The 57,671-nt window shown below is 44.8% G+C and carries 54 protein-coding genes and 1 other RNA gene (1 of these 55 only partly in view); 31 read left to right on the plus strand and 24 right to left on the minus strand.

The genetic code is table 11. The features are described from left to right. Together D104_RS33515 and D104_RS33520 are read right to left on the minus strand one after the other, a co-directional pair. Positions 1-610, minus strand: partial view of a DUF2927 domain-containing protein gene (locus D104_RS33515; RefSeq protein WP_024025049.1) — the 5' portion only. Its footprint begins 170 nt before the window's first position; 610 of the gene's 780 nt are visible here — the first part of the coding sequence; its start codon is at positions 608-610; its stop codon lies off the left edge, out of view. Continuing rightward, the gene (locus D104_RS33520) at positions 597-1,133 is read right to left on the minus strand and encodes an NUDIX hydrolase (RefSeq protein WP_024025050.1); all 537 of its coding nucleotides are present in this window, start codon (positions 1,131-1,133) and stop codon (positions 597-599) included. Before D104_RS33520 ends, D104_RS33515 begins: the two co-directional genes overlap by 14 nt. A 155-nt stretch (positions 1,134-1,288) precedes the next feature. Here D104_RS33520 and astE point away from each other — a divergent pair, with 155 nt between their 5' ends. The 8 genes from astE to traF (D104_RS33560) all read left to right on the plus strand — a co-directional run bounded on the left by astE (position 1,289) and on the right by traF (D104_RS33560) (position 9,960). Then, positions 1,289-2,344: a succinylglutamate desuccinylase gene (gene astE / locus D104_RS33525; RefSeq protein WP_024025051.1), complete on the plus strand. Its 1,056-nt coding sequence runs from the start codon at positions 1,289-1,291 to the stop codon at positions 2,342-2,344. Positions 2,345-2,450: 106 nt separating this feature from the next. Further along, positions 2,451-3,422, plus strand: a complete 972-nt coding sequence (znuA, locus tag D104_RS33530; RefSeq protein ID WP_024025052.1) for a zinc ABC transporter substrate-binding protein ZnuA — start codon at positions 2,451-2,453, stop codon at positions 3,420-3,422. 139 nt (positions 3,423-3,561) lie between these two features. Continuing rightward, on the plus strand, positions 3,562-4,536 hold the full coding sequence (locus D104_RS33535) for a KpsF/GutQ family sugar-phosphate isomerase (RefSeq protein ID WP_024025053.1): 975 nt from the start codon (positions 3,562-3,564) through the stop codon (positions 4,534-4,536). Positions 4,537-4,604: 68 nt separating this feature from the next. Next, complete coding sequence (gene kdsA / locus D104_RS33540) at positions 4,605-5,471, plus strand: 3-deoxy-8-phosphooctulonate synthase (RefSeq protein WP_024025054.1); 867 nt, start codon at positions 4,605-4,607, stop codon at positions 5,469-5,471. A gap of 3 nt (positions 5,472-5,474) precedes the next feature. Then, complete coding sequence (locus D104_RS33545) at positions 5,475-6,056, plus strand: KdsC family phosphatase (RefSeq protein ID WP_024025055.1); 582 nt, start codon at positions 5,475-5,477, stop codon at positions 6,054-6,056. Beyond that, complete coding sequence (gene kdsB, locus D104_RS33550) at positions 6,056-6,862, plus strand: 3-deoxy-manno-octulosonate cytidylyltransferase (protein ID WP_024025056.1); 807 nt, start codon at positions 6,056-6,058, stop codon at positions 6,860-6,862. The genes D104_RS33545 and kdsB overlap by 1 nt, the downstream gene beginning before the upstream one ends. A gap of 305 nt (positions 6,863-7,167) precedes the next feature. After that, the gene (gene traF, locus D104_RS33555; RefSeq protein WP_024025057.1) at positions 7,168-8,442 is read left to right on the plus strand and encodes a conjugal transfer protein TraF; all 1,275 of its coding nucleotides are present in this window, start codon (positions 7,168-7,170) and stop codon (positions 8,440-8,442) included. Between the two features lie 114 nt (positions 8,443-8,556). After that, complete coding sequence (traF, locus tag D104_RS33560; protein ID WP_024025058.1) at positions 8,557-9,960, plus strand: conjugal transfer protein TraF; 1,404 nt, start codon at positions 8,557-8,559, stop codon at positions 9,958-9,960. Positions 9,961-9,988: 28 nt separating this feature from the next. On the opposite strand, the gene D104_RS33565 is transcribed toward traF (D104_RS33560), so the two are convergent. The 3 genes from D104_RS33565 to D104_RS33570 form a co-directional block, all read right to left on the minus strand. After that, positions 9,989-10,573 (minus strand): 5-formyltetrahydrofolate cyclo-ligase, encoded by a 585-nt coding sequence (locus D104_RS33565; protein WP_024025059.1) that lies wholly within the window; start codon positions 10,571-10,573, stop codon positions 9,989-9,991. 4 nt (positions 10,574-10,577) lie between these two features. Further along, positions 10,578-10,755, minus strand: a non-coding RNA gene (gene ssrS / locus D104_RS37255) — 6S RNA. 129 nt (positions 10,756-10,884) lie between these two features. Beyond that, positions 10,885-11,184: a cell division protein ZapA gene (locus tag D104_RS33570; protein WP_024025060.1), complete on the minus strand. Its 300-nt coding sequence runs from the start codon at positions 11,182-11,184 to the stop codon at positions 10,885-10,887. A gap of 144 nt (positions 11,185-11,328) precedes the next feature. On the opposite strand from D104_RS33570, the gene prfB reads away from it, so the two are divergent. From prfB to hisC, 3 genes are all read left to right on the plus strand, one after another. Further along, positions 11,329-12,424, plus strand: a protein-coding gene (prfB, locus tag D104_RS0119075; protein WP_152531171.1) for a peptide chain release factor 2 whose coding sequence is annotated in 2 segments (ribosomal slippage) — positions 11,329-11,400 and positions 11,402-12,424 — 1,095 coding nt in all. Because the reading frame shifts where the segments join, the coding sequence is not laid out codon by codon here. Positions 12,425-12,471: 47 nt separating this feature from the next. After that, complete coding sequence (gene lysS, locus D104_RS33575) at positions 12,472-13,971, plus strand: lysine--tRNA ligase (protein ID WP_024025061.1); 1,500 nt, start codon at positions 12,472-12,474, stop codon at positions 13,969-13,971. 108 nt (positions 13,972-14,079) lie between these two features. Further along, positions 14,080-15,138, plus strand: a complete 1,059-nt coding sequence (hisC, locus tag D104_RS33580) for a histidinol-phosphate transaminase (protein WP_024025062.1) — start codon at positions 14,080-14,082, stop codon at positions 15,136-15,138. A gap of 96 nt (positions 15,139-15,234) precedes the next feature. Here hisC and D104_RS33585 read toward each other — a convergent pair whose 3' ends face one another. Continuing rightward, complete coding sequence (locus D104_RS33585) at positions 15,235-16,431, minus strand: putative manganese transporter (RefSeq protein WP_024025063.1); 1,197 nt, start codon at positions 16,429-16,431, stop codon at positions 15,235-15,237. Between the two features lie 159 nt (positions 16,432-16,590). Between D104_RS33585 and D104_RS33590 the strand changes: the two genes are divergently transcribed. Both D104_RS33590 and D104_RS33595 read left to right on the plus strand, forming a co-directional pair. Further along, positions 16,591-16,842 (plus strand): TIGR03643 family protein, encoded by a 252-nt coding sequence (locus D104_RS33590; RefSeq protein ID WP_024025064.1) that lies wholly within the window; start codon positions 16,591-16,593, stop codon positions 16,840-16,842. Between the two features lie 201 nt (positions 16,843-17,043). Further along, on the plus strand, positions 17,044-17,376 hold the full coding sequence (locus D104_RS33595; protein ID WP_031215250.1) for a YnfA family protein: 333 nt from the start codon (positions 17,044-17,046) through the stop codon (positions 17,374-17,376). Between the two features lie 44 nt (positions 17,377-17,420). Here D104_RS33595 and D104_RS33600 read toward each other — a convergent pair whose 3' ends face one another. Next, positions 17,421-17,921, minus strand: coding sequence for a lactoylglutathione lyase family protein (locus D104_RS33600; RefSeq protein WP_024025066.1), 501 nt, complete (start codon positions 17,919-17,921; stop codon positions 17,421-17,423). A 92-nt stretch (positions 17,922-18,013) separates the two neighbouring features. Between D104_RS33600 and D104_RS33605 the strand changes: the two genes are divergently transcribed. Continuing rightward, positions 18,014-18,886, plus strand: coding sequence for a LysR family transcriptional regulator (locus D104_RS33605; RefSeq protein WP_024025067.1), 873 nt, complete (start codon positions 18,014-18,016; stop codon positions 18,884-18,886). Positions 18,887-18,951: 65 nt separating this feature from the next. On the opposite strand, the gene dxs is transcribed toward D104_RS33605, so the two are convergent. Genes dxs through D104_RS33620 form a run of 3 tightly spaced genes read right to left on the minus strand, consistent with a single transcriptional unit; the run spans position 18,952 to position 21,999 of the window. Further along, the gene (gene dxs, locus D104_RS33610; RefSeq protein ID WP_031215252.1) at positions 18,952-20,829 is read right to left on the minus strand and encodes a 1-deoxy-D-xylulose-5-phosphate synthase; all 1,878 of its coding nucleotides are present in this window, start codon (positions 20,827-20,829) and stop codon (positions 18,952-18,954) included. A 49-nt stretch (positions 20,830-20,878) separates the two neighbouring features. Beyond that, complete coding sequence (gene ispA / locus D104_RS33615; RefSeq protein WP_024025069.1) at positions 20,879-21,760, minus strand: (2E,6E)-farnesyl diphosphate synthase; 882 nt, start codon at positions 21,758-21,760, stop codon at positions 20,879-20,881. Beyond that, the gene (locus tag D104_RS33620) at positions 21,757-21,999 is read right to left on the minus strand and encodes an exodeoxyribonuclease VII small subunit (protein WP_024025070.1); all 243 of its coding nucleotides are present in this window, start codon (positions 21,997-21,999) and stop codon (positions 21,757-21,759) included. The genes ispA and D104_RS33620 overlap by 4 nt, the downstream gene beginning before the upstream one ends. Before the next feature lie 174 nt (positions 22,000-22,173). Between D104_RS33620 and pomA the strand changes: the two genes are divergently transcribed. The 3 genes from pomA (at position 22,174) to dapB (ending at position 24,883) form a co-directional block, all read left to right on the plus strand. Next, positions 22,174-22,929 carry a flagellar motor protein PomA gene (gene pomA / locus D104_RS33625; RefSeq protein ID WP_024025071.1) on the plus strand — a complete coding sequence of 252 codons (756 nt, stop codon included), beginning with the start codon at positions 22,174-22,176 and terminating at the stop codon, positions 22,927-22,929. A gap of 26 nt (positions 22,930-22,955) precedes the next feature. Further along, entirely contained in the window at positions 22,956-23,948 is a 993-nt protein-coding gene (locus tag D104_RS33630) for a flagellar motor protein MotB (RefSeq protein WP_024025072.1), read from the plus strand. A gap of 134 nt (positions 23,949-24,082) precedes the next feature. Then, complete coding sequence (gene dapB / locus D104_RS33635) at positions 24,083-24,883, plus strand: 4-hydroxy-tetrahydrodipicolinate reductase (RefSeq protein WP_024025073.1); 801 nt, start codon at positions 24,083-24,085, stop codon at positions 24,881-24,883. 112 nt (positions 24,884-24,995) lie between these two features. Here dapB and D104_RS33640 read toward each other — a convergent pair whose 3' ends face one another. The 7 genes from D104_RS33640 to D104_RS33670 form a co-directional block, all read right to left on the minus strand. Continuing rightward, positions 24,996-26,168: a quaternary amine ABC transporter ATP-binding protein gene (locus D104_RS33640; protein ID WP_024025074.1), complete on the minus strand. Its 1,173-nt coding sequence runs from the start codon at positions 26,166-26,168 to the stop codon at positions 24,996-24,998. Next, positions 26,161-27,060: an ABC transporter permease gene (locus D104_RS33645; protein ID WP_024025075.1), complete on the minus strand. Its 900-nt coding sequence runs from the start codon at positions 27,058-27,060 to the stop codon at positions 26,161-26,163. Before D104_RS33645 ends, D104_RS33640 begins: the two co-directional genes overlap by 8 nt. 78 nt (positions 27,061-27,138) lie before the next feature. Further along, positions 27,139-28,143 (minus strand): ABC transporter substrate-binding protein, encoded by a 1,005-nt coding sequence (locus tag D104_RS33650; protein ID WP_024025076.1) that lies wholly within the window; start codon positions 28,141-28,143, stop codon positions 27,139-27,141. A 270-nt stretch (positions 28,144-28,413) separates the two neighbouring features. Further along, on the minus strand, positions 28,414-28,893 hold the full coding sequence (locus D104_RS33655) for a MarR family winged helix-turn-helix transcriptional regulator (RefSeq protein WP_024025077.1): 480 nt from the start codon (positions 28,891-28,893) through the stop codon (positions 28,414-28,416). Between the two features lie 179 nt (positions 28,894-29,072). Beyond that, positions 29,073-30,485 (minus strand): deoxyribodipyrimidine photo-lyase, encoded by a 1,413-nt coding sequence (gene phrB / locus D104_RS33660; protein WP_024025078.1) that lies wholly within the window; start codon positions 30,483-30,485, stop codon positions 29,073-29,075. A 13-nt stretch (positions 30,486-30,498) separates the two neighbouring features. Next, a complete protein-coding gene (locus D104_RS33665) occupies positions 30,499-31,479 on the minus strand; it encodes a YbgA family protein (protein ID WP_024025079.1) in 981 nt (326 codons plus the stop codon). A 31-nt stretch (positions 31,480-31,510) separates the two neighbouring features. Next, the gene (locus D104_RS33670; protein WP_024025080.1) at positions 31,511-32,521 is read right to left on the minus strand and encodes an NAD(P)/FAD-dependent oxidoreductase; all 1,011 of its coding nucleotides are present in this window, start codon (positions 32,519-32,521) and stop codon (positions 31,511-31,513) included. Between the two features lie 169 nt (positions 32,522-32,690). On the opposite strand from D104_RS33670, the gene D104_RS33675 reads away from it, so the two are divergent. Next, positions 32,691-33,644, plus strand: coding sequence for a MerR family transcriptional regulator (locus D104_RS33675; RefSeq protein ID WP_235075950.1), 954 nt, complete (start codon positions 32,691-32,693; stop codon positions 33,642-33,644). Between the two features lie 87 nt (positions 33,645-33,731). Next, positions 33,732-33,983 carry a DUF2061 domain-containing protein gene (locus tag D104_RS33680; protein ID WP_024025082.1) on the plus strand — a complete coding sequence of 84 codons (252 nt, stop codon included), beginning with the start codon at positions 33,732-33,734 and terminating at the stop codon, positions 33,981-33,983. A 66-nt stretch (positions 33,984-34,049) separates the two neighbouring features. Here D104_RS33680 and D104_RS33685 read toward each other — a convergent pair whose 3' ends face one another. Further along, complete coding sequence (locus tag D104_RS33685; RefSeq protein ID WP_024025083.1) at positions 34,050-35,408, minus strand: sodium-dependent transporter; 1,359 nt, start codon at positions 35,406-35,408, stop codon at positions 34,050-34,052. Between the two features lie 439 nt (positions 35,409-35,847). On the opposite strand from D104_RS33685, the gene ectA reads away from it, so the two are divergent. From ectA to D104_RS33705, 4 genes are all read left to right on the plus strand, one after another. Beyond that, a complete protein-coding gene (ectA, locus tag D104_RS33690) occupies positions 35,848-36,348 on the plus strand; it encodes a diaminobutyrate acetyltransferase (protein WP_024025084.1) in 501 nt (166 codons plus the stop codon). An 84-nt stretch (positions 36,349-36,432) separates the two neighbouring features. Then, positions 36,433-37,746, plus strand: a complete 1,314-nt coding sequence (gene ectB, locus D104_RS33695) for a diaminobutyrate--2-oxoglutarate transaminase (RefSeq protein WP_024025085.1) — start codon at positions 36,433-36,435, stop codon at positions 37,744-37,746. A gap of 70 nt (positions 37,747-37,816) precedes the next feature. Continuing rightward, positions 37,817-38,206 carry an ectoine synthase gene (locus D104_RS33700; RefSeq protein ID WP_024025086.1) on the plus strand — a complete coding sequence of 130 codons (390 nt, stop codon included), beginning with the start codon at positions 37,817-37,819 and terminating at the stop codon, positions 38,204-38,206. A 258-nt stretch (positions 38,207-38,464) separates the two neighbouring features. Further along, on the plus strand, positions 38,465-39,907 hold the full coding sequence (locus tag D104_RS33705) for an aspartate kinase (RefSeq protein WP_024025087.1): 1,443 nt from the start codon (positions 38,465-38,467) through the stop codon (positions 39,905-39,907). 135 nt (positions 39,908-40,042) lie between these two features. Here the strand turns inward: D104_RS33705 and D104_RS33710 are convergent, their stop codons facing one another. Both D104_RS33710 and D104_RS33715 read right to left on the minus strand, forming a co-directional pair. Then, entirely contained in the window at positions 40,043-42,253 is a 2,211-nt protein-coding gene (locus D104_RS33710) for a bifunctional diguanylate cyclase/phosphodiesterase (RefSeq protein WP_024025088.1), read from the minus strand. A 213-nt stretch (positions 42,254-42,466) separates the two neighbouring features. Beyond that, positions 42,467-43,051 carry a HupE/UreJ family protein gene (locus tag D104_RS33715; protein ID WP_024025089.1) on the minus strand — a complete coding sequence of 195 codons (585 nt, stop codon included), beginning with the start codon at positions 43,049-43,051 and terminating at the stop codon, positions 42,467-42,469. 263 nt (positions 43,052-43,314) lie between these two features. Here D104_RS33715 and D104_RS33720 point away from each other — a divergent pair, with 263 nt between their 5' ends. The 3 genes from D104_RS33720 (at position 43,315) to D104_RS33730 (ending at position 45,126) form a co-directional block, all read left to right on the plus strand. Next, on the plus strand, positions 43,315-44,007 hold the full coding sequence (locus tag D104_RS33720) for an aspartate/glutamate racemase family protein (RefSeq protein WP_024025090.1): 693 nt from the start codon (positions 43,315-43,317) through the stop codon (positions 44,005-44,007). 80 nt (positions 44,008-44,087) lie between these two features. After that, positions 44,088-44,306, plus strand: coding sequence for a DksA/TraR family C4-type zinc finger protein (locus tag D104_RS33725; protein WP_456085357.1), 219 nt, complete (start codon positions 44,088-44,090; stop codon positions 44,304-44,306). 235 nt (positions 44,307-44,541) lie between these two features. Further along, positions 44,542-45,126 (plus strand): hypothetical protein, encoded by a 585-nt coding sequence (locus tag D104_RS33730; RefSeq protein ID WP_024025091.1) that lies wholly within the window; start codon positions 44,542-44,544, stop codon positions 45,124-45,126. A 96-nt stretch (positions 45,127-45,222) separates the two neighbouring features. Here D104_RS33730 and D104_RS33735 read toward each other — a convergent pair whose 3' ends face one another. Next, positions 45,223-46,437, minus strand: coding sequence for a phosphoribosyltransferase family protein (locus D104_RS33735; protein ID WP_024025092.1), 1,215 nt, complete (start codon positions 46,435-46,437; stop codon positions 45,223-45,225). A gap of 386 nt (positions 46,438-46,823) precedes the next feature. Next, positions 46,824-48,350, minus strand: coding sequence for a DUF3612 domain-containing protein (locus D104_RS33745; protein ID WP_024025094.1), 1,527 nt, complete (start codon positions 48,348-48,350; stop codon positions 46,824-46,826). Between the two features lie 156 nt (positions 48,351-48,506). Between D104_RS33745 and D104_RS33750 the strand changes: the two genes are divergently transcribed. From D104_RS33750 to D104_RS33765, 4 genes are all read left to right on the plus strand, one after another. Further along, positions 48,507-50,696 (plus strand): malate synthase G, encoded by a 2,190-nt coding sequence (locus D104_RS33750; RefSeq protein WP_024025095.1) that lies wholly within the window; start codon positions 48,507-48,509, stop codon positions 50,694-50,696. A 76-nt stretch (positions 50,697-50,772) separates the two neighbouring features. Then, positions 50,773-52,374, plus strand: coding sequence for an isocitrate lyase (locus D104_RS33755; protein ID WP_024025096.1), 1,602 nt, complete (start codon positions 50,773-50,775; stop codon positions 52,372-52,374). 186 nt (positions 52,375-52,560) lie between these two features. After that, a complete protein-coding gene (locus D104_RS33760) occupies positions 52,561-53,985 on the plus strand; it encodes an esterase-like activity of phytase family protein (RefSeq protein ID WP_024025097.1) in 1,425 nt (474 codons plus the stop codon). A 131-nt stretch (positions 53,986-54,116) separates the two neighbouring features. Next, positions 54,117-54,308, plus strand: coding sequence for a hypothetical protein (locus tag D104_RS33765; protein WP_024025098.1), 192 nt, complete (start codon positions 54,117-54,119; stop codon positions 54,306-54,308). Between the two features lie 91 nt (positions 54,309-54,399). On the opposite strand, the gene D104_RS33770 is transcribed toward D104_RS33765, so the two are convergent. Next, the gene (locus D104_RS33770; RefSeq protein WP_031215259.1) at positions 54,400-55,440 is read right to left on the minus strand and encodes a GGDEF domain-containing protein; all 1,041 of its coding nucleotides are present in this window, start codon (positions 55,438-55,440) and stop codon (positions 54,400-54,402) included. Positions 55,441-55,706: 266 nt separating this feature from the next. Here D104_RS33770 and D104_RS33775 point away from each other — a divergent pair, with 266 nt between their 5' ends. Further along, positions 55,707-56,426 carry a YccT family protein gene (locus D104_RS33775; protein ID WP_024025100.1) on the plus strand — a complete coding sequence of 240 codons (720 nt, stop codon included), beginning with the start codon at positions 55,707-55,709 and terminating at the stop codon, positions 56,424-56,426. A gap of 82 nt (positions 56,427-56,508) precedes the next feature. Here the strand turns inward: D104_RS33775 and D104_RS33780 are convergent, their stop codons facing one another. After that, positions 56,509-57,390: a carboxylate/amino acid/amine transporter gene (locus tag D104_RS33780; RefSeq protein ID WP_031215260.1), complete on the minus strand. Its 882-nt coding sequence runs from the start codon at positions 57,388-57,390 to the stop codon at positions 56,509-56,511. Between the last annotated feature and the right edge of the window lie 281 nt (positions 57,391-57,671).

Raw genomic sequence — 57,671 nt, forward strand, 5'->3', positions numbered from 1 at the left:
AGTCGAGTGGGCTGATATAGGTGTCGACACTGACGTCATTGAATACAGAAGGAAAAACCTCGTTAGAATCGTTAGGAAGCCCTAAAAGCTGGGTGATTTCTTCCACGATACAATCTAAAAAACGGGCTTTGCTTCGAGCATAATCCACGGGGATAATAATGCTGCCCTTCGTGATTTCGTATCGGCTATTGCGGCTAAAATTGCCCAAACAGATAGCTTCATCTAACGCGGCGCGTATTTTTTCCGGATTGCCAATGTACTGTCTGACTTTATTTTCCATGTTGTCATAGGTTGTGAATATGACAAATATATTCGCCTGTTTAGGATCGTTTGTGAAATCGATGGAAAGGCCTGTAATGTAGGCAAGGTGCTGGGCATGTACACTGAGCAGCTCTTTTTGTAAGCTTGCATCGCCACTGTCGCTTTCAAAAAAAAGCTTAATGGGTTGGTTCCAGCGAATCAGCTTTGGGTGTTGGGTTTCTTTGTATTCGCGCTCTAAAGCAATCTTAATAAAGCTGTCTTGAATATACGCGTCAGTTTGCCAGCGCTCTTGGCTGGTCGCATTAGACGCGATGAAAAAGGCGACAAACCAAAGACTAAAGCGGGTCATTCGCTTTCGGCTGAGTGAGCTTGTTGGCGTAATGGTGTAGCGCGTCGAATGAATCGGGTGTAAACGGAAGACCTTGCGTGTTTTTTACAATGCTGTCGATGCTCATTTCATGAACAGAAGCCACTTCTCTGGGCTGTAATACGAGCTCTCCATGGATGGCTGGGTCGTAAAGGCAGGTGTAAATTTTGCCCCAAATTTTAAACCCTTCGCCTTCTGTGAGAAACGCGCCTTGGCTCTCCAAGGGGGCATCAAAGCCTAGCTCTTCCTTTAATTCTCTGTGTGCAGAGTCAATATAGGATTCGCCTTTTTCAACCACGCCGCCTGTTGTAATACCGAAGTAACCAGGACAAAATGCCTTGTTGTCGGTTCTTTTCTGAACCAACAAATGGCCGATTTTGTTGAAGACTAAAATGTACGTCACACGATGGTAATCTCTGCCAAAGTTCATTAGGCGTCGTGGAATGTCGCCAATTATGGTGTTGTGCTTATCAACTAAGATAATGACTTCGTCATTCTCTGGCATAAAATACTCAATGTGAAAGTGAATCTAATAGAAAACGAAAGGGTATCGGCATTTCTGTTGAAAGAAAAGACTTCCGCTCTATAAAGAAAGCGACCTATTTTTTTGTTTTCTACACTTGCTACAAGAATGCAAACCCTCAAGGTAGGAAAGGCGGTATGATACGGCCTTATTTAACGCTTTATTTGGTAGAGACAATGACCATTTTGAACAATGACTTTTTAGCCGCAACACTTGCAAACCAAGATAAAATGGCACCATTCCAATTCGAATTTCCATCGGGAACGGGGTTTGTAGAAGGAACCGGCATTTTAAGGCTTGAACCAAAACAAGACGCGTCTATTAGTCTTGTTTTGTCGGTTGGGGTTCATGGCAATGAAACAGGACCGATTGAGCTGGTGAATCAGTTAGTGATGTCTATCTTAGATGGGCGAATCTCATTGTCGGTTCGGTTATTGGTGCTTATTGGTAATCCGGTTGCCGCGAATAAAGCAACGCGCTTTTGTGAAGTGAATTTAAACCGTTTATTCAGTGGTGCGTGGAAAAACTACGATGGGTTTGAGGCGAAGCGGGCGCAGCGACTTGAGAAAGCGATCAGTGATTTCTATTCACAGGCGAAAGAAGGAGCGACGCAAACACGATTGCATTACGACTTACACACGGCCATTCGTGGTTCGATGCATGAGAAATTTGTCGTTTATCCGTTTGTAGAAAATGCCATTTATAATCAACAGCAGTTGGCATTTTTAGCCGCGAGTGGTATCGATGCTGTTCTGTTGTCACATCAATCGACAACCACTTTTTCTTATTACAGTTATGCCACGCATGGCGCTCATGCGTTTACGGTCGAACTTGGAAAGGTGCAGCCGTTTGGTGAAAATGATTTATCCAATTTTGCAGCGCTAGAAGACAGCCTGAGTTTACTGTTAGAAAATGGTGTGCTGGCGCAAGCGTCGATGTCTGAAATGCGTATTTTTACTGTGTTGGACAGTCTAGTGAAAGACGATGATAGTTATAAACTGGGTATTGAAGCGGATGTGAAAAACTTCACACAATTCGAGCAAGGTTATCGTTTGGCGTATTCTGAAAAAAGTGAATACCTTGTTCAACAAACCGGCGATGCGATTGTGTTTCCGAATACCAACCTTCCTATTGGTCAACGTGCTGGTTTGATGGTTCGCCCAGTTGCTTTGGGGGATTTGAAGTTGAATTAGCAAATTATTCATTGTGTAAATGATAAGAGATTTTAGTCAAAGCGCTTGAATCTCTTTTTTTTATGACGTATTGTTACGTTATAACATTTTAAACGGGTATTGAATAATGAATAAACTCTTTTTTGCGTTGAGCGTGTCCGTCTTATCCCCTTTGGCTTTAGCAAAACCGACCATCGTGACCAGCATTAAGCCTGTTTCTATGGTGGTCGCCGCAATAGCGGGTGATCATGCTGAAATACAACAGATTGTGTCAAGTACAGCATCGCCTCACGATTTTGCCATGCGACCTTCAGACCTGAGAAAAATCAACAATGCAGATACGGTGGTGTGGGTTGGTGAATCGCTAGAGCGTTTTTTAGAAAAGCCGCTTGAAAATGCCGGTAAAGAAGCATCATCGATTGAATGGCTTGCTCTGGATGGCATGAAGCTTCATAACTTTGCAGAAGAGCATCATCACGACGAAGAGGAAAGTGGTGATGCGGATCACGAAGAACACGACGAGCACGAAGATCATGAAAAACACGACGAGCATGAAAGCGAAGGGCACGAAGGTCACCACCACGATGGTGTCGATCCTCATGTTTGGTTATCACCAGACAACGCAAGAGTATTGGCAAAAGCGGTTGCAGCGCGATTAGTGACGTTAGACACAAAAAATGCGGCCTATTATGAAGGTAATTTAATGGCCTTTGAAAAAGGTCTTGATACGAAAGATGCAGAGATTCGTACAGCGCTAAATACAGTAAGCACCGTGCCTTATATTGTTTTTCATGATGGCTATAGTTATTTCGAACAACATTATGGGTTGCGTCATGCTGGCGAAATTACAGTAAGTCCTGAGCGCAAGCCTGGTGCGAAGAAAGTGGCCGAAATTCGCCATGAAATTGAAGAGCACAATGTTCAGTGTGTTTTCAGTGAACCACAGTTTAGCCCTGCTATTGTCAAAACATTGCTAGAAGGTTCGGATGTGAAAACCGCGCCACTGGATCCATTGGGCAGTAAAATTACGATGGGAAGCAACGCGTACTTTTCATTCTTAGACAGTTTGAGCGGTCAATTCCTTCGCTGTCTAGGCTAATGTCTTAGGAAGAATTTGTCTTTATCTCTCCTGTTTACCAAAGAGTAACTCACGAATAGTTGCTCTTTGGTAGGCGACCCGCTGCCTCCTCTGTATAATAATGTAACTTAACGTTTATTGCAGTGAGCAGAGAGGCTTTATGAGCGACCCATCTATTCCGAGTATTCACTCCGATGTTCTTATTGAGAGTGCTCGACGTACGTTATCAACACAAGCTCAAGCTCTTGCCAACCTAGCGAATCAAGTCACGGAAGAATTCGCAAAAGCGGTTCGTATGATTCTTGACAGCAAAGGTCGCACTATTATTTGTGGCATGGGAAAATCTGGTTTAATCGGCAAAAAAATTGCCGCGACCTTAGCGTCCACCGGAACCCCCAGTTTTTTCCTTCACCCTGGCGAAGCGTTTCATGGCGATTTGGGCATGATTCAAGCACAAGATACCCTCATTTTGATTAGCTACTCGGGCGAAACAGAGGAGCTAATGCGTTTACTGCCTTCTCTGAAAAACTTCGGAAACCCGAGCATCGCACTGGTGGGAAATATTGACTCCACCTTAGCCAAGCATTGTGATTGTGTGTTGGATATATCAGTAGACAGAGAAACCTGTCCGAATAACCTTGCTCCAACAACGTCGACTACCATGACCGCCGCAATGGGCGATGCTTTGGCGGTTGCCTTGATGGAATGTCGAAATTTTCAGCCTCAAGACTTTGCTCGCTTTCATCCAGGCGGTAGTTTAGGGCGCAAGCTCTTAACACGCGTGAAAGACTTAATGCACAAAGACGACCTTCCTGTTTGTACGCCTGATACCACTTTGAAAGACGCCATTTCTGTCATGACACACGGCAGAATGGGGGTTGTCTTGATTCAAGACGCGAAAAAACTGCTGGGTATTTTTACCGATGGGGATTTACGTCGCGCGATGCTGAAAGAAAGTGAAGGCATGATACATAAAACGATGGCAGATTTGATGACGTCCAACCCAAAAACGATCAACGAAAATGTGATGATAGTGCAAGCGGAAGAGCAAATGCTGCGCGATAAAATCACCTTGTTGGTGGTCGTTGATGACGTTCACAATGTGTCCGGTATTCTTGAAATTTACGATCGATAACCTATTTTACTTATTTCGCGGCGCTTACTTTATAGCGTGCGCTACTTTAGATTTAACACGGAGTTCACATGACACAGCCCTCTCAAACATCAAAAATCATTAAAATTGGCAGCAAAATTGAAGTTGCCAATCACCTTCCTTTTGTTTTGTTCAGTGGCGTCAACGTCTTGGAGTCTCGTGACTTGGCGATGCGTGTGGCGGAAGAGCATGTAAAAGTGACGGAAGCGCTGGGCATTCCTTATGTCTTCAAAGGCTCTTTTGATAAGGCCAACCGTTCATCTATCCATTCTTTCCGTGGTCCTGGCATGGAAGAAGGCTTGAAAATTCTACAAGAAATCAAAGACACATTTGGTGTGCCTGTGATTACAGATGTTCATGAAGAACACCAGTGTGCGCCCGTCGCAGAAGTCGCCGATGTGATTCAGTTGCCTGCATTCTTGTCTCGCCAAACCGATTTGGTCGTCGCGATGGCGCAAACGGGCGCCGTGATTAACATCAAAAAAGCACAGTTTTTAGCGCCGCATGAAATGAAACATATTTTGAAAAAATGCGAAGAAGCCGGTAACAGTAACTTAATGTTGTGTGAACGCGGCACCATGATGGGTTACAACAACTTGGTTGTGGACATGCTTGGCTTTGGTGAAATGAAGGGCATGGGCTATCCCGTTATGTTTGATGTAACGCATTCTCTGCAACGTCCGGGTGGCCGTTCTGATTCTGCTGACGGCCGTCGAGCACAAGTGACGGAACTGGCTCGTGCTGGTATGTCTCTTGGTTTATCTAGCTTATTTTTAGAAACGCATCCTGATCCAGATAATGCGAAGTGCGACGGTCCTTGCGCATTGCCATTGGGTAAATTAGCGCCATTCTTAAAGCAAATGAAACAGCTTGATGAGCTGGTTAAAACGTTTGAAGTATTGGATACGAGCGTTTAATTGATGGATTCCATTTTTCTTTCGGCGTATCAGTCGATCGTAAATGACCAAGCGTTGATGGCGAAACTCCAAGCCTTAACGCTGGTTGTTTTTGATGTTGATGGCGTATTAACCGATGGTCGCCTACTTTATACAGAAGAAGGTGAAACCATAAAGTGCTTTAATGTGAAAGACGGCGTGGCGATGAAACTGCTACCAAAGTGGGGGATTCAGATTGCCGTGATCACAGCGAAAGATTCCGCGCCATTACGACAGCGAATGAAAGCGTTAAACGTCGAGCATTTTTATCCCGGCTGCCACAATAAAGCGGAAGCATTTGATGAGCTTGTGAGCCGTTTAGGCATCAATCCAAATGAAGCGGCCTATGTTGGTGATGACGTAATTGATCTTCAAGTCATGCCAAAAGTCGGTGTGGCCATGTGCCCATCCGACGCGCATATATTGGTTCAGCGTCATTGTCCTATTAGGCTCAGTAAAGCCGCAGGTGACGGTGTTGCAAGGGAAGTGGCTGACATTGTGTTAGCGACACGTATGCCATTAGAAGATGCGTACGAACTGGCTCAAAAACCGGAGTTTGAAAAATAATGATTGAGAATACAAAAGGCACTTTATTACCTGATTTTCATATTGTGATTCCTGCTCGGTATGCTTCCCAACGTTTTCCGCAAAAATTGATGGCCGATTTAGGTGGTAAGCCTGTATTGCAGTGGGTGTACGAGTTGGCTCTGCATGCGGGGGCGAAATCGGTGACAGTGGCGACCGACCACGATGTCATTGAAAAAGCTGCATTAGGTTTTGGCGCGACAGTCGTTATGACCAGAGACGATCATGAAAACGGCACTGAACGTCTGGCAGAAGTGGCAGAAAAAATGGGCTGGAAGGGCGATGAAATTATCGTCAATGTTCAAGGTGATGAGCCATTTTTACCCGTGGCCTTAATTCACGCTAGTGTGGAGGCGCTTAGCCAAGACCGAGAAGCTGAAATGGCGACGGTCGCCTGTGCCATTGATCAGGTGCAGGATTTTTTTAATCCCAATGTGGTGAAAGTGGTTTGTGATGAAAAGCAGCGTGCGTTGTATTTTAGTCGTTCACCTATGCCGTGGGATCGAGATGGTTTTGCCGAGAACCCAGAGCGAAGCGGGTTTTTACCGGTAGGTTTCCCCGCACTTCGTCACATTGGTTTGTATGTTTATCGAGCCAGTTTGTTGGCTCGATATGCAGACTTACCCATGTCGCCGCTAGAGCGCTGGGAAAAGCTTGAGCAGTTACGCTTCTTGCATCAAGGAATTAAGGTCCAAGTGGCCATAGCGGATGGTTTGCCTACTCACGGAGTGGATACGCCTGAAGATTTGGAAAAACTACGTCATCAGTTGTCGTTAGAGAATATGTAGCGGCTTCGAGTTAGCGAAGCGAATGATATTTCATAGAAACGGTGGATCTTAAATAAAGATTCACCGTTTTTTTGTGTTTGAGTCGTGCACATTTATTTTTTATTCATACTTTCTATTCCATAATGGTTATTGTTTACCTCCATTTTAGTGATGCATCTGATGTTTATTTGTCAAAAAAAGCTTTTTCATTCGAAGAATTGTCGCTTTCCTGTATGAAATGTGTAAAAAATGGGTTTACAATTATCTTAACTGTCATGTTTTCTTACTGATTGTTTCGCCATTTTTGATTTATAAAGGACAAGATCATGAAAAAGCTACTCATTGTCACGACAAGTTTACTAAGCACCGCTGTGATGGCAGCGATGCCCGTTAACCAACCTACAGGTTCTAGCTTCACGTTGAGTAATGCGCCAAACCAACGAGCATTGGCGACCGCGCTTGGCAACCCAGCTGCCCCGTTTTTGATGGTGAATCAAGACGATGAAGACAACTTCCGTTTTGGCATCGTTGGGCCTTTGGGTGTTGGCATAGAAATGGGGGATGTGAGTGATTTATCGGATCGCATGGAGGAAATAGAAGGCATTATTGATAATACAAGTGCAGGGACTGCCGCAGCCGACGAAACGAAAATAGAAGGTATTCTGTCTGAAATTGGTGATACCGCTTACGTTAAAACATCCGTGAGTATGCAGGTGCCTTTGATGCCAGTTATATACAGAACGGATAGTAATGGCGCTTTTATGTTAGATGCCAGTATATCGGCAGTTGCGAAAGCCAATGTCTTATCTAGTGATGTAGCTACAGATGGCTCAGGTGTTACAACAGACGCCTCTTTTCAAGCTCAAACAGCCGTCGATTTAGGCATTGGTTTAGGTTACAGCCAATCCATGTGGGAAAATTCACACGGCATGTTGGTCGGTGGTGTTAAAGCCACAATGCACAATATTTCAATGGGCCGTGCTTTAGTGTCTTTGGATGATGATAGTGTTGATGCTGGTGACGCCATTTCTGATGCCATTTCTGATGATGCAATAACGAGTAGTGGTGTTGGTATCGATTTGGGCGCCGTTTGGGTGTCTAACTATTATCAGGTTGGGGTGACGGTTGCCAATATTAACGAGCCAGAGTTTGATGGAGTTCCTTTAGATACAACGTGTGGTACTAAAAGTTGTGATGCAGCACAAAGTTTAGTAAGTGCTGGTAAGCTGGATGTTTCTGGCAGCAAATACATCATGGAGATGCAAACGACCGTGGATTTAGCGGTTTCTACTACGGGCAAGCAGGTTACCCTTGGTATGTCTTACGATACAAACCCTGTAAAGGATGCGGTAGGGGATGAATATCAGTGGGCCGTGGCGTCGCTTTCTTACTACGGCGATTCTCACTTTTTGCCAGGTATCCGCGTTGGTTACCGTCAAAACATGGCCGGTTCAGAGCTTAGCTACGGTACTTTTGGTCTTACTATCTTAAAGCGTTTGAATATCGATCTTGCTGTCGCATTAGAAACGGTTGAAGACGAAGATGGTGATGAGTTGCCACGTAGTGCTTACTTCTCAATTGGTTACGATACGGCGTTCTAAAATGTAAAGATTTGCTAAAGAAAGCCGATAACCTAATACGTTATCGGCTTTTTTATTTAGAAAGCATTGATTTAGGAAGCTTGGCGACATGGTGTTGATTGGTATGGGAAAAGCATGAAAAAGTATCTGGCGATTGTTTGCCTAAGTGTTTTTAGCTCAGTAGGCATGGCGTCTTCGTATATTTACCAGCCGATTGGCTCCAGTGTCGTTCTTGGTGGTTACGGGAATCGCCATGCCTTATCGACCGCGTCAGGAAACCCTGCTGCTTCCTATTTGATGGCTAATCTACAAGGTTTTCGGGTTGGTTTTTTAGGCCCAATCGGCATAGGTCTAGAAGGAGGGGGCGTTGATGGTATTAATGACAAAGTTGATGAACTCACCAATATTCTTGAAGATGACTTTCTTTCAAGTTTAGAGGCGTTTGCAACGGATGCAGCGGCAGAAGCGGACCCTGATGCTTACGTTGTCGCTAATGTTGACGCGACTGTGGACAGCCTTGAAGGCTTGTTGGGGGATGCTAGTGATACGGTTGCAGGCATTGCAGAGCCGATATACGCAAAATTCGCAACGACACTACAGGCCCCTTTCGCGCCAATTATCTATAAAACGAGGCGCCGTAGTGTTTTTACACTGGATGCTAGTGCCTCTATTGTAGGGCGTGCCGCTATACTAACAGACGATATTAAGATCACTGGGTTAGAGGATTTAAGAACATCCACTGGCTTGGCAGATTTTAATACGAAGCTGGGTGGTATTGATGATATTGAAACAGATACGGCATCTTATATAAAAAGAGCGTCAGATTACCGATTTAGTCTTGGCTACAGTGAAATGCTGTCAAGAACACCCACGGAGGCCATTCTTGTTGGAGGGCGTATAAATTTTCATAAATTGGCGCTGGGGCAAAAGGTAACCGTTTTAGAAGGTGGAGATGACCCTAGTGTTTCTTATAGTGATTTTATCATTAGCCGAGATAATACCTCCCATGGTTTCTCACTTGATCTAGGCGCAATGTTAGTTGGACGTAATTATCAATTAGGAATGATGGTTGCGAATGTTAATCAGCCTACATTTGATTATGACCAAATAGGAAATTGTACTGGGTTAACAGGAGACGACTTAGTGAATTGTAATGCGGCTGTTCGCTTTGCAAGTAAGGGAAAGCTTTCCTTAAAGGAAGAATATAAAATGGAAGCTCAGGTGACGGTAGATGCCGCTATAAAAAGTAAGGATCAAAATTGGTCATTAGCGGCTTCTTATGATTTGAACTCAATTTCAGATCCATTAGGTGATGATTACCAATGGTCTGTTATTTCGTTATCCATGTTTAGTGATTACATTCTAATTCCGGGAATGAGAGTGGGCTTAAGAAAAAACTTAGTAGGAACAAAATTAGAATACCTGACTGCTGGCGTGACTATTTATAGGCGTTTTGAGATAGACGCTGCTTATGCGGCAGAAAATGATGAGGGTAATAGTGGCTTGTTTTTATCATTCGGCTACAGTTTTGTTTTCTAGTGAGCCCCAAGCTAAGATGTAAAGCGGGTTAAACTTGGATCACTTGTGTTGGTGTAATGATGGCTTGTAAGGGAACATCCCAACCCTCTATCGGTAAACTCTTCACTTGCTGGCAATCGTGCGCTAGCCCGATAAGCGATGGCGCTTCGTCGGTTCTTTTATTCGCAAACGTTCTGTCATAAAAACCGCCCCCCATTCCAAGACGTCCACCGTTTGAATCGAATCCGACCAATGGCAAAAACACAATGTCTAATTCTTCACCAGACAAATAGCTTTCTGTAATGGGTTCATTAATGCCGTATATGTTTTCTTGCCACACTGTGTCGGCTGAATACCGTGCAAACGTGAGTTGCTTGCCTTGTAGGACCGGTAGATAAGTCTGAATGTTTTGTTGCCAAAAATATTCACATAATAGGTGAGGCGAGATTTCACCGTCATTGGATAAATATAGGGCGATGCGTTTGATGTTGTTTGTGTGTAAGTGGTGGCATTGTTGCTTGAGACAAGAGAGCAGTTCTTGGGCCGCACACTGTTGTTGGTCTGGCGATAAGCTTCTTCGTGCTTGTCGCAATTGACGTCGCAGTGTTTGCCTCGGATCGAGGTGAGAGGTCATAAAAGGGTTTCCCAAGTTGCCGTGTCGGCTATTGGCCTTGAACCCAGTGGTTCAAGGTGGAAAGAACTGTGATTTTTTAGGCTTTCCGACGCACGGACATGCACACCAAACCAACAGGCTCTCTCCGGGGTATTACTCATAGGCTCAAGGGCGTTAAGCCGCTTCGAACAACCCAGGAAACGAATTGCAGTATAGAGCAATTTACTCGGTAAATCACTCAGTAAGCCGACTCGTTTTCTGTCCTGTATGAAGAAAATTCGTGTTCTGAGCTTGCAATGAAAAAAGTCGATCAAAGAATAAACCACGGATGATTATTCATTAACCAACTTTGTTTGATGCGTTAACGCCGCATCAAGCTGTGACGTCAGCTCTCGCAACTGTTGCTCATTAGAACGGGCGTATTTTTGGTTCGAGAGCATATCGTGAGTAATATTCAATGCCGCCATGACGGCAATTTTTTCCAGTCCAACTATTTTCCCGCCGGCTTTGATTTCACGCATCTGATTGTTCAAATAGTCAGCGGCTTCTTTCAAATCAGCTTCGTGCCCTTTAGGGCAATTTATCTTATAAGTTTGTCCCAGTATGGCGACTGAAACGGTTGGCTTATCCATATTGACTCCATTTGATAGCAAGGCCCACAAAAAATGGTCTGTTTTTCCATCATTGGGTAGCGAATGGCATTTTATGCTGCGAGTAAATTCGTTACAATTCCGAATCCACTTTATCCACACTGTTTATAGCAAATTGACGCCAATATGGAAATAAACCCGATACTTTCAAAGATAAAAGACCTTTCTGCCCGTGCTTTAACTTTACGGGGGTATCTTTGACTACGAGTCAAAGAAAGAACGCCTCGAAGAAGTGAACCGTGAACTGGAAGATCCTGATGTCTGGAACGACCCAGACTATGCTCAAAAATTAGGCAAAGAACGTGCTTCATTAGAAGCGGTTGTCGAAACCTTAGATAATATGGAATCGGGTGTAAGCGATTCCAAAGAGCTGTTGGACATCGCCGTCGAAGACAACGACGAAGATTCCATTGAAGCGGTTCAGCTTGAGCTTGATGAGCTTGATGCTCAGTTGGCCAAGCTGGAGTTTCGCCGGATGTTTTCCAAAGAGATGGACTCAAGCAGTGCTTTCTTGGACATTCAGTCTGGTTCTGGTGGTACAGAGGCACAAGATTGGGCCAATATCCTATTGCGTATGTATTTACGCTGGGGTGAAGACAAAGGCTTTAATGTTGAACTGATGGAAGTTTCCGCAGGCGATGTCGCAGGTATTAAATCCGCTACCATTCGCTTTGAAGGGGAATACGCCTTTGGTTGGTTGCGTACAGAAACAGGCGTGCATCGTTTAGTGCGCAAATCGCCTTTTGACTCAGGTAACCGCCGACATACCTCATTTGCGTCTGTGTTCGTTTCACCGGAAGTGGATGACAATGTTGAGATTGAAATCAATCCAGCGGACATTCGCACCGATACGTATCGTTCATCGGGTGCCGGTGGTCAGCACGTAAACACCACCGACTCTGCAGTGCGTATTACGCACATACCAACGAACATCGTAGTGCAATGTCAAAACCAGCGTTCTCAACACGCTAACCGTGACTTTGCGATGAAACAACTTCGTGCCAAGTTATATGAATTTGAAATGATGAAACGCAACGAAGCGGCTCAAGCATTAGAAGACAGTAAGTCCGATATCGGTTGGGGTAGCCAGATTCGCTCCTATGTATTGGATGCATCGCGTATCAAAGATTTGCGTACTGGTGTCGAAAGTTCCAACACGGGTGCCGTGCTGGATGGTAATTTGGATCAGTTTATTGTTGCAAGTTTAAAACAAGGCCTATAAAGCGCCGCCCTAATTTAGACATTTAAAAAAGAGTAGATAGCAAAATCATGGCTAACGAAAATATCACAGAATCAACACAATCCGACGATAACCGTTTAGTGGCGGAACGTCGTGCTAAATTGGCGGCCATTCGTGAAGAGCGTAATGCGTACCCGAATGACTTTCGTCCAAATGCCTATGCAGCAGATCTACAAGCTGAATTTGGTGACATCGAAAAGCCAGCATTAGAAGAAAAAGATCATAAAGTCAGCATCGCGGGTCGTATCGTACGTAACCGTGGCGCGTTCATGTTGCTACAAGACATGACGGGGCAAATTCAGGCGTATGTAAATCGCAAAGCCTTGTCTCCTGAATTGCTTGCCGATCAAAAAACATGGGATTTGGGCGACATCATCGGCATTTCTGGTCCTGTTCATAAATCAGGCAAAGGCGATTTGTATGTCGACATGCAAGAAGCGCAACTGTTGACGAAGGCATTGCGTCCATTGCCAGACAAGCACCACGGTTTGTCTGACATGGAAATGCGTTACCGTCAGCGTTATGTTGATTTGATCGTAAATGAAGAGTCTCGCACTACGTTTCAAATGCGTTCAAAAATTATCTCTACGATTCGTCGCTTCTTAGAAGATCGTCGTTTCATGGAAGTAGAAACGCCAATGCTGCAAACGATTCCTGGTGGCGCAACAGCGCGTCCGTTCGTTACGCATCACAATGCGATGGACATGAGCATGTACTTGCGTATTGCGCCAGAGCTTTACTTGAAGCGTTTGGTTGTTGGTGGTTTTGAACGTGTGTTCGAGATTAACCGTAACTTCCGTAACGAAGGCACATCGACTCGTCATAACCCAGAATTCACCATGATCGAATTCTACCAAGCGTACGCAGATTACAACGATCTGATGGACCTTACTGAAGCTATGTTGCGCGATGTTGCCGAGAAAGTCTTGAACACAACGACAGTGACGTACCAAGGGTCTGAATACGACTTCGGTGCACCGTTTGTTCGCATGACCATGCTCGAGTCGATCTTGCATTACAATGCAGACTTAACCGAAGACGACCTAAGCACATTAGAGAAAGCGACGGCCGTGGCAAAAAATCTAAAAATCGACGTGAAGCCGATTTGGGGGTTGGGTAAACTTTGGACGGAAATCTTTGAAGAAACGGCTGAGCACAAATTAGATCAACCGACTTTCATCACAGAATACCCAGCGGAAGTATCGCCATTGGCACGTCGTAACGATCACAATGACTTCATTACAGATCGTTTTGAATTCTTCGTGGGTGGCCGTGAAATCGCCAATGGCTTCTCGGAGCTTAACGACCCAGAAGATCAAGCGGAACGTTTCCAACGCCAAGTGGCTGAAAAAGACGCGGGAGATGATGAAGCCATGCATTACGATGCAGACTACATTAATGCACTGGAATACGGCTTACCGCCAACAGCGGGTGAAGGTATCGGTATTGACCGTTTGGTGATGCTATTCACTGATGCGCCGTCTATCCGTGACGTATTGTTGTTCCCGCATATGAAGCCTCAGGACTGATCCTAGGTCGGACAGTCACTGACGAATTCTAATGTATTTATAAGGCCTCAATTGAGGCCTTATTTTGTTTCCATACTCTATTTTTGATGACGTACAACGGAGCATTCCATGAGTCGTTTTTGGACAGATAAAATCGCTTCTCTTGACCCTTATGTGCCTGGCGAGCAACCTCAAGACAAGAAATACATCAAGCTCAATACCAACGAAAGCCCATATTCGCCGTCGCCAAAAGCGCTGTCTGCTATGGCGAATGAAGTCAGTGAACGTTTGCGATTATATCCAGATCCAAATTGTGCCACGTTGAAAAACGCCTTGGCAAAAAGTTACCAGCTCGATGCAAACCAAGTATTTGTTGGCAACGGTTCAGATGAAGTCTTAGCATTGGCCTTTATGGGTTACTTTGCGGGCGGTAAGCCATTGGCGTTTGCTGACATTACTTACAGCTTTTATAAAGTGTACGCAGGCTTATACAGCATCGAACCAAAACTGATTCCATTGAACGATGATTTTGACATCATCCCTGCAGATTACGAAAACCTAGACGTATCCGGTGTGGTCGTCACTAATCCGAATGCGCCAACCGGTAAGGCGCTGCCGTTGACAGACATTGAAGCGATCCTGAAAGCGAACCCAGATGTGGTTGTGCTGGTGGATGAAGCCTACGTGGACTTCGGTGCGCAAAGTGCGTCTTCCTTGGTGAATCAATACCCTAACTTATTGGTGGTACAAACCTTGTCTAAATCGCGAGCTTTAGCGGGGATTCGTGTTGGCTACGCATTGGGTCACCCAGAGTTGATCGAAGGTTTAGAGCGTTTAAAAAACTCTTTCAACTCTTACCCCATTGACCGGATTGCACTTGCTGGCGCAACGGCTGCCGTTGAAGATGAAGCCTACTTGCAAGCAATTTGTGCGAAGACCATTGCTACCCGTGAGCAATCGGTCAAAGAGCTCGAAGCGCTTGGTTTTAACGTCGTTCCGTCTGCGACGAACTTTGTATTTGCCACTCACCCAGAAAAAGACGCTGAAACCATTTACCTTGCGCTGAAAGCGTTAGGTATATTGGTTCGCTACTTTGGTAAAAAGCCTAGAATCGGCAATCATCTTCGTATCACTATCGGCACAGATGAAGAAATGGCCGCGTTAATGGCAGCATTGAAAACTCTCTAGCTAACTTGTGCACCTTCCCTTTTTAAAAGAGGGAAGGTTAAGTTTGTGCCAAATACGTGTCGCTAAAAGAGGACTGGACTTCCCAGACGGTCCAATTTAAATCGCTTCAAACAACCAATAGTATCCGTATCCTGCGAGTAAAGCTGGCACAGTGGAGTAGACGGTTGCGAGTAACGCTGCTTTCGGCGCGAGTGCAATGGCGGGAAATAATGCGTCACCATCGTTGCTGATGGCATTGGCAATTTGTGCTGATAAAGGAATGGCGCCTTGTAGGTATAATCCTGTCACCATAATTTGGGGCCCACAACCGGGCAATAAACCAATCATTGCAGCAAAGAAAACGGTTGTGCTTCCCCACGATTTTAGAGAATCGAGAATGCCTTCACCAACAAACAATAGAATAAGTTCAAATAAGATGAATGCAACCACGACCCAGCTTGTGACAAATTGCGTGTCTTGAGCGACTTTTCGAATCCAATGTTTGGGAAGCGCGTTATCATTCTCTTTGGTTAATTCAGAATATCGATCGTTTTTAGCGGACAATGCCCACAGCAGCAAGCATATAAAACCAGCAACGGCGCCAAGGTATTCTATCGATTTATCCGGCAATCCCAGTAAATCATTGACGTTGTATTGCATGGAAAGGAGTAGGGCGACGATACTGGCAGGGATAATAAGTAAGCACCAAAATACAATACTTATACGGCTGACCCAGATGCCAAAAAGGCTGGGGTGTGGCAATCGTGTTGTGCCTTTTTGACTGGTTGAGTGTGCAAATTCTTGCTTTGGTGCGGGCAAAAACCAATCCGTCATAAGACCTGACACAATGCCGACCACGATGCTAATAGACAGTACGATGGCCGCGTCTTCTGGTCGTTGGCTGATCAATAAAAAAGCTGCGTCTCCCATTGTGCTTGTGAGGACGGCAACCACCGCACCGAAGCCGATTTTTCCTTGAGTGTATTGGGTAATCACAACAATCGCGCCACCACATCCGGGTAAAATTCCCATCAAACCAGCAAAGACGACTTCTCGATAGGGTTTTTGTTTCATCCAATTGTTCAGCGGTGTGGCATTGAGATTGTGGCTGATACCGTAATAGAGCGCGAGTGTCAGCGCGACAAAAGCAGAAACTTGTAAAAACGCATCCGCCAGCACCGAATAGATGGTTTCTCGTAAGTTGGGAATCATCCAAAGCACGAGAAGTGCGATTGGAATGATCATACGTTTATTGCTAAGCCCTTGTTGCAGGGTGTGATGCTGCTTGAGTGGTATTTTTGCTTCAGTCGACATAGGAAAGTGCGTGTGATTTATTTGGAAATGATTATCGTTTATATTTATAGTGTTGTGCAAGATCGGACAGACAAATAGGCAAAAGGATTTATTTAGCTGAACTGAAAAGACTCTATTTACGTACTAGTTCACGGTAACCATAAAGCGTGAGGAATCGGTATGCGATTTGATATTGACGAGCAATCTAGAATACTGGAAATGGCTTGGGAGGATAGAACGCCATTTGAAGCCATCGAACATCAGTTTGGCTTAAATGAATCTGCGGTCATTAGGTTTGTGCGGCAAAGTTTAACGTCCAACAGTTTTAAATTATGGCGTGAAAGAGCGAGTGGTCGAAAAACGAAACATGCCATGCTTAGATCCTCTAATGTCAGTAGAGGTTATTGTCCAACGCAATATAAGCTGCGTTGAATTTTCTCTCTTTTTATCAATCTCGTGTTCTAATGCGGGCAAGAAGAGTCAAAAATCAGGATGATAAGTGCGATTCAGTGACGGTAAGTCTTTTATGATTAGGAAATGAAGAGAAGGTATGATGGCGGGTGAATGTTATTAACCCGACACGTTTGCAACGTGTTGGCGGTGTCAGTTGTCAATATGAATGGGAATCCTCTTTTGTCAGAGTTAAAAACAATGAGTCTTTTTATGATGACAGCACTGGCAGAAATTGTCGGTTGTTATCTGCCTTACCTTTGGTTGCGTGAAGGCAAAACCATTTGGCTGTTGGTGCCAGCGGCATTAAGTTTGGCGGTGTTTGCTTGGTTGCTGACCTTGCATCCAACCGCCTCAGGAAGAGTCTATGCGGCTTATGGTGGCGTTTATATCTTTATGGCTGTTTTATGGTTGTGGCTGGTAGACGGCATTCGTCCAACGACGTGGGATATGGTTGGCTCAGGTGTGGCGTTGTTGGGTATGGCTATTATTATGTTTGCGCCGAGGGACTTGTAAATACAAAGTCGTTCCCAAGGGTATTGAGCACGACTTTTATCTGCTTAGTAGGCGCCTTCGCTGTAAACAAGTTCATAGCTGTGGCTGTAGATTTCTAAAATATTGCCAAATGGGTCTTCCATGTAAATCATGCGGTAAGGCTTGCTGCCTGGGTAATAGTAGCGAGGTTCTTTCATGCGTTTTTTCCCCCCTGCGGCGACAATCTTTTCTGCAAGCTCTTCTACATTTGGATCTTGTACACAAAAATGAAATATCCCCGTTTTCCAATATTCGAAATTATTCTCAGGGTTCTCTTGTCCTTTAAATTCGAATATTTCGACCCCTATTCGATCGCCTGTCGAGAGATGTGCAATGCGAAACTTCTCCCACCCTTCACCAAAAACATCGGTACACATTTCACCAATAGGGCTTTTGTCTTCTGTGATGTTGGTGGGCTTCATAATTAAATACCATCCCATGACTTGTGTGTAAAAGTCGACGGCTTTGTCTAGGTCGGGTACTGAAATGCCGATGTGTGAAAAATTGCGTGGATAAACATTGCTCATAACTTTTTCCTTTGTTTAGGTTTTGGACAGGTTACAAACCCAAAAACATTAAGTAAAATTATCATTTGAAATGTTTATGAGTATGTTTTGTAATGATTAATCCCCATTGGCTGCGCAGCTTTTGCGCCTTAGTAGAAATAGCCCATTTCACTCGAACGGCTGAGCAGCTAAATATGACGCAATCGGGTGTGAGTCAGCACATTCGAAAGCTCGAAGAACAGCTTGGAAAGCCGTTGTTAATCCGTCATGGAAAGCAGTTCACGTTAACGGATGCTGGCGAGCGTTTGTACCAAGAGGGGCGACATGTTCTCAATAGTCTAGAGCAGCTTGAAAAACAGGTCGGTGAGGATTCAGCATTTGAAGGTGTGGTGCGAGTGGTATCGCCTGGTAGTGTTGGCCTTAAGTTGTATCAACAATTGCTGCTTCTGCAAAATAAACACCCTAAGTTGATCATCGATTATCGCTTCGCACCAAATCGAGAAGTCGAACGGCTTATTTTAGAACACAAAGCCGATATTGGTTTTATGACCAGTTCGTCTGTGATGAGTGACGTTCATATACAAGCGATAGGGGAAGAAGAGTTGCTCTTGGTGACGCCTCACACGGTTCCATCACCGAGTTGGCCGCAATTGCAGGCGTTGGGTTTTATTGATCACCCAGACGGCGCTTACCATGCAGGGTTGCTGTTGGGGGCGAATTACCCAGAATTTGAAGCGGGTCAAACTTTTAAACAGTCGGGTTTTTCGAATCAAATTAGTTTGATTCTTGAGCCTGTTGCTATGGGACTTGGTTTTACCGTATTGCCTCGCCACGCGATTTCGGCGTTTAACAACCCAGATCGTATTTGTGTAAACCCTTTACCTACCTCAGTATCAGAGACGCTTTATCTCGGTGTTCATCGTCATAAGCGCTTGTCGAATCGAATGTACACTGTGATGGAAGAAGCGAAGCGTTGTTTGCAATAAAAAGCCACGCGGACAGTGTTAATCGGCGTGGCTTTTAATACGTGACGTTTAAAAGACGGTTGGTATTAAATTCGGTTAAGCTTTTCTTGAATGCTTTGCAAAATGCCTTCGGCATCCAGTCCGACGCGTTTCAACATAGAAGCATGACTGGCGTGTTCTTCGTATTGATCTGGTAAACCAAGATGCAGGGTGGGAATGGCAATGTTGTTTGCCAATAAAAATTCACTGACGGCAGAACCTGCACCGCCCATAATCGCGTTTTCTTCCACCGTTACGATAAGCTTAGCATCGCGTTGCGCCAATAAAACGGCTTCGTCAATAGGCTTCACAAAACGCATGTCTAATAGCGTGGCATCTAGGCTTTCTGCCGCGTTTAGTGCGTCGTAAGTTGGACGACCAAAACCACAGATAATAATGCCAGACTGACCGGTTCGTAAGGTACGAGACTTGCCAATGGTGAGCGTCGACAGCGTTGGCTCAATCGTCACGCCTTGACCTGTTCCGCGAGGATAGCGAACCGCGGCAGGGCCTTTATATTCATAGCCTGTTTGCAGCATTTTACGGCATTCGTCTTCATCAGACGGCGCCATTACAACCATGTTTGGAATACAGCGAAGATAAGTTAAATCGTAAACGCCAGCATGGGTTGGACCGTCTTCACCGACTAACCCCGCTCGATCAATGGCAAACAACACATCGAGGTTTTGCAGCGCCACATCGTGAATGAGCTGATCATAAGCGCGCTGTAAAAACGTTGAGTAGATGGCGACAACGGGTTTTACACCGTCACATGCCATGCCTGCAGCTAACGTCACGGCGTGTTGCTCTGCAATAGCGACGTCAAAGTATCGATCAGGAAAACGTTCTGCAAATTCGATGAGGTCGGAGCCTTCTTTCATTGCCGGTGTGATGGCAACAAGCCTGTTGTCTTGTTCGGCGGCATCGCATACCCAAGTACCAAAAATATTGCAGTACTTTGGTAGTTTGCTTTTTTCGGTATTGGGTTTTGGGTCTGGCTCGATCTTGTTAATGGCATGATAGCCAATCGGATCGCCTTCAGCCGGCTCGAAGCCTTTGCCTTTCTTAGTGATGACGTGCAAAAACTGAGGGCCAGAGCGGTCTTTTAAGTTGGCAATGGTCGTCAATAAGTGATCCATATCATGACCGTCAATAGGGCCGATATAGTTAAAGCCAAGCTCTTCAAACATCATGCCGGGTGACACCATGCCTTTCATGTGCTCTTCCGCTTTGCGAGCCAGTTCTAATGCAGACGGTAAGCCAGAGAAAACTTTGCGGCCACCTTCACGAATATGGTCGTAGGTTTTACTGGCCCAAATACGTGCAAAATAACTCGATAATGCGCCAACGGGTTTGGAAATCGACATTTCGTTGTCATTTAGGATGACGAGCATATTGGCTTTTACATCGCCTGCGTGATTCAGCGCTTCGAACGCCATACCCGCAGACATCGCACCGTCGCCAATAATTGCAACGGCTTTGCGGCCTGTCTTTAGCTGCCGAGCCGCGAGAGACATACCGAGTGCGGCGCCAATTGAGGTGCTGGAATGGCCAACACCAAACGTGTCAAATTCGCTTTCATCTCGTTTTGGAAAACCGGAAATGCCGTTTTCTTGGCGAATGTTAAGCAAGGCGTCACGACGGCCTGTTAGGATTTTGTGTGGGTAAGCTTGGTGGCCGACATCCCAGACGATACGATCTTCTGGTGTGTTGTATAGGTAATGAAGTGCAACGGTCAGTTCGACAACGCCAAGGCCTGCACCAAAATGACCGCCAGTTTGTCCGACACTGTAAAGCATGAACTCTCGTAATTCGCGGACAAGCGCCGGCAACTGCTCTTTTTTAAAAGCACGCAAGTCAGCTGGTGAGTCAACTTGATCAAGAAGCGGTGTGTCAGGTCTCGCTGTGGGTATTTCTTCGAACATGGGCACAGGTTTGGTCACATTAGTTAATCTAAAAAAGCGGGTAAGTATATCAGTGGTTACGACCAATAATATAGTTCGCAAGCTCAACTAACGGCTGAGCGGCGTCGCCAAAGGGGGAAATCGACTCAATTGCTTGGTCGTGTAGATTCAAAGCAAGTGCCTGAGCGCCTTCTAAACCAAGCAGTTTAGGGTACGTTGGTTTATTTGCTTCTTCATCGGAAAACTGTGTTTTGCCCAGCGTTGTCGTATCGCTGGTAATATCAATAATGTCGTCTTGGACTTGGAAGGCCAACCCAATGGCATTGGCGTAAGCGTCTAAGGCCGCAAAGTCTTTTTCATTTTTTGCTCCCGTGCTTATGGCGCCCATGCGAATACTTGCTCGAATCAGTGCGCCTGTTTTGTGTTGGTGCATTTGCTCTAACGCATTGATATCAATGTTTTTTCCGACATTTGATAGGTCAATCATTTGACCTGTTACCATGCCGTGGCGACCAGATGCGTGAACAAGTTCTTGGATCAATAGTAGCTGAAGGTCCGCTTTATTGTGTGTCTTTTGACTCAATAACTCGAAGGCGAAGGTTTGCAATGCATCGCCAGCAAGAATCGCTGTCGCTTCATCAAATTGAATATGGCAGGTGGGTTTGCCTCGACGCAATTCGTCATCGTCCATGGCAGGTAGATCATCATGAATCAAAGAATAAGCGTGGATTGATTCGATCGCAGCGGCGCTGGCGTCTGTTAAAAGATTCGCTTCGCCAAACAATGACGCTGCCGCATATGTCAGCATCGGGCGTACACGTTTTCCGCCATTAAAAAGGCTATAAGTCATGGCGCTCTGCAAGTGTGAAGCGGGCGCATATTGGCCTAAATGCTGCGTTAAGTAGTTGTCTACTCGACGGCGAGCATAAAGAGAGAAGTCGTCTAAAGTCACGAATTGGTTTCCGGATCAAAAGGTTCTAAATGCTCACCATCTTGTTTTTCCAGTAGAATTTGAACTTTCTGTTCGGCTTGGGTGAGAACGGACTGGCAATCTTGGCTCAGCTTAACACCTTTCTCGAATGCTTTTAGCGCTTCTTCAAGGGAAAGTTGATTTGACTCAAGTTGCGCGACCAGTGTGTCTAGTTCTCCGAGGTTTTCTTCAAAATGACGGACGCTTGTTTTACGGGACATGATGACTACTCTGATTGAAACCCACGTTTTGTAACAGAAAATGGCTTACTGTTCGAGGGCGTGTTAATGAAAATTACAAAAAACACGTAAGAATATGTCATTCTTGGTCTTTCTTTCGTATAGAATCATAACGATATATTGTTTGCATTAAAGTTTTTTTGTTAGGAGACGTGTGTGGATATCGCAACGTTAATAGGTCTTGTTGGGTCATTTGCAGTTATTATTGCTGCGATCTTTGTTGGTGGTTCGGCAGGGATGTTTATAGACACCGCGTCCACACTGATTGTGTTAGTCGGGTCTACTTTTGTTATTTTAATGACGTATCCGCTCAGTCAGTTTCTTGGTGCAGGTAAAATAGCCGCGAAAGCCTTCATGTTTAAAAGTGTGCCTTTGGACACTTTGATTGATGAAATTTATGGCTTAGCCGATGAGGCTCGTAAGGGTGGATTGCTGTCTTTGGAAGGCAAAGAAGTAAGTCACCCTTTTTTGTCGAAAGGGATTCAGATGTTAGTGGACGGTCATGACGGAACGGTCGTGAAAAATTTACTCTCGAAAGACATGAATCAATCCTACTACCGTCACACTAACGGCGCGAAAGTGTTTAAAGCATTGGGTGACGTTGGTCCTGCCATGGGGATGATCGGAACTCTGGTCGGCTTGGTGCAGATGTTGGCAAACATGTCTGACCCCAAAGCCATTGGTCCTGCGATGGCGGTGGCACTCTTAACCACATTGTATGGCGCTATGTTGGCAAACATGGTTTGTTTGCCGATCTCAGCAAAATTGGGTATTCGAGCAGACGAAGAGTTGATTTGTCAAAAATTGATTCTAGATGCCTTGCTTGCCATTCAATCAGGACAAAATCCTCGTATTTTGGACGGCGCTTTGAAAACGTACATTGCGGAAGGTAAGCGCATTGAACGTGATTAATATTTTAGTTGTAGACGGATTCGATAATGAGTGATGAAGAAGAGCAAGATTGTCCGGAATGTGTAGAAGGATTACCCGCTTACATGGGAACCTTTGCCGACCTCATGTCCTTGTTGATGTGCTTCTTTGTACTTTTGTTGTCCTTCGCAGAAATGGACGTCATTAAGTTCAAGCAGTTGGCAGGCTCGTTGAAGTTAGCGTTTGGTGTGCAGCGTGAAGTTGAAGCGGATTCTATTCCGATGGGAACCTCGGTCATTGCACAGGAATTTAGCCCTGGTCGACCAGAACCTACACCGATTAATGAAGTTAAACAAAAAGCGGACACGACACCTGAAAACACTCTAGAGGTGATCTGTAAACCAGGTGATGCCGAATTAAAAGAGCAAAATAATTCAGGGGCGCCAGCGCCTGTCACCTTTGTTGATAAGTCGAAAGCGGATCTTGATAAAGAGAAAAAGATTCAAGAAACAGAAGGCGATGCGCAAATGATTGCGTCTGTTATGCGTGAAGAAGTGTCAAAAGGCACGGTTGAAATTGAAACACAAGAAGAGACCATTACGATCCGAATAAAGGATCAAGGCTCATTTCAATCGGGTTCTGCAGAGTTGAATTACGATTTTATTCCTGTTGTCGATTTAATTCGTGACGTGCTAGTGGGGATTCAAGGCACCATATCCGTGGAAGGTCATACGGATAATGTTCCAATCGACAGTCGTCAATTTCGTTCAAATTGGCAGTTGTCTTCGGCGCGGGCTATTTCGGTAGCAGAAGAATTATTCTCCACAGGACAGCTTGATCAAAGTCGATTTGCGGTGACCGGTTTTGCTGACACTAGGCCTTTGGTGCCAAACGATACGTCGTCACATCGTGCAACGAACCGACGAGTAGAGATTGTGATAAAACAAAATGACAACTCTCGTCCTAAAATGCGGGACACCGTGGACGAAATACCGTCCGATGGCGTGATTGAGTTTGGCCAAGATATGGTGGATGAATTGAGACCGAACGAAATTTTTTAACCTCAAATATTGATTTGATAAAGGAGCCTAGGCTCCTTTTTTTGTGTCTTCAGATAAGTTTTGTTGTTTTTTAATGCTGAGATTTAGGTGGATGTTTGCTATGGTTTGCGCAGATGAAATTGAGGAAATAAAAAATGCGAGTAGCCGTCATTGGCGCCTCTGGGCGCATGGGAAAAAACTTAATCACAGCAATCAATGACGCCGACGGCGTTTCTTTGGGTGCCGCGGTTCTAAAACCTGGTAGCAGCCTAATTGGTGCGGATGCGGGGGAAATTGCGGGTATCGGTAAGTTAGGCGTTGCTGCGGTTGCTTCACTGCTTGATTGTGTTAATGATTTTGATGTGTTGATTGATTTTACGACGCCAACACTTACATTAGAAAATGCGGCATTTTGTGCTCAACATCAAAAAGCCATTGTGGTTGGTACAACGGGGTTGAACGACGATGAGAAAGCCGCGCTAAATCAAGCTGCGTTGCAGTCGGCCGTTGTTTTTGCGCCTAACATGAGTGTTGGTGTGAATTTAACCCTTAAGTTATTAGCGACAGCAGCAAAGATTCTAGGTGATGAATACGATGTTGAAATTATCGAAGCGCATCATCGCCATAAAGTCGATTCCCCTTCTGGCACCGCGTTACGCATGGGTGAAGTAGTGGCGGAAGCGCTTGGTCGTGATTTAAAAGAATGTGCTGTGTATGGTCGAGAAGGTCAAACGGGGGCTCGTACACAGAAGGAGATTGGTTTTGAAACCATCCGTGCTGGCGATGTGGTTGGCGAGCACAGTGTGTGGTTCGCTACGGAAGGTGAGCGTATCGAGATCGCTCATAAGGCGAGCAGTCGTATGACATTCGCTAAAGGCGCGGTACGTGCTGCGAGCTGGCTGTCAGGCAAGTCTGCGGGTATATATGACATGCAAGATGTGCTGAACCTTAAATAGGCGTAAACGTCTTCGTAGTAACACATTGATTGATAAGAAATGGCCGCTATTCACTAGCGGCCATTTTTGTTTGTAGTACGAGGTAAACTTACGTTTATGGTGAAAGTACGTCTTATGGTGAAAGTACATCCGCTAATTTGCTGGCTTCCAATCGGCCTTTTAGTTCCCCTTTTTTATTTACAACAGGCAAATCAAATCGCGTATTCAAGGAAAGCGGAATCACCTTTTGTAGCAAGTTTGTACGGCGAACTGGCTCGACATGAATTAGCGCATCAGACAAGAGGTCGTCGTCTTGTAACTGGTCTAGTTTTTGTTTTGTCAGAACGCCTTGGTAGACCTCGTTATTGAACACAAATGCGTGATCTTTATCTTGAGGGAAACTGGCTCTAACGTCTTTTGCCGTCGTTCCTTTCAGTTGTGTTGTGTCTGGCGTCATGATGGTTTGCACCGTTAGTGCTCTCGCACGGTTCACGTCTTTGGCAAAGGCCCTAACGTAATCATCTGCCGGTTTTAGAACGATATCGACAGGCGTGCCGACTTGCACCAACTTACCATCTTTCAGCACTGCAATGCGGTCGCCAAGTCGTAATGCTTCATCCAAATCGTGCGTAATGAAAATAATGGTCTTTTGCAGGTTTTCCTGTAATTCCATTAGTTGTTCTTGCATCTCACTTCGAATCAAAGGATCAAGGGCTGAAAAAGCCTCATCCATTAGTAGAATTTCAGCGTCAGTACACAGCGCTCGAGCAAGGCCAACACGTTGTTGCTGCCCACCAGAAAGCTGAGAAGGGTATTGATCTTCATAGCCTGCCAGCCCAACGGTTTCTAACCAAGATACGGCTTTGGGTTTCCATTCTGCGCGTTTTTCGCCTTTGATCAGTAGACCGTAGCCAACATTATCCAATACACAACGGTGCGGCATTAAACCAAAGTGTTGAAACACCATGGCCATTTTGTGGCGTCGGAAGGTGATTAAGTCTTTTGGCGACAGTTCCATGATGTTTTCGCCGTCGACTTTTATCTTGCCTGCAGTTGGGTCAATAAGACGGTTGAAATGGCGGATTAGGGTGGATTTACCCGAACCAGAAAGCCCCATGATGACGAAGATTTCACCGCGTTTCACGCTTAAATTAATATCTTGTAGGCCAATGGTATGACCCGTTTCAGCTAAAACTTCTTCTTTTGAAGCGCCCGCTTTGACCTTCGGTAATACGTCTTCCGCTTTGGGGCCAAAAATTTGATACAGGCCTTCGATTTCGATTAATGTTTCGCGATTATTATCCATTCTCGGTGCCCTCAAGATGTTTCTGTGCGCGTTTTGCGTAACTCTGAGAAACGCGGTCAAAGATGATGGCAAGCGCTACGATAGCGAGACCATTCAAGAGCCCAAGGGTAAAGTATTGGTTAGTGATGGATTTCAATACGGGTTGTCCTAAGCCTTTTACGCCAATCATTGACGCAACGACGACCATGGCGAGCGCCATCATAATTGTTTGGTTAATACCTGCCATAATGGTTGGCATTGCGAGTGGAATTTGAACCCCAAACAAGCGTTGTGTTGGTGTGGCGCCATAAGCGGTGGCGGCTTCTAGGGTTTCCTTATTTACAAGGCGAATCCCTAAATTTGTCAAACGAATAACGGGAGGAATCGCGTAAATGACAACGGCGATTACGCCAGGGATTCGACCGATACCCAATAGCATAACGACCGGAATTAGGTAAACGAAAGCTGGCATGGTCTGCATGATATCAAGCAGCGGTGTAATAATGGATCTGGCCCTGTCGGATCTGGCCATGAGAATACCGATAGGAATACCAATGCAAATAGAAAGAATGGTACACACAGTAATGATGCTTAAGGTTCGCATCGTGTCTTCCCACATTCCAAAGTAGCCAATAGCAAGGAAGGAGGCGAGTACACCTGCGCACAGTTTCCAAGATCGTGTAGCGGCATAAACAAGCCCGACGATGGCCGCTAAAACAAGCCACCACGGAGTTTGTAGTAGTAGGTTTTCAAACCATACTAGGAAATGTAAAAGAGGGTTGAAGAAGTTTTCAATAGATTCGCCGTAAGCGCGGGAAAAAGTTCGGTAGGCGCCGTCTAGCGTTTGTCTTATCGCGAGGAGATCGCGCCGACTCATATCTGGAAATTCTGTCAACCAAGAGCTGTCTATCATAAGTTAGTTCTCAAAGAGTAAAGCGGAGGGAAGAGCCGTGCTGGGGCATTTAGCACGGCTTTGCACTGTCTACATTTATTATAGGTTATCGAGTGCTTTCTCAAGTTTAGCTTTTACATCCTTGTTAACCCATTTAGACCAAATGTCTGCATGGTTAAGCATAAAATTTTCAGCGGCATATTGACCATCAGCTTGGTTGTCTTCCATCCATGCAAGCAAGGAGTTCATTTGAGCGTTAGTGAAAGAACGTTTTGCTGTGTAAGCATAGGCAGCAGGGGCTTTTTTCGCAAAACCAGTGGTTGTCACGCTGTACACAGGAGAAGGTGGGAACATAGTGGCTTTTGGTTCTAGGCAATCAATTTTAGTAATACAGCTCATGTATTCCTTCTGATCAACACCCGTACCGAAATCGACTTTTACCATGTCGTATTTACCTAAAATGGCGGTTGGTGCCCAGTAATAACCAAACCAAGCGTTACCACGCTCGTAGGCACGGCTCAAAGAACCAGATAGACCTGCTGCGGAACCTGGATCAATCAGTTCAAAACCTGCATCTTCAAGTTTTAATGCTTTGAACAAGTTGCCGCCAGAAATCTGACAACCCCAACCTGCTGGACAGCCATAAAAAGCAGAAACTGAATCGTCTTCTGGGTTAGGGAATTGTTTAGCGTGTTTTTTAATGCCTGCGATTGTTGCCAATGACGGGTCTTTGTCTACCATGTATTTTGGTACCCAAAAGCCTTCTTCACCACCGTCAGACAATGATCGACCAGCGATGCTCAAGCGTTTTTCTGCCACACCACGATCGATCAACGCTTGAACTGCGTTTGTCCACATCTCTGGCGCAATATCTGGCTGACCTTTTTCTATCATGGAAGTGCTGGTTGGCATGGTATCGCCAGGAATAAGTTCGGCGTCACAGCCAAAGCCGTTATTCAAAATGAACATGTCCACGTTTGCCATTAGAGAAGCAGAGTTCCAGTTCATATCAGCGATTTGAATCTTGCCACAGCTGTCGTTTGCCGCGAAAGAAGAGGTGGCTGCGAGTGTCATAAGACCTGCAACAATACTTTTTTTATACATTATTATGTTCCTGTTATGATTTTGAATGTTAGTGAACAAACTATTTTTAGTTTACACATCTAACCAATTATATCAATTTCTTGTTATTTGACTTTGACTTAAAAGTGTTATTTTTTCTTTAAAAACAGATAGTTATAAATATTAAGAAAATATTAACAGGCATGGAAAAAAGGAGTTATTGGCGGGTTTTGAGCGAAAAATGTTTAATGAAGTAAGTAAAAACTCGACTAGAAGGCGCCGAGTTTTTGAAAAAAGGAAGAAAAGTGGAGGCTAAACACTAGGAGAATTGATGTCCAGCATAGGCGCAGCATCAATATTTTCAGCGTCCATCATCATGGCGATACGCTGTAAAGAGGAAAGTACTTGAGTTTGTTCCCAGCCTTCTAATGATTCGAATTCATCAATGAATTTTTCATGCAATAGCGGAGGCGCGGTGCTTAAAATAGCTCTGCCTTCCGGCATTAATCTGGCGTTAACAATACGCTTGTCTTTTTGTGCTCTGACGCGCTCAACTAACTTACGATCTTCTAATCGATTTAGGATGGTGGTAACGGTTGCCTGGCTCAATGACACACTGTCAGAAATACGACGAACGGTAACATCACCTAATTCTTCAATGGAACGAAGTACCATGATTTGCGGAATGGTTAACCCGCAGGCTTTTACAACGCGCTTAGATTGCAGGTCCGTTGCTCGGATAATTCGTCTTAAATGAACAAGAACATCATGTAGGTGTTGCGGATTAGACATAGTAATAAGAGACCCAGAAAATTTTACGGATTATATGACTTTGTAAGAGCCTGTAAAAGCGAAGTTTTACGTTATTACAGTTCAAAGTATAGGTTTACTTTCCTATTATTGGAAAGTAAACCTGAAAAATGGAATTCACTTGAATTGACCGTCATACATTCTGGGAATAAGGCCGTCGATTACAGCCCTTTTAACTCATCAAATGCCGCTATGGCAGCTTGTCTTGCGGGTTTGTAATCGATAATGGGTTCTGGGTAGTCACACTGAATTCTTTGCTCCGAGCTTGGGTTATGTATCGATTTTGCGTCTAAGTGCGCTAATTCAGGAACAAAGCGTTTGATGAATTCACCGTTTTTATCATAGGTTTCAGATTGTCTGGTTGGGTTAAAAACACGAAAGTAGGGCGCCGCGTCGCAGCCAGTGGATGCACTCCATTGCCAGCCGCCGTTGTTTGCCGCAAATTCGCCATCAATCAGTTGGCTCATAAAATACGCTTCGCCTTTTCGCCAGTCAGCAAAGAGCAGCTTGGTAAAAAAGCTCGCTGTAACCATTCTTAAGCGATTGTGCATCCAGCCTGTTTGTTTGAGTTGTCGCATAGCGGCATCAACAATGGGGAACCCGGTTCGACCTTCGCACCATGCAAGAAACTCATCTGGGTTATTACGCCAACGCAGTAGATTGGTATCAGCTTTAAACGGTTGATTCATGCAAAGGTGCGGGAAGTGCTCCATAAGTTGACGATAAAAATCACGCCAAGCCAATTCCTTTAACCAAACGCTGTCTCGCCAGTCTCTGTCCTCTTGGTTGCAGGTGTACATAATGGCTTCCAGGCATTGTCTCGGCCCCAGCGCACCAAGCGCAAGATAAGGCGATAGCGTGCTGGTGGCGGGTTGCATCGGGTAATCTCTGTGTTCTGAATAATGGCGTTCTTTGTGGTGACAAAACAGCCAAAGTCGTTGCTTGGCAATGTCTTGGTCAGCTGGCCATAAGTCGTCTCTAAAGGTTTTTGCCCAAGTATAGTCTAAGGCCGATTCCGGTAATGGTGTGCCTTGCGGCTCAGGGGCGGGCAAGGGTGCTATATCTTGCTGAGCGAGCAGTGTGAGCCAGCGTTTGAAAAAAGGTGTAAAGACTTTGAATGGTGTGCCTTGTTGGCTAAAAACAGCTTGCGGCACTATCCGGTCAGAAGGCTGAATGTGTGTGGTTATTTGGTGCTTTTGCAGCTTTTGGCAAACAGCTTGGTCACGTTGTTGTTCATGAATAGGTAGGTCATGATTAAACCAAAGGTGTTTTGTGTCATGCTCTAAGCAAAACTCGGTCATGGCATCAGGCAGTTGTTTGAAGGTGTCTACATGAATAATATGCGAAGGAATTCCGAGCGTTGCCAGCGACTTTACTAGGGTTTTGGTGAGGCCTGCTCGTAAGCCTATTTTGGCGTCCGATTCGTTGTGTTCGCTCCACTGCGTGGGCGTTACCGTCACGATAACCCCCACTTTTTCCTTTAACGCTCTCGCTTCTATAGACGCAAGGTGCAGCGCTGGATTATCCAAAATGCGAAGGTCATTTCTGAGCCAAACAAGGTGTTCTATTCTCATTCTGATGTTTACCTTAAACCGTGTTACGTATGCCCAGTGGTGATGGGTATGGTAGGAAGTAGCTTTGCCCATTGATGTAGTCACTCCCATAATGTTTTAGGTAGTGATGGAGTAAGGTAATGGGGGTCGCTAGATTGACTTCTCCGCGGCGGTATTGCTCGACCACATCCAGAATATCTTTTCTTATCGACACATCGACGGCGTGTTTCAAATACCCAACAAGATGCATCAATACATTGCAGTGGTTTTTGCGTTCCGCAGGTTTCGATAACGTCGTCATTAATAGTTCAAAATAGGCGTTTTTTAACTCTGTAACCGATCGTGGGTCGTTGCCGGACAGCAAACGGCCCAGTTGACGATAAACTGGTTGAGAATGCGCCATGACCATGTATTTGTAGCGGCTATGAAAGGCAATTAGCTCTTTCATTTTAGGCTCGTCGCTAACGCTGATTCGAAAGTCATGATGAGTAAAAACGCGCAACAAAAAGTTTTCTCTGAGTGCTGGGTCATTCAAGCGCCCATCTTCTTCGATCGGCAGCAATGGATAGCGTTTCTGCAACTCTTTGGTGAAGAGTCCCGCGCTTCTTTGCATATGTGGATGGCCGTTTTCTTGATATACCTTAATGCGTTCCATGCCGCAGCTTGGGGATTTTTTCATCAAAATATAGCCGTCGAGATGGGAAAGTTTTTCTAAATACGCATTGGACGCCGCCATAAACACTTCGGAAACGTCTTCTTCGCTATTTTTTGTGAAGGTCATTCTTGGCGCATTTGGGTCGCCTTCTAAGCGCAAGGTTGGTCGAGGTGTGCCAAACCCTGCGGCCATTTCCGGGCAGAATTTTTGATAGTCAAAATACTCACTGAGTACCTTGTCGCAATAGTTTGAGTGACTGTGTCCGCCATTGAATCGAACGTTTTCACCCAATAGGCATGCGCTGATACCAACGGGGATTTTATGCGCTAATTGGTCTGGGGAATTGAAAAATAGTGGCATGATTTTATCCTCAAAAGATAACGGTATTGCTCTATTGAGCGTTTTTTATCAAATTTGTTAGGGTGATCGCGCTTAATAGCGCACCTTCTGCATCGCCTTGACACAACCAATCTCCGGCGAGTCCTACATGGTGTTCTGGTGCCCATGCGCAATGGTTATTGCCTTTATTTTCAGAAAAACGACTAAGAAACCAGCGGTGCGGTTCGCCATGCTTCAGTACGCGTTGTTCCGTTAGCTCTGAAAAAGCCTGAAGTAAACTTTTAGTAATCCAGATTTTGTCATGGTCTAGGTGTTGTTTTGTCCATTCATCGGTCGCTTGGATTACCCAACGATCGACTTTGTCGCTGTTTCGCATCGGTTTGTAGTTGTCTTTTACCATGCGAGCGAGCGGTGTGTTTTTAGGCTCGATCAACGCATTAAGTTCACTTGTCTCAGTTTCTAACCACATGGCCCATTGTGATTGATAATCGGTGCAGGCTTGATTCGCTCGGAGCAGTAATACAGCCAATTTCTCATTCGTTGCAAGCAGCGCAGCGGCTTGTGGTGCTGGAGCCGTAATAATAATTTTTTTAGCGGACACAACAGGTTGATAGCGGTCGTCTCTTAAAAGCCATTGAGTCTGTTCGCCTATCTCGTCTTGAAGGTGTTCTAAGTGATGAATGCGTGTGTTGGTAATGAGTGTGGCATCGCTCAGCCAATGTCGTGTAATGGTGCTCATTTTAGGCACGCCGACAAAGGCGTGTGATTCGTCGGTGCTGCACTGTTTCCAGACGGCGGCAATGTTTTCTTTGATGAGTGAGTCGAGTAGCGTTTGTGTTGCTTTATTTTTTGCTGAAATAAACGGCGTACCAAGATCGCAACTGATGTCATCGTCTAATCGTTTGCTGCCAGCACGGCCGCCGCTGCCACGACTTTTTTCAATGACACACACGGTCAGGCCGGATTGGGATAGTAGGTGAGCGCACAAGCTTCCCGCCAATCCCGCGCCAATGATGGCGATGTCGAAAGAGGGTATCTGGATCGGGCTAGTTGATGTGTTCATCTGGTATTGCTCCTGCATTTGCGTTGTCTTCTTATACAATATAGAAACTTGTACAAGAAAAGCAATATTATTGTACAAAAAAATATTTGTATAGTTTTTGGCAGTTGTATAAGTTTAGGTCACAATGGGTAAATTACCTTGGATGAATAATGATTTATTGGAAGTGTGTATGAGTCAGTCTAACCAGAATACAGAGTCAAACGCCCAGCAAGCGTTAGAAACATTGGATGAAAAGGCGCTTTTGGATGACTCGTCTTATTTTCCCATCCGTGAGCTATCGCTAAAAACGGGTGTGAATTCTGTCACTCTGCGAGCGTGGGAGCGACGCTACGGTTTACTAAAGCCGAAACGAACCAGCAAAGGCCATCGACTTTACGATCAAGGCGATGTGCTTCGGGTTGAAGGGATATTGCGCTGGATTCAGCAAGGTGTTGCGGTGAGTAAGGTGCGAGCGTTGTTGGATCAAGGCGATTCACCAGAAAACATTACGCTATCGAATGAGTGGTTGGAGTGGCAAGTGGCTTTGGTGTCTGCATCGCGCGCTTTTCAAGACGATAAGATCGAGCAAATGTATCAGCAGATTTTTTCTCAGTACCCTGCGGACATTGCGGTGCGAGATTGGCTATTGCCGAGTTTCGAGACACTGGGAAAGGGCGCCGCATTGACGTTTTGTGAGTCAATTATATTGCCTTGTCTTGTGTCGCGAGTAGCCAGTTTGAAAGCACAACAAAAGCCATCTAAGGGAAAAAGTTCGCCGACGGTTCTCATTACAGGTTTATCGTCTCAGCGAATTTTGTGGTGTTACATGGCAGCGACGATGATGCTCGACAAGGGGATTGCTTGTCGCGTGGTATCAAATGCCATACACACAAACGAGTGGGTCGATTTGCTGGTGGGGACTCAAGCTCAATCCATGTTGGCATTTTGTGACAATGAGCTCGCGTCAAAGGCATCTGATGTCATTGAGCAGATGGCGGAATGGGGGAAGCCTGTGGCGGCCATAGGTGCTGGTTTTTGGTTATCTGCTCATGAATCCAATGTAACGAGTGTGGGGGGTGTGCGGGTGTATTCAGAGGCGCTAGAAGGTGTTACTGAATTCATGACGACGATTATTGTGAAGTAAAAAACTATCAAGTGGATACAGGTAATAAATTTTCAATATGGTTACGTCTCTTCTATTCTGTTAATTCAAGAAAACGAGGAGATCAAAATGACGAAAACCATCAGTTTTGCCGTTATGCATTTTACCATTGCGTTCAGTGTTGCCTATCTTATTACGGGCAGTTTTATTGTCGGAGGTTTGGTGGCGATCGTTGAGCCTGCGATTAATACCGTAGCGTATTATTTCCATGAGATTTTTTGGAATAAGAAGCAGCAACTGAATAAGGGAATAAAGAAAGAGACAGCGCTTAGGAAAGGGTTGCAGGTGCTAGGAGAAAGTTACGCGTTAAAAGCCATGTGACGTGGTATTGACTCCTCGAAGACACCGCTAACGCCAAGCGTTAGCGGTGAGGGAGGTCAACGAGTATTACGTCAATGGATTGATCAAGAAGTACAGAACAACCGCAACGGCGATTGGTGCCGTGAACTTCATTGAGATATTCCACAATTTGAATAGTGTGCCATGAAGCTCTAGTTCTTCTTGTGCAAACTTGTCTTTAACAACCCAACCTGCAAACAGAGCAATCAAGATGCCGCCTAGTGGTAACATGATGTTCGCTGTGATGTAGTCTAAGAAATCAAATGTATTTTTTCCGAATAAGGTCACGTCAGACATGAAGTTGAATGAACCTAGGCAAGCGATACCCAACGCCCAAACCACAACGCCAAGCATGATAGACGCCGTCAAACGTTTCATTTTGAAACGCTCTACCAAGAAAGCAACGGTAGGTTCTAGCAATGAAATGGCCGAAGTCCAAGCTGCAACGCCTACAAGAACGAAGAACAAGGTTCCAAACAGTTGACCAAACGCCATGTGGCCAAACGCAACAGGCAAAGAAATGAACATCAAGCCTGGGCCTGCTGCTGGATCCATACCGTTGGCGAAAATGATTGGGAAAATAGCCAAACCTGCCACAAGTGCAACGAGCGTATCTAATGCACCAATTGCCAATACTGTTTTACCAATAGAAGCGTCTTTGGTCATGTAAGAGCCGTACGCCATGATAGTTCCCATGCCCAAAGAAAGGGTGAAGAACGAATGGCCTAAAGCAATCAACGCTGAATTCCAAGATAGCTGACTGAAATCAACATGGAACATGAAATTCCAGCCTTGCGCAAAACCACCCGTCGACATGGCGTAGCCAAGCAAAATGATCAACAGGACGAACAGCGCAGGCATCATGATGCGTGTCGCTACTTCGATACCTTTGTTGATGCCCGCCGCAACCACAAACACCGTCATAATGCTGAATAGGGTGTGCCAGCCTAACAAAGTGACAGGGTCAGCAAGCAGTGCGCTAAAAGCCGCACCCGCTTCTTCCGTCGTAATATCGGCCATTTCGCCAGTCAGCATGGCTTTGATGTAATGAAGTACCCAGCCGCCAACCACAGAATAGAAAGAGAAGATGAACACACCGGCGAGCATACCGATTGCGCCAATAATGCCCCACTTTTTCGTGCTTTCAGATTCTTCTGCGATATCAATCAATGCGTTGATCGGGTTCTTACGAGCGCGACGACCGATGAATACTTCGGCCATCATGATTGGGATACCAACCAGTAAAATACAAGCCAAGTAAACTAATACGAATGCACCACCGCCATTTTCACCAGTGATGTAAGGGAATTTCCAGATGTTGCCTAAACCGACAGCGGAACCTGTTGCCGCTAAGATGAATATCCAACGGCTCGCCCACGAGCCTTGAATAGATGTTTTATTAGTCATAGTTATCTCTAAGTTATATTGAAAGCAAAAAATATACAGCGATCGAAGTTTGTTTCATGTCAACAATGCGTCTCCCACAACACAGCGTTAAATGAGCGCTAAGTAAGCAAAACTTCGAATAGGGGCGGGATTTTCCGAATTTAGACGCATATATGCAACAAAAAATGAATTTTTATGATGATTTCTTCGAATTTCCCTATTTTTACTGAGGGTATTGAGGTGTGATTTAAAATGATATTACGACTGTAATAATTAGACATCTAACTAATGGCTGGACTCAATTTTAGTTTTAGGTATAATGATTAGACATCAAACCATATTGCCTTGATCGACCGAGTCTCTGTTTTATTTCATATAAAACAGGGGCTTTTTTCTGTTTTATAAAAATAGATTGAGATTATGTTGGATTTTAATACTTTGTTTTCTAATGGATTTTATTATGTTTGTCGATGAGATTACTTTTAGTGCTCCCAGTGCGCTTGACGGAATGTCAGTTCATCAGCTGGTGGCGTCTTGTCCTCCTCTGGACACCAATTCTGTCTATTGTAATTTGCTGCAAGCCAGTCATTTTAGCGACACCTCTGTCATGGCGACGTCGAAAGACGCTCAGCTTTTGGGTTTCGTCTCTGGCTATATCATCCCAAATAAAGTGGACACTTTATTTGTTTGGCAAGTGGCCGTGGGTGATAAAGCGCGCGGTCAAGGCTTGGCAAAAAAAATGGTTTCCTCACTGCTTGAACGATCTAGATGTTTGAGTGTGCGTTACATCGAAACCAGTATTACCGCTTCTAATGAAGGTTCTTGGGCCTTATTTCGACGCCTTGCCGAACAGCTCGGCGCACCGTTAGAAGAATCTGTGATGTTTGATAAACAAACTCATTTCAACGGCCTGCATGACACTGAGTATCTCGTCAGAATCGGCCCATTTCATTCTAATTGAAAAAATACGATGAGCTAGAAAGCCAGGCTTTTGCTCTCCACTTTTTTCAAGCACAGCTTAAATAATTTAAAGGACGCTAAAAATATGAAAATTTTTGAAGAAATCGAATCAGAAGTTCAATCCTATGCACGTGCTTTTCCTCGTGTTTTTCACCGAGCAAAAGGCGTTTATCTCTACGATCAAGAAGGCAATCAATACCTAGACTTCTTAGCTGGCGCAGGCACGCTGAACTACGGCCATAACAATCCCATTTTCAAAGAAGAATTGGTGAAATACATTCTAGACGATGGCATTACTCACGGTCTTGATATGCACACCAAAGCGAAAGGTGAGTTTCTAGAAGCGTTTAAAGAGCACATTCTAGAGCCGCGCGGATTGGAATACATGATGCAGTTTACTGGCCCAACAGGCACGAACGCGGTAGAAGCGGCGCTTAAATTGGCTCGAAATGTAACGGGTCGTGAAAACATCATCAGTTTCACCAATGGCTTTCATGGTTGCAGTTTGGGTGCGTTGTCTGTCACGGGTAACTCACATCACCGTGGCGCAGCGGGCCTAAGTTTGGGGGCTGGTGTATCGACGGTACCGTTTGATGGCTACTTAGGTGAAGGCATTGAAACAACAGAATACCTCGACAAAGTATTGTCTGATTCCAGTAGTGGTGTGGACATGCCAGCGGCGGTAATCGTCGAAACCGTACAGGGCGAAGGGGGGATTAATGTGGCCAGTTTTGGTTGGTTGCAGAACCTTGAAGCCGTTTGTAAGAAGCATGGCGTTCTGTTGATTGTGGATGATATTCAAGCAGGCTGTGGTCGAACGGGAACCTTCTTTAGTTTTGAAGGCGCTGGCATCACGCCGGATATCGTAACCATGTCGAAATCACTTAGCGGTTATGGGTTGCCCTTTGCGGTTGTGTTAATGCGTCCAGAGCTGGATGAGTGGAAACCTGGTGAACACAATGGGACTTTTCGTGGCAATAACCTTGCGTTTGTGACCGCCAAAGTCGCGATTGAAACCTATTGGAAAGACGATGCGTTCGAAAAAGAAATAAAACGCAAAGGCGAATACATCCATCAGCGCACGCAATCCATTATCAATGAATTTGGTGAAGGTAACTTCATTGTTCAAGGTCGAGGCATGATGCGCGGTATTAACTGTGTAAGTGGCGAGCTGGCGAACAAAATCACCAAAAAATGTTTCCAAAATGGCCTGATGATAGAAACCTCTGGCGCGGATGATCAAGTGGTGAAGTTCCTTTGTCCTTTGATTATTAGCGACGAAGAATTGAAGTCTGGTATTGATATTTTAGAGCAAGCGATACGTGAGGTGTGTGCCAAAGAAGACGACATGCCAGAAGCGAAAAGTTACTTTGATGAAAACTACGACATTGCGGTCTAACTAACGCATTCAGAAACCGCTTATTTGTGACGGTGTGATGCACCGTTTGAACGAGGATTAGGAGAGAAAAATGTTTGCACGTGATTTAGCAGAATGTGAAAAAACTGACCGCCGAGTAGTGTCTCCAGACGGAAATTGGGAAAGTACTCGTTTGATATTGAAAGAAGACAACATGGGTTTTTCATTTCATATTACGACGATTTATGAAGGCAAAGACTTCGATATGCATTACCAGAATCATCTTGAATCTGTGTACTGTATTTCGGGTGAGGGTGAAGTAGAAAGCCGAGAAACGGGACAAAAACATGCCATCAAACCGGGCGTTGTGTATGTGCTGGATAAACACGATCCACACACGCTTCGCGCGTTCAAAGAACTGAAATTGGCGTGTGTCTTTAACCCACCCATCACGGGAAAAGAAGTTCATAACGCAGACGGTGCGTATGACATACTAGAATAACTCACGCGCTTTACAGGCGAACGATCTGGCACGACATCTTAGATGTGTCAGATCGCCTTTTTGGGGGAATTCCTCTCAGTCATTTTTTTCATCGCTTATCAAGTCTTTAATGGTGGCTAAAAAGTGTGCAAAGTCTGTTGATTTGGACGCATTAGCGACGATTAATGCTTAAAATTTCCGCAGCCTTATGACAATATAGCGACAGTTTCTGACTTTGGTCGACACTTCCCCCCGACAGCTTAATAAATTGGATTCATAATGGGACAACATACAGTTGAGAAAATCGGCGGAACGTCAATGAGTGACTACCGTTCGGTTCGAGATAATATAATTTTCAAACCTGCTCAAACAGACGATATGCATCAACGCATTTTTGTTGTGTCAGCCTATGCCGGAATGACGGACAAACTGTTGGAACATAAAAAAACGGGCGATGCGGGTGTGTATGCTTTATTCGCTCATGAGCGTAAACAAAACAATTGGTTTCCAGCGCTGCAAGACGTACGCAGCGCGATGTTGGAAATCAACCATGCTTTGTTTGAAACCGGCGAATTACGTAATAAAGCCGATGCTTTTTTAAACAGCCGTTTGAAAGAAGCGCAAGAATGCTTAGAAGACTTACACCGTCTTTGTCAGCATGGCCATTTTTCGATTAGCGAGCACCTCGCTACTGTACGAGAAATGCTTGCCAGTATCGGTGAAGCGCACAGTGCTTGGAATACCGCACACCTTTTACAGCGTGACGGAGTGAATGCCGTATACGTTGATTTGACAGGCTGGAACAGCCCAAGTCATATGTCGCTTGATGAGCGAATTATTGATGCTTTCAAAGACGTTGACTTGAGCAAAGAGCTTCCGATTACAACCGGTTATGCGCACAGCGAAACGGGTTTAATGTCGACGTTTGACCGAGGTTACAGCGAGATGACGTTCAGTCGCATCGCCGTGCTGACGGAAGCGCGTGAAGCGGTTATTCACAAAGAATTCCATTTGAGCAGTGCCGACCCTCGTTTAGTGGGTGAAAGCAAAGCGGTGCCGATTGGTCGAACAAACTACGATGTCGCAGACCAACTGGCGAATCTTGGGATGGAAGCGATTCACCCAAAAGCAGCCAAAGGCTTACGTCAAAGTGGTATTTCATTACGAGTGAAAAACACGTTTGAGCCCGATCATACGGGGACATTAATTACCGGTGATTACGTGAGTGATGCGCCTTGTGTTGAAATCATTGCAGGTTGCCGAGGCGTGTTTGCGGTTGAGCTGTTCGACCAAGACATGGCTGGCGACATCGATAAATTTGATGTGGCAATTTTGAAAGTATTAAACCAATTTAATGCGCACATTATTGCCAAAGACATCAATGCGAACACGATTACGCACTATTTAGCGATTAATTTGAAAACGCTAAAACGCGTCATGAAAGTGTTGCAAGAGCGTTTTTCAGAAGCGGAAATTACGCAACGCAAAGTGGCGATTGTTTCTGCGATTGGCAGTGATATGAAAACCACTGGTATGTTGGCAAAGGCAGTAAAAGCCATCGCAGAGCAAGAAGTGAATGTCTTAGCAATGCACCAATCAATGCGTCAGGTCGACATGCAGTTTGTGGTTGATGAAGAAGACTACGAAAAAGCGATTTGCAGTTTGCATAAAGAGCTCGTGGAAGTGCACAACCATGGTCGTGCAATTTGCTTAGCGTCTTAATGATGTAAGCGCGTATATGATGATCAAAAGGCCCCAAACGTTCTGCGCTTGGGGCCTTTTTTTTATGACATTTTCACTCTGTGTTTCTGTCGCCTTTTGAATTTTGAGCTTATCTGGCAACGCTTAAACATTACATTATGAGGGCAGGCTTTCATCTTGATGGACAATTGGCTGTCCTTGGTTGAACTCTTCAGCAATCACGGCTTTGCTAACATAAAACCCTTGTCCTAAGTCGCATTCGAACGCCGCTAACATAGTCCATTGCTCCCTTGTTTCTATCCCTTCTGCCAATACTTTAATGTTTAATTTATGCGCCATCGCAATAATGGCTTCGACGATTTCTCGGTCATCAGGGTCTTTTTCTAAATCCATAACAAAACTGCGGTCGATTTTTACTAAATCCACTGGGAGATTTTTAAGCTGGGAAAGAGAAGAATAGCCAGTGCCAAAGTCATCAATGGCAATGCATATCCCCATGTCTTTAAAGGTTTGCAGCAAACTTCTCGCTAACGTGACGTCTTCAAGAATTGAGGTCTCTGTGACTTCAAAGCCAAGTGACGTGGCCGGTACGTGATATTGTGCTAACAAATCTTGAACCAAGGTGACAAAGTGAGGGTCAGACAGTTGCTTCGATGAGAGGTTAATGTGCAGCAATATATCGGGTCTGCCCTCTTGTTTTCGACTCGCTAAATATTGAATGCTGTTTTCGAGAACCCAGTATCCTAATTCGACAATTTGACCTGTCGTTTCAGCAAGTGGAATAAACTCGTCGGGAAAAATAAGACCTTTTTCAGGGTGATTCCAACGAATAAGCGCTTCGGCGCCAAGCACATGGTTGGTTTTTAGATTGAACTGCGGCTGGAAGTACAGTTCAAATTCGTGCTCTTGCAACGCTTGTGATAGGTCCTCTTCTGCTTTGATCAAGTTATGCGTATTGATCTTCATTTTTTCAGTATAGAAGGAGAACTGATTTTTCCCTTGAGACTTCGCTTGGTAGAGCGCCATGTCGGCATTTTGCATGATAGTGACTAGGTCATAACCATGCTCTGGAATCATCGCAATGCCTAATGATGTGCTGAGTATGTATTCTCTGTTGTTCATTTTTAACGGTGTGCGAATGCACGCTAATATTCTATTGGCGTGCGCTTCGGCGTCTTTTTTATCAATAATATCGCCAATCAAAATACCGAACTCGTCACCGCCTAACCGTACGACAAAATCTGAGTGGCCTTTTAATTGATTTAAACGATCGGCCACAACAGCAAGCACTCTATCGCCTTCATCATGACCTATGGTGTCATTAATGCGTTTGAAGTTATCCAGATCAAAATAGATAAAAGCAGAGATGCGTTTGCGTTTTTGGTTGTTGTACAGTGTTTGGGGCAAGCTGTCTTTAAGGTATCGACGATTGGGCAAACCCGTCAATGGATCTAGATAGGCAAGCTCTTGAAGTTCAATGGTTTTTTCTTTGACAAGATGCCTCAACCTAAGCGGCTGAATCAGAATTGCGTACAGAGCAATGGAGAGTAGAAACGCCACAAAAATACTGATGGCGTAACCGGTGATACTGCGTTTTATGAGCGGCGTGTCTAAGTCTCTGCTTATGCTGAGCGTCCAAATACCAACTGGAAGAACCAACTCAGTTGACACCTGAATGTCAGAGAGGGCGGCCAAAGAAGAGGACAGCGTGATGATTTTATTGGTGTCAGTGTGTCTTCTTGACAGACTGTATTGGAAACCTCTGTTTTCAAGCTGTTTTAAATCTGTTGCTTCGAGCAGGTTATCTAGATAAACAATGGCGGAAGCCAGCCCCCAAAACAGTTCTTTTTGAGTGCCTCTATTGAGAAATATAGGCGCACGGCTAATCACCGCGACGCCGCCTTGTACCAATGGAACAGGGCCAATGGCAAATAGCTTCTTATTGTTGATGGCCAATAATGCCTCATCTCTAAATTGATCTGGAGAGACAACATCGAAGCCGATGGCGCTTTCATTGCCTTTTAAAGGGTAGATATTGGTGATAATACCATTTGGTGCGAGCTGAAGGTTTTCAACGCCACCAATCGACTTGATTAGGGTATTGGCGTACGCATTAAACCATTCAACATTGCCGTCATTGTGCTCTACTTCATACGCTAAAATTTGAGCGGAAGTAAACGCGGATGAAAGACGACGCTCTAAAATGGAAGCTTGTGAACTGGCTAGACCCTGTAAGATGGATTTTTGTTGATTAACGATTGAATCGTTCGTTGAACGGGTCAAATAAGCGCCTAGCACGGTAATAATACAAAAAGTAATACACGAAACGACAATGGCGGAGGGCTGTTTAAACGCTGTTTCTTTCAATCAATTATCCTTAATTCTGCTGACTCACAAGCACACAGAATGATACAGATAAAAAAAATATTGGTGCTTCAATTTTTGTAATTAAATGTGCAAAAAATGAGCGAAATGACAGGGAGTAAGTGTGAAATGTAATAGACCGTGAGCAAGACGACGGAATAGAAAGTACAGTCACAGAGCTTCGTTTAGAACGGAAGCCCCATGACTAAGCTGAAACTAGGCGATTGCTAGAAACAATCCCGCTACGGCAATTAAGCTGCCAGTAACGCGAGTCACGATAGGTGCTTGGAAGCGAGCAATGGCAGAGCCAAAACCGATACCAACAACGTGCAATAACGCCGTCGCAGCCGCAAAACCAAGTGCGTATTCTGCACCATTTGCATTAAGTGGCATTTCTAAGCCATGAGCCGCACCGTGGAAAACAGCAAACAAAGCCGCAATACCAGCGCAAACCGCAACAGGGAATCGTGCGGCACCCACTAACAATACGCCCATTAGAACCACGGACAAAACAATGCCTTGCTCGATAAAAGGCACTTGAATGCCAGCCACGGATAAACCGCCGCCGATCAACATAGTACCAACAAATGCTGCAGGCACCGCCCATAATGGGCGTCCGCCAAGGCTTGCCGCCCAAAGACCAATCGCCAACATCGCCAATAAATGATCCAAGCCACCCATAGGGTGCATAAAACCAGTCATAAAGCTTGTTGTGTGTTCGTGACCAGGGTGAGCCAATGCAAGAGCGGGAATGACAGCAATCAGTGCGGCTAATCCCATTTTTAGCGTAGATAAACGCATAATGTAATCTCCAAGAAAATGAGTGTGAAGAGCCCAAATAAAACGGCCTTCTCTAAACCACCGCTCTTGCGGCTGGAATGGAAGATTCTAACATAGCCGAAGAAAGGATAAATTGAATGATACGGTCAAAAGTGAACGTTTTTTTCAACTTCGAGAGAAATAAACAATACAGAAGGCGGATTTTTATGACTTCTTTTGTCTCTCTTATTCCACACAAGGCTTTGTTATATTGATTCTTAAACACCACTTTTTGGGAGAATAAAATGAAAACGATTGGCATGTTAGGAGGAATGAGCTGGGAATCAACCGCCAGTTACTACAAGGCGCTTAATGAAGGCATTAAAGAGGAATTGGGCGGCCTGCATTCCGCTAAGATTGTTTTGTACAGTGTCGACTTTGCTGACATTGAAACGTTACAGCACCAAGGTAAATGGGCGGAGACGGCGGACATATTATCCAAAGCAGCAAAGTCGCTAGAGCAGGCTGGCGCCGACTTCCTCATGATTTGTACCAATACCATGCATAAAGTTGCTCCTGACATTCAAACCAACATCGATATTCCTATCTTGCATATAGCAGATGCAACCGCGCAAAACTTGATTCTAGATGGTATTACTAAAGTGGGTTTGCTCGGCACCCGATTTACTATGGAACAAGACTTTTATAAGGGGCGATTGACGGACAAATTTGGCATAGAGGTTGTGGTTCCGAATGCAGAGGATCAAACTATTGTTCACGACATCATTTACAACGAACTGTGCCTCGGCGTGATTAACGATGAATCTAAACATCACTACAGAAACATCATCGACAAGCTCCATAAAAAAGGCGCTCAAGCCGTCATATTAGGTTGCACAGAAATCGCCTTGCTTATCAAGCAAACGGATACCAACGTGCATTTATACGACACGACAGAAATCCATGCACAGCATGGGGTTAAAATGGCCTTGTCTTGAATCATTGACTCCTAATACAAATAAGTTATGCCTAAAAGTGAGCAATGGGCTACTTTTGATAGAAGCTAAGAGGATTTAATATGGCTAGTGGTTGGGCGCAAGATGGTGCGGTGCAAGATCAAATAGACGCGACAGTGGACTCCGAAGTGGAGCGAGCGAAAAACAGTATGCCAAAAGGCGAAAGCCTGACCCATTGTGAGGAATGCGACGCGGTCATTCCTGAGTCTCGCCGCAAGGCTATTTCAGGTGTGCGTTTGTGCATTCAATGTCAATCTGACAGGTCGAACGGCGCTGTATAATCGAGCGGGAAGCAAAGACAGCCAGCTACGTTAAGCCTTTTTACGGCGTGAACCGTTTTATTTATTCCTAAGTTTCATTGATCTATGTAGGGCGTTCCTCGCATTGTTGATGCTTTTTGCCGCGAATTTTCCCTGTTTGATCTTCTTCAATATGGTAAAGTTCGCCTATCTAAAAGCGTGTTTATGACGGCGAGTCTAGCACTCTGTATCTTTCAGAATATATAAGGATGAGGTTGTGGCAGACACTTACTCAACAGAGGTTAATAAGTTAGAGAAACTTCGCGCGGCTTGGTTGCCGGCGGTTGAGTTTCTTTTTGGTGAAGCAGTAGATGATGCCACGTTTGATGGTTTTGAAGTGCGTGATGATATCGCAAAACCAGGTGCGGTATTTGCTCATGTGAACGAGCCACACCGTTACAAGATCCAGATGCCTGTCCGCGTATTCACCAATGATGTCATGTTGCTGGCCGACGTGATTCAAGAAATGGTACGAGGTTTGTACCCAATTGGTTCAGAAGGCGCGAAAAAGCCTGCGCTGTGTGAAGGCGTTGCTGTATTTGGCGCGATTACCGCAATCAAACAAGTGTTCGGTGAAGAGAGCGTTGACTCATATTTGAATGCATTGAAAGAGCAAGCGTTCCCTTATTATGATGCGTTTTCTTATGTCGCCGTTTTGCTAGCCGAAGATCCGCATGCCATTAAAAAACTGCGAAGCGTTCAGCCTTTCTTGTACAGAGTAGAGAGAGCTGACTTTGAAACTGCCGGTGTTGAAATTGACCGAAAAATTAAAGACATTCTGTTGCTAGCCTTCCGTGCTTAATGATTAGGCGCGGCAATGGAAAGTTGAGTGATTGAACTGACGGTATTGATAGAATCATAAAGCCACCCAATAGTCTGATATTGGGCGGCTTTTTTGTTATTTAGGTTGCAGTTCGTGCAACTCTTCGCTGAACCAAATTTTGCGTTTGAAGCGAGGGTTTTTCGATGACATATCGATTTTGTATGGGTTTTGCTCGTGGGTTTGTGGCAAGTCGAGAATGTTACACAGCTCTTGAGCAAGCCATTTTTCCACTTTCAGAACGACCATCTTCTTACGTAAACGGCCTTGTTCATCACGGTTCAAAATCGTAGGCAGGGTATTTAACGTTAAAATTTCGCCCAATGCAGGGTGCGCCATTCTTTCACGGCCTTCGTCGCTGGCATAAAAGTGCGATACAGCAAACACCATGCGTTGAGGATTAATCTGCTTTAAGAATTGGCAAGATTTCACCACGGTAGAGCCTGTGCGAACCATGTCGTCGAATAAGACAATGCTGGCACCGTCTAAGCCGTCGAATGTGTGTTCGCTTTCTTTATGCAGCGTAATTTCAACTTTACGTTCGTTGGTGCGTTCTTTGTCGAGCATGATGAACTTGGCTTTTTTCAGGCCAAGTGTTTTGTACATTTCTTTTACGAAATCACGCGCGCCTTTGTCTGGTGCACACAATACAAGGCCTTCGCCGTCTTCGCCGTAATGCAAAATATCTGAATTTAGCAAATAGTGCGCGTAGATTTCATACGGGATTAGATTGTGGAAATCGCCTTCGAAGACTTCAGTAAAGATTTTTTGTACAGAATCAGAATGGTTATGGATCGTCATCACGGTGTCGACACCCGATAACTTAAGCATTTGCGCGTACAGTTTTGCGGTGAAAGGTTGACCGTCAAATTTCTTAACGTCCTTAATATCACGTTCAAAACTGGTTTCGCCTAAACTAAGGTGCGGGCCGCGATCTTGTGCACTGTAGAACAGATCTGGCTCCACCAAGATCACGCGAGCGGCGCCGTTTTCTTTGGCGGCACGGGCGATGATAAAGTTCGACATGGCGAGTTCTTGGCGGCTTTTTACATGACTGCCAGTACTGACAATAATGACAGATTTACCCTTTAGTTTGCGGCCAATTTTATCGAAGTCCGCCTCGTCAGAAATAAATCGAGGACAAAATTCAGAGTTCATGAACTGCTTCATACTGATCAAATCAGCGATATCATCGTACTGTCCCATTGCATAGGCAATGTCGATGGCAAATGGATTATCAGAAGAGTTACTAACAACTACGACATTAGTTGACTGACTGGTCGACAAAGTCATTAAAGATCCTTAACGAAGGGGTTGGGGATTTGCGCAGATTTTAATACTTGTAGGCTTTTTTCGATAGGGTTGATTGCGGATAAATGTCAATTTCCTGTCAAAGAGGTGTGGCGATGTTTTTTATTTACAAAAACGCTTCCGTTAAGTGCGCTTATGGCCTGTTTTTCGTTAGTTTTTTTCACGTTGGCTGGCATTAGGTAGAAGATGAAATTGGTTCTCATTTGTTTGTTTTATAAACAAGCAACCTTAAATGACACACATTTCAATATGATTTCTATTGTATGCCGTTGGCGCGAACAAAAAACCTGTGGTGTTTTCGCAAACGATGTCCATGACGCAAGTAAATGCCACAAGGTTTTGTTCTTCACGATGGTTATTGAATGCGATTAATGCCCTTCACATTGCTTGTAACAACTTGGTGATCTTGGGCAAACGGCACCGCGTGAGCAGATCAGCCGAGCGTCGCTTTCTATGCCGCGTTCAACCCAGTTGATATTGAGGATTTTCGCCACGCTCATCAGGTCTTTCTTAATGTTTTTCGGAATATGAGACGATCCACCACCAGTGACACAAGCTTGTTTTAAGTCATCGGCAATCGAAATGGCGTCTTTGCCTTGTGCGTTGATCGCTGGGTTGAGGTCAATACCAGAACACAATACATGGCTGTTGCCCGCGAGATCTTGCACCTTTATGGATTCGCACGCGTAAATACGCGGTTCGTCTCCGACATTAAGAATGGATATTTGCGCCGATGAGCCCGTGCTCGGCTCGCTGATTTTTCGGAAAACCGCCCAATGCTGACAAGGGTCTTCCACCATGCTCATGTTTCCCCACGGCAGAGGAATGCCATTGCCACGGTAAACCGCTTTGAGTTTTCCCGGTGCGTAAGCGTCGAAATAATGCCAATGAGGGTAAGGGGAGGTGGCGGTCATTCTGCGCATGGCAACGGATTCAGAAACGCCTGCCAATTGTGCTGTGTTGATCTCGTAACCATTGCGATCCAGCATGTGCCGAAACGGTATTTTAGGGCAAAGCAACGCACCCGCAAAAAAGCTGCACTCGAAGTCGCGCCACGCGTGCAGAATGTCTTGTGCGTCCATGCCAGAGGATTGCATTTTGGAGTGTTGAGCTTGCAGAGGTGAAATTTCATTTCGTCCGGTGACCAACACATTTTTCATGCCGTCTTTGTCGTGTAAGACCGTATGGCCAATGTGTACCGCAAGATTGTATTTCAAACGCTGCGGTTGGGATTTCATTATTTGGTTGATGTAAATCGTGCTTGGCGGATCAAAAAAAGACGTCACAACATGGCTTTGGTCAATGCCCATGCTTTCCAAAACAGACAATGGTGTTTTACGAAACCATTTAATCTGCAATCCCATTTGTTTGGTGATGGCGACGATGTCATCCAGGCTTAATGGCAGGCGTTTTAACCCCACATCTTCGGCGGCGCGTTCTAAGTCAGGGAAATGATTTTGATGGTGTTCTTGGTGGGCACGAATGAGCAAGTGAGCAAATTGGCGGCCACTGGTGCCGGTCTGAGAGAGCATCTCGGGAATGGCGATTTGCAATATCTCTTTCGAGAACAAGAAATTCGGTTCCAGTGCCATGCCACTGATGCCACCACCGGATCCTTTTGACGGTGTAATGGCGTCTTCTTCTGGAATATCGTCCAGAAACCATTCGACATTTTTTTGGAAAACGCTGGCAATAACCTCCAAAACGTCTTCGCTAGGAATGCGTTTTCCTCTTTCTATCATCGATAAATAGGACACAGATGGCGCGGATTCGGCGTCGACTTTTATGCATCTCGCCGATAGGTCTTCCATCGTCAAACGGTTGCGTTTACGGAGGTTGCGGATCTTTGTACCCAAAAAATGGGCTTTGCGATTTAAGCTATTTTTATTTTTCATTTTTGTAAAATTTACACTGTGTAATTCTTATTGTGAAATTTTAGCTTAGTTGGGCATAGACTATAAATCAAGCAAACGGGAACGGTTTTAAAACAGTTAGCCCGACCGCTACTTTGATAAAGACAAGAATAATGTTCCCTAAAGAAGGAAAGCGAGATGAGTATGCCCTTACCTAAAAATAACAGTGTGATCCACCCAGGGTTTTGTAACTTCATCAATGAAGAAGTGCTTCCCCTTCATACGATTGAACCCACAAAGTTTTGGCAAGATTTAGAGCAATTGATCTCTGATCTGGCGCCGATTAATCGCCAACTATTGGCAACCCGCGATGTTATGCAGCAGCAGATTGACCAGTGGCATCTTGCTCAAAAAGACAAGGCTGTCGACGCCCAATCGTACGAACATTTTTTGCGCGATATCGGTTATTTGGTTGAAGAAGGAGATGACTTCACCATTACGACAGAAAACGTAGACGCGGAAATCGCCACGTTGGCCGGACCTCAATTGGTTGTGCCTGTTAAGAATGCACGATTTGCATTGAATGCGGCGAATGCACGTTGGGGCAGTTTGTACGATGCTTTTTATGGCACAGACGTGATCGCAAAAACGGCGGGATTAGAAACAAATAAAGGCTATAACCCCGCTCGTGGCGAGCAGGTGATTGCGAAAGCCAAAGCGTTTTTGGATGAGGTGTTTCCGCTGGAATCTGGTTCCCATAAAGACGTGAACAGCTACGTGGTTTATTACCACCATTTGTTGGCATTTTTTGATGACGGAAGCCAGGTCGGTTTGAAAGAACCTTGTCAGCTGGTGGCGGTCAATGGTCAGCGTAGTGAACCAGAAGCCGTACTACTGAAGAATAATGGTTTGCATGTCGAGATCCAGTTTGATCGAAATGGCCAAAACGGTGCGAAAGACAAAGCGAACATTAACGACATCGTTATTGAGTCGGCGTTAAGCACCATTATTGATTGTGAAGATTCGGTTGCCGCAGTAGATGCGGAAGACAAAATCGAAGTTTACCGTAATTGGTTGGGTTTAATGCAAGGCACATTAGAAGCCAATTTTGAAAAAGGCGGCCAAGTGCAAACCCGTCGGATGAATCCAGATCGCTGTTTCACAGACTTGGATAACAAAGAATATCGTTTACATGGTCGCTCTTTGTTGTTGGTTCGTAATGTTGGTCATTTGATGGAATGCGATTTGATGCAGGACGAACTGGGCAATTTTGTACCAGAAGGCATCATGGATGCGGTGGTGACGGTGTTAATTGGTGCGTTGGATTTAGGGCGTACAGAAGGCATGCGAAATAGCCGAACAGACAGCATTTATGTGGTGAAACCTAAAATGCATGGCCCAGACGAAGTGGCGTTTAGCTGTCATTTGTTTGGCCGTGTTGAACAAATGTTGGGCTTGCCAGAAAACACCATCAAGATTGGCATTATGGACGAAGAACGTCGCACGACAGTGAACTTGAAAGAGTGTATTCGCCAAGCCAAATCGCGCGTGTTTTTCATCAATACTGGCTTTTTGGATCGTACAGGAGACGAAATTCATACCAGCATGCAAGCCGGTCCATTTTTGCCAAAAGATCAGATCAAAACGCAACCTTGGATCCAAGCATACGAAAATCGCAATGTCGACATTGGTTTGCAGTGTGGCTTACCGGGCAGAGCGCAAATTGGCAAAGGCATGTGGGCGATGCCAGATGAAATGGCCGCAATGATGACTGCGAAAATTGCGCACCCTAAATCGGGCGCAAATACGGCTTGGGTGCCTTCGCCAACCGCAGCGACCTTACATGCTTTGCATTATCACCAAGTGAATGTGTTTGACGTACAGGCGCGTATTAAATCGCGTCCGCCAGCAAGTCTTAAAGATGTGCTCAGCATACCGACGATTCCTCATAACTTGACCTTGTCGAGTCAAGTGATTGAACGAGAAATCGAGAACAACGTACAAGGATTATTGGGCTACGTAGTCCGCTGGGTTGAAGCTGGCGTGGGGTGTTCCAAAGTACCGGATATTAATAATGTCGGTTTGATGGAAGACCGTGCGACGTTGCGCATATCCAGCCAGCATTTGGCGAATTGGTTACTGCATGGCATTTGTCATAAAGCGCAAGTCGACGAGGTGATGTTGCGCATGGCGGTGATCGTTGATGAGCAAAATAAAAACACCGAAGGCTATCGCCCGATGATGTCTCATGACTCGAAGAATACCGCGTCATCTAGCATCGCGTTTAAAGCGGCGCAAGACTTGATTTACAAAGGGGTTATTCAGCCGAACGGCTATACCGAACCCTTGCTTCATGCTTACCGCGTTCAGGTGAAGGAAGCGGGCTAAAGCAATGAATGAACAATATTGAGAATAAACACGTTTAAAACCGATTAATTTAGACAACCTAAAAGTGAGAAAAAGCATGCAAAACTACAAAAATAAAACTCAGCAAGCAAGCAACACGATTAATCAACAAGGTCCAACATGGGCAGCGATGAACCCTGAATTTGTGGCGAGAATGCAATTGCAGAACCGCTTTAATACAGGTTTAGACATTGCTAAATACACGGCTAAAATCATGCGTGAAGACATGGCAAGCTACGACAAGGATCCGGCGAATTACACTCAATCATTAGGTTGCTGGCATGGTTTTATCGGCCAACAAAAAATGATTTCGATTAAGAAACATTTTGGCACGACTCGTAGCCGTTATTTGTACTTGTCAGGCTGGATGGTGGCGGCAATGCGGTCTGAGTTTGGTCCGTTGCCAGATCAATCCATGCATGAGAAAACCTCGGTTCCAGCGTTGATCGAAGAATTGTACACCTTCTTGAAGCAAGCCGACGGCCGTGAACTTCAGCACTTATTCAAAGAAATGGACGACGCAAGGGAAGCGGGCGATCAAGTACGTGAGCAAGCAGCTCAGCAGAGCATCGATAACTTCGAAACACACGTCGTGCCGATTATTGCGGATATCGATGCTGGCTTTGGTAACGAAGAAGCGACGTATTTGTTGGCGAAAAAAATGATTGAAGCGGGCGCGTGCTGTATTCAAATTGAAAACCAAGTGTCCGATGCCAAACAGTGTGGTCACCAAGACGGCAAAGTAACCGTGCCACATGAAGATTTCTTGGCGAAAATTAACGCGGTGCGTTACGCCTTTTTAGAGCTAGGTGTAGACGATGGCGTGATCGTAGCGCGTACCGATTCTTTGGGCGCTGGCTTAACGCAGAAAATCCCTGTGTCACAAAGCGAAGGCGATTTGGCTGAACAGTACAATGCGTTTATCGATGGCGAAGAAGTGACGTCTCTTGAGCAAATGAAGTCTGGCGATATGGCGATCAAATTGGGCGATCGTTTGATCAAACCGACGCGTTTAGCCAATGGTTTGGTGCGCTTCAAACCGAATACCGGTGAAGACCGCGTGGTATTAGACTGCATCAATTCGTTGCAAAATGGCGCGGATTTGTTGTGGATAGAAACCGAAAAACCGCACATTGGTCAGATCGCTTCTATCGTGAATCGTATTCGTGACGTGATGCCGAATGCGAAATTGGTTTACAACAACAGTCCGTCGTTTAACTGGACGCTTAATTTCCGTCAGCAAGTGTTCGATGCTTGGTTAGCAGAAGGCAAAAGCGTAGCGGAATACCAGCGCGAGCAACTGATGTCTCAAGATTACGACAATACACCATTGTCTGCAGAAGCGGACGAACGCATTCGCTGCTTCCAAAAAGACGCCGCGGCGCAAGCGGGTATCTTCCATCATTTGATTACTTTACCAACGTACCACACGGCGGCGCTGTCTACGGACAATTTGGCGAAAGATTACTTCGGCGAAATGGGCATGTTGGGTTACGTAAAAGAAGTACAGCGTAAAGAAATTCGCCAAGGCTTGGCCTGCGTAAAACACCAAGACATGTCTGGTTCTAACATGGGCGATGATCACAAAGAGTATTTCTCTGGTGCGCAGGCGCTAAAAGCGTCGGGCAAAGACAATACGATGAATCAATTTGCGATCTGATACGGTTAATAACTAGATCAAAATGTTGATACTAAAGGCCAGCAGTCTTCCCCCTGCTGGCCTTTTTTTGTTTTTTTAATATGAGGAGGATTCATTGCAAGGTCATCAAATCGTCATGGCCAGTCTTTACCTTATTGTGAGCATAATCAAAGCACGGCAGTGCTATCACATTTATAGGGGTGGAAAATGACGGTTAAAATTTGGTTGGCAAGTCTGATTTCTGTTGGCGTTTTGTCTGGTTGCGCAAGTAACTCAATGCCGAATGAAACGTCCGATTTTGCGGATAACGTCCCGATGAAGGGGAGCGAGTTACCTTATTCGGTGTTGCGCGGGGATCTTGTTGATGGCAAAACCAATCGGCCATTTGAAGTGCGTAATGGTGGCTTTGGTTCAGCGATGACGGCAAACCCAAATAAAGCGAACCAGTTTTATGCGTTGACTGACCGTGGTCCGAATGCAAATTACACCGGCGATTATGGCAAAGGGAAAAGCTTTCCTGTTGCCGCCTATACGCCACGTATTGGTCTGTTTGAAGTGGCGACGGACGGTTCAATTTCCATGGTGAAAAGTATTTTGCTCAAACGTCCTGAAGGCAGTTTGATTTCTGGTTTACCGAACACTTCTGCGTTGGGTGGTACGGGGGAAACGCCATATCACTCTAATGGTCAGCCCGTTTTAATGGACGACAGTAAACCTTATGACAAGGTGACGAATCCGATTAAATTAGACGATTACGGATTAGACGGTGAAGGCTTGGTAGCGTTAAAAGACGGCACCTTTTGGGTAAGTGATGAATACGGCCCACACATTGTTCATTTTGATAGCAATGGTGTGGAAATTAGCCGGATTAACGCCTTTAAAAATGACGCACGTGATCTGTTTCATTTGCCTGCAGAGTTCCAACATCGCCGTTCGAATCGAGGCATGGAGGGTCTAGCGATTACGCCAGATGAAAGTACGCTGGTGGGCATCATGCAGTCGGCGATGACGAACCCTAATAAGGCGGCTCAAAAGGGCGATTTAACGCGAATTGTATCGGTGAATTTGAGCAATGGCGACACAGAGCAATATTTATATCGTCAAGAGAAAACGCAAAATTCAAACTCTGAAATAGCCGCATTAACCACCAATCAGTTTTTGGTGATTGAGCGAGATGGCGGATTTTTACTTGGTGGGCCAAATGGCGCATCGAATGCTCAACCAGATGTACAAAAGCATGTGTACCGTATTGATTTAAGCACGGGCACGCCATTGTCGACGGTTGCTTTGTCCAGTGGAATGACTCAAGACGATAGTCATGGCTTGATGATTGATGGCCTAACGTTAGAGCAATATGCCAACAAAAATGGCTGGGATGCGCTGGCCGAGAAAGGCATTAAGCCGGTGAGTAAGCATTTGGTTGTCGACATGGTGAAAGCGGTTTCATACCCACACGATAAAATGGAAGGTTTGTGGGTGATTGATGAACACCATCTTGGTGTATTAAATGATGATGATTTTTCGACGTGGTCAACGAAAGGTAAGTTAGAGCAAAAATATTTAGACGACAGTACGGTGGATTCAAATACGCTTTATATTATTAAAGCGGATTTAATGGGCGAGTCGAATTAAATGAGCGCTTTTGATGTCACGATGTGAAGTGAAAAAAGGGACACGATTTTGTGTCCCTTTTTGAACGATTTTAGTACAGCGATTGTGAAAATGCGTACATTGATTACGCTGTAATTTGTGACGTTAGTGATTTGGATTCTGTCATTGGTGGTATCGGAATTGTCTTTGATTTGACGGCGGAATTTAAAGCTATTTTGAACGAAATTTTACCTCATGAAGAAGGGCAAGTGAACGCAGATTCAAGGGCATTGTTTACGACAGAGCAGGACTTTGTTGTTGCAAGTTCTCAGAAGATCATGCGGTTGGTTCTATGTTTTTTCTGATTTAAATTACAAGGTGAAGGAGGCGCGGCCATGGCGGTACAATGGAATGATCGTGTGTATCTTTAATGGTGCTGCAAAATCGAATAGCTATCTAATCCGATAGCTCGATGCAGTTCCTGCCATTGTCTTTTCCTCTATAAAGGGCTTTGTCTGCTCTTTTAATCATGTCTAAAGTATTGTCGTGTTGTTCTCGGCTCGATGTGACGCCTAATGTGATGGTGAGAGGAAGGCTAAACTCACTGAACTTGCCTTGAGTAATAAGGTAGTTAAGGTCTTCTGCAATCAGTTGAGCTTCTTTCTTGGTTGTACTGGGCAGAACGATGATGAACTCTTCTCCACCAAAGCGCGCGATGATGTCGTGTTTTCTGAGAGCACTTGATAAAACTTTGGCGACTTCAATTAAACACACGTCTCCAATGTCATGCCCATATTTGTCATTTATCTTTTTGAAATAATCAATATCAATCAAAATAAGGCTTAAAGAAGAGGACGACGATGTCATTGCCTTCTCTAACTCTCTTTTGAATTGAAGGTTAAGACCTCGGCGATTAAGAAGGCCGGTTAAAGGATCTTGGATGTTTTCTTCTTTCAGTTGTTTGGTGAGTTGTGTGTATTTTTGCAGAAAAAAACGGCCAAAAAAAGCACTAAAAATAGTGCTGATGGTCAGCCAGAAACCGCGAGCAATGGTTTTTTCTTCGGAATAGATTTCGTTTGTTAAATCAGTAATGTGTTCACTAAAAACCGTGCCCAGAATCGTGCCGGAAATGATAACAAGTGTGACGATAACTGACTCTTTATGGCCACCAATTAACGCCGCCATGATGGGATACAGAGGTAGAAAAAAGGCCAGTTGACTGTTCACTCCGCCAGACAAAACTAATATCGGTGTGATAACAATAATGACGGTTAATAAAGACAGCGCGATTTCCCATTTGGGGAAGAGATTAGATCGAACGGTAAAATAGAAAATGGAAATGGTCAATAAATCGGCGATTCCAACCCACATAAAAGAAACAGGAAGCTCGGTGAGCAGTGGTCTAATGATCAGAGCGAGCAGCATAGTGACAATGGATAGCTCGATAATTCTTAGGGTCAGCTTGTGGTTGAGGGTGGTTTGAGAGTCGTTAAACATGATATTGCGAAGCGTCCTTGCGTCAGTCAATAGAGATTGTTGTTCTTGTTTGCGATTGTTTAGGACACCTATCATTGATAATTAATCATTAAGACTCAAGCGGTTATTTGTATCTTTTCATTACACAATAATGATGTATGTCTAGCGTTAGATGAAAAAAGACAACATTCAGCAAGTGGCCTAAAAACAGGGCACACGCAGTAGATTAAAGAAAGTAGTGTGCTAGATTCTCAAACTACACTGTTTGTGACGTGAAGGAGTCTGTTGTGAAATTAAAGAATCGAATTATCGCTTGTGGCGTTTTTTCTAGTTGTGTCCTGACTTTGCCCGTTCAGGCAGCGACGTTTGAAGTGCCAAGGTCGTTTGAAATTATGTACGTTGACCTTGAAGGCGCAAGGGAATTTGGTAATGACTTTAAGGTAAACATTGATGAAGGTCAGCATCAAATTGTGGTTCGTTTTAACAAATTAGTAAGAAGTGGGGGGGATACTCAAGCGTATCAATCTCAGCCCATCGTATTGGATTTACAGTTTGAAAAGAACGATTATTTTACAGTGAAAGCGCCGTATATTTCGACACAAAAACAGGCTGAGTCTTACTTAAAGAATCCGACGTTTACCCTAGTTGATGATCGAAGTGGTAAAGCGGTGGATTATCAGCATCAGATTTTGCCCGTGAAGTCTGGGTTTCAAAATACACGCGACTATATTACAGAGATCGAACGGTTAACGGCAAAAAGTACTCCAACTCTGAACGATGGTCCAGCTGCTGCTCCCGTTATTTCAACATCGAATGTCGCGTTAGAAATGATGCAGTTTTGGTACAATCGATCCGATGAAGCAACGCGCAAAGACATGCGAATTTGGATTGCAGACGACTTATATAAGCCGACAGTGTCTAATATCCAGCTGGAAATGTTACAGTTTTGGTTTAATAAAGCTGACAGAGAGGCGAAAAAAGCATTTCAAGCTTGGTTGGTAGAATAACGTTTTTCTAGGCATCGTATTATAAAAACGCCCAGCCAATGCTGGGCGTTTCTATTTGGCTTAGATTTACCTAAGTTATGAATTAGCTTGCATTAGCGGCTTTGGCCGTAGCGAGTCGTTGGTTGAATTTATCATTCAGCCAAAGTGCCAATAAGATAATGCTGCCACCAATGACCAGTCTAACGATGTCAGCATCGCGGTTCCAGAAAACCACGTTTACAATAATGCCTGCGGGAATTAGTAAATTATTCGCAACCGCTAATGTTCCTACGTTCACCATGGTTGCGCCTCTGTTCCAAGCAAAGTAACCAAGACCGGAAGCCACAATACCTAGGTAAGTTAAAATACCCCATTGAAGAGTGGTGGTCGGTAATTTATCAGGGTTACCTAGCGCAAGGTAGCAAGGAATAACCACCGCCAATGCACCGATAAAAAACCAGCCGAAAACCGTACGTTGAGATAGGTCAGGGCGCTCTTTTGCAATGACGCGTTTATAACCAACTTGTCCTGCTGCGAAACAAATGTTGGCACCTTGAACAATCAGTAAGCCTTTAATGAAGCCTTCATCGATACCTTGGTAGCGAATGGCAACAGCGCCAAGAATCGCTACGAGCGCACTGACGGCAAAGCCAATATTGAAGCGTTTGTCTAACATGTCATTAATCAAGGTGACGTAAAGTGGCGTCATAACCGTGAATAGCAAGACTTCAGGAACTGACAGGTATAGGAAGGATTGATAATAAAAGCCATACATAATGCCAAGCTGTAACGCGCCGCAAACCATAAGTTTTAGCGCTATTTTAGCTTCAATTTCACGAAGCTTTAAAAAAGGTAAAAATACGACAGTAGCCAGAGCGACTCGCATTAATACAGAGAACCATGCATCGACTTGGCCGGCGAGGTAAACGCCAATCAAGCTGAAGGAAAACGCCCATAAAAGGGTGACGGCAATAAGAATTGGCATGAGAATGGATTCCATTTGGATAATTTTGTCGTAAGTCTAACGATTTCCTTACAGTAGGTAAATTAGTTTACTTTTTAAAATAATAAAGTTTACTGATTTTTCAAAATGAGACTTTATGTATGGTACGAGCCACGCGATGAATCGTTCTAAAATCAGACCTATGTCAATGGATTTGGTGGCTTGTTCGACAGGGCGGTAAAACCTTGATCTAGATTAATAGTTTGATTTCTTATCCTGCTACTTTTTATTCGCAGACATGTTGTTTGATTAAAAAGAAGGAT

The organism is Marinomonas profundimaris (assembly GCF_000508165.1).
Lineage (GTDB): Bacteria > Pseudomonadota > Gammaproteobacteria > Pseudomonadales > Marinomonadaceae > Marinomonas > Marinomonas profundimaris.

What these genes read in the sequence shown, in the direction of transcription:
- D104_RS33520 (WP_024025050.1), bottom strand. Translation starts at nt 1,133, where the DNA reads ATGCCAGAGAATGACGAAGTCATTATCTTAGTTGATAAGCACAACACC.
- astE (WP_024025051.1), top strand. Translation starts at nt 1,289, where the DNA reads ATGATACGGCCTTATTTAACGCTTTATTTGGTAGAGACAATGACCATT.
- znuA (WP_024025052.1), top strand. Translation starts at nt 2,451, where the DNA reads ATGAATAAACTCTTTTTTGCGTTGAGCGTGTCCGTCTTATCCCCTTTG.
- D104_RS33535 (WP_024025053.1), top strand. Translation starts at nt 3,562, where the DNA reads ATGAGCGACCCATCTATTCCGAGTATTCACTCCGATGTTCTTATTGAG.
- kdsA (WP_024025054.1), top strand. Translation starts at nt 4,605, where the DNA reads ATGACACAGCCCTCTCAAACATCAAAAATCATTAAAATTGGCAGCAAA.
- D104_RS33545 (WP_024025055.1), top strand. Translation starts at nt 5,475, where the DNA reads ATGGATTCCATTTTTCTTTCGGCGTATCAGTCGATCGTAAATGACCAA.
- kdsB (WP_024025056.1), top strand. Translation starts at nt 6,056, where the DNA reads ATGATTGAGAATACAAAAGGCACTTTATTACCTGATTTTCATATTGTG.
- traF (WP_024025057.1), top strand. Translation starts at nt 7,168, where the DNA reads ATGAAAAAGCTACTCATTGTCACGACAAGTTTACTAAGCACCGCTGTG.
- traF (WP_024025058.1), top strand. Translation starts at nt 8,557, where the DNA reads ATGAAAAAGTATCTGGCGATTGTTTGCCTAAGTGTTTTTAGCTCAGTA.
- D104_RS33565 (WP_024025059.1), bottom strand. Translation starts at nt 10,573, where the DNA reads ATGACCTCTCACCTCGATCCGAGGCAAACACTGCGACGTCAATTGCGA.
- D104_RS33570 (WP_024025060.1), bottom strand. Translation starts at nt 11,184, where the DNA reads ATGGATAAGCCAACCGTTTCAGTCGCCATACTGGGACAAACTTATAAG.
- lysS (WP_024025061.1), top strand. Translation starts at nt 12,472, where the DNA reads ATGGCTAACGAAAATATCACAGAATCAACACAATCCGACGATAACCGT.
- hisC (WP_024025062.1), top strand. Translation starts at nt 14,080, where the DNA reads ATGAGTCGTTTTTGGACAGATAAAATCGCTTCTCTTGACCCTTATGTG.
- D104_RS33585 (WP_024025063.1), bottom strand. Translation starts at nt 16,431, where the DNA reads ATGTCGACTGAAGCAAAAATACCACTCAAGCAGCATCACACCCTGCAA.
- D104_RS33590 (WP_024025064.1), top strand. Translation starts at nt 16,591, where the DNA reads ATGCGATTTGATATTGACGAGCAATCTAGAATACTGGAAATGGCTTGG.
- D104_RS33600 (WP_024025066.1), bottom strand. Translation starts at nt 17,921, where the DNA reads ATGAGCAATGTTTATCCACGCAATTTTTCACACATCGGCATTTCAGTA.
- D104_RS33605 (WP_024025067.1), top strand. Translation starts at nt 18,014, where the DNA reads ATGATTAATCCCCATTGGCTGCGCAGCTTTTGCGCCTTAGTAGAAATA.
- dxs (WP_031215252.1), bottom strand. Translation starts at nt 20,829, where the DNA reads ATGTTCGAAGAAATACCCACAGCGAGACCTGACACACCGCTTCTTGAT.
- D104_RS33620 (WP_024025070.1), bottom strand. Translation starts at nt 21,999, where the DNA reads ATGTCCCGTAAAACAAGCGTCCGTCATTTTGAAGAAAACCTCGGAGAA.
- D104_RS33630 (WP_024025072.1), top strand. Translation starts at nt 22,956, where the DNA reads ATGAGTGATGAAGAAGAGCAAGATTGTCCGGAATGTGTAGAAGGATTA.
- dapB (WP_024025073.1), top strand. Translation starts at nt 24,083, where the DNA reads ATGCGAGTAGCCGTCATTGGCGCCTCTGGGCGCATGGGAAAAAACTTA.
- D104_RS33640 (WP_024025074.1), bottom strand. Translation starts at nt 26,168, where the DNA reads ATGGATAATAATCGCGAAACATTAATCGAAATCGAAGGCCTGTATCAA.
- D104_RS33645 (WP_024025075.1), bottom strand. Translation starts at nt 27,060, where the DNA reads ATGATAGACAGCTCTTGGTTGACAGAATTTCCAGATATGAGTCGGCGC.
- D104_RS33650 (WP_024025076.1), bottom strand. Translation starts at nt 28,143, where the DNA reads ATGTATAAAAAAAGTATTGTTGCAGGTCTTATGACACTCGCAGCCACC.
- D104_RS33655 (WP_024025077.1), bottom strand. Translation starts at nt 28,893, where the DNA reads ATGTCTAATCCGCAACACCTACATGATGTTCTTGTTCATTTAAGACGA.
- phrB (WP_024025078.1), bottom strand. Translation starts at nt 30,485, where the DNA reads ATGAGAATAGAACACCTTGTTTGGCTCAGAAATGACCTTCGCATTTTG.
- D104_RS33665 (WP_024025079.1), bottom strand. Translation starts at nt 31,479, where the DNA reads ATGCCACTATTTTTCAATTCCCCAGACCAATTAGCGCATAAAATCCCC.
- D104_RS33670 (WP_024025080.1), bottom strand. Translation starts at nt 32,521, where the DNA reads ATGAACACATCAACTAGCCCGATCCAGATACCCTCTTTCGACATCGCC.
- D104_RS33675 (WP_235075950.1), top strand. Translation starts at nt 32,691, where the DNA reads ATGAGTCAGTCTAACCAGAATACAGAGTCAAACGCCCAGCAAGCGTTA.
- D104_RS33680 (WP_024025082.1), top strand. Translation starts at nt 33,732, where the DNA reads ATGACGAAAACCATCAGTTTTGCCGTTATGCATTTTACCATTGCGTTC.
- D104_RS33685 (WP_024025083.1), bottom strand. Translation starts at nt 35,408, where the DNA reads ATGACTAATAAAACATCTATTCAAGGCTCGTGGGCGAGCCGTTGGATA.
- ectA (WP_024025084.1), top strand. Translation starts at nt 35,848, where the DNA reads ATGTTTGTCGATGAGATTACTTTTAGTGCTCCCAGTGCGCTTGACGGA.
- ectB (WP_024025085.1), top strand. Translation starts at nt 36,433, where the DNA reads ATGAAAATTTTTGAAGAAATCGAATCAGAAGTTCAATCCTATGCACGT.
- D104_RS33700 (WP_024025086.1), top strand. Translation starts at nt 37,817, where the DNA reads ATGTTTGCACGTGATTTAGCAGAATGTGAAAAAACTGACCGCCGAGTA.
- D104_RS33705 (WP_024025087.1), top strand. Translation starts at nt 38,465, where the DNA reads ATGGGACAACATACAGTTGAGAAAATCGGCGGAACGTCAATGAGTGAC.
- D104_RS33715 (WP_024025089.1), bottom strand. Translation starts at nt 43,051, where the DNA reads ATGCGTTTATCTACGCTAAAAATGGGATTAGCCGCACTGATTGCTGTC.
- D104_RS33720 (WP_024025090.1), top strand. Translation starts at nt 43,315, where the DNA reads ATGAAAACGATTGGCATGTTAGGAGGAATGAGCTGGGAATCAACCGCC.
- D104_RS33725 (WP_456085357.1), top strand. Translation starts at nt 44,088, where the DNA reads ATGGCTAGTGGTTGGGCGCAAGATGGTGCGGTGCAAGATCAAATAGAC.
- D104_RS33735 (WP_024025092.1), bottom strand. Translation starts at nt 46,437, where the DNA reads ATGACTTTGTCGACCAGTCAGTCAACTAATGTCGTAGTTGTTAGTAAC.
- D104_RS33745 (WP_024025094.1), bottom strand. Translation starts at nt 48,350, where the DNA reads ATGAAAAATAAAAATAGCTTAAATCGCAAAGCCCATTTTTTGGGTACA.
- D104_RS33750 (WP_024025095.1), top strand. Translation starts at nt 48,507, where the DNA reads ATGAGTATGCCCTTACCTAAAAATAACAGTGTGATCCACCCAGGGTTT.
- D104_RS33755 (WP_024025096.1), top strand. Translation starts at nt 50,773, where the DNA reads ATGCAAAACTACAAAAATAAAACTCAGCAAGCAAGCAACACGATTAAT.
- D104_RS33760 (WP_024025097.1), top strand. Translation starts at nt 52,561, where the DNA reads ATGACGGTTAAAATTTGGTTGGCAAGTCTGATTTCTGTTGGCGTTTTG.
- D104_RS33770 (WP_031215259.1), bottom strand. Translation starts at nt 55,440, where the DNA reads ATGTTTAACGACTCTCAAACCACCCTCAACCACAAGCTGACCCTAAGA.
- D104_RS33780 (WP_031215260.1), bottom strand. Translation starts at nt 57,390, where the DNA reads ATGCCAATTCTTATTGCCGTCACCCTTTTATGGGCGTTTTCCTTCAGC.